Here is a 54949-nt window from a genome sequence, read left to right as displayed (position 1 = left end):
TGGCCGGCGCCCAATGGGGAGTCGGTCGATCAGATCGCCAAGCTGATCGAGATGATCAAGAGCAATCCAGACTCCCGCCGGCTGATCGTATCGGCCTGGAACCCGGCGCTGGTCGACCAAATGGCACTGCCGCCGTGTCATGCGCTGTTCCAGTTCTATGTCGCCGACGGCAAGCTCAGCTGCCAGCTGTACCAGCGCTCGGCAGACATCTTCCTCGGCGTGCCCTTTAACATCGCCAGTTACGCACTGCTGACGCTGATGGTGGCGCAGGTCTGCAATCTGCAGCCGGGCGAGTTCATCTGGAGCGGCGGCGATTGCCATCTGTACGCCAATCATCTGGAGCAGGCCGATCTGCAGCTGACGCGTGAGCCGCTGCCGCTGCCGACGATGAAGCTCAATCCCGAGGTCAAGGACCTGTTCGCCTTCCGTTTCGAGGATTTCGAGCTGGTCGGCTATGAAGCGCATCCGCACATCAAAGCGCCCGTGGCGGTTTGATATCGGACTTTGGTCGGGTTCTTCCTGGGCGATAACCTGACTGTCACATTTGCGCTATAGACTCGACCGATTGTGTTCCGGGAGGTCGGGCATGCGCAGGGTAGTGTTCAATCAGAAAGGCGGTGTCGGTAAGTCCAGCATTGCCTGCAATCTCGCGGCGGTGAGCGCGGCCGAGGGCTATCGCACCTTGCTGGTGGACCTCGATGCCCAGGCCAACTCCAGTCATTACCTCAGCGGATTGGCAGGGGACGATCTGCCCACCGGCATCGCCGACTACTTCAAACAGATATTGGCCGGCGGCGCGGCGGGAAAGAAGGCGCGACCGCCGATCAGCGAGACCCGCTTCGATAATCTGCATCTGGTCGGCGCCACGGCCGAACTGGCGGATCTGCAACCGAAGCTCGAAGCCAAGCACAAGATCAACAAGCTGAGAAAGCTGCTGGAAAGCCTCTCCGAAGAATACGAGCGGATCTATATCGACACGCCGCCGGCCCTCAATTTTTTCACGGTATCGGCATTGATTGCGGCGGACCGTTGCCTGATTCCGTTCGACTGCGACAGCTTTTCTCGCCAGGCGCTGTACAGCCTGCTCGACGAAATCGAGGATTTACAGGAAGACCATAACGAAGGGCTGGAAGTCGAGGGCATCGTAGTCAATCAGTTTCAGCCGAGGGCGGCGCTGCCGCAGCAGATGATCGACGAGCTGTTGGCCGACGGCTTGCCCGTGCTACCGGTGCATCTGATGAGTTCGGTGCGGATGCGTGAGTCGCATCAGGTCTGCGTGCCGCTGATTCATTTCGATCCGCGGCACAAGCTGACCCAGCAGTTCGTCGCGCTGCACGCGCATCTGGAAGGCCACTGATTCACTCGTCGCGCGAGCCTTCGATCTTGCGTCCCAATCGAGAGGCATACAGCTCGCCGATGATGCCGCGGCGGAAGATCAGCACGCAGACCATGAAGATGATCCCGGTCACCAGCGTGACCGGCAGCTCGGAGGTGGCGAAGTAGTTGCCCAGCGTAGTCACCAGCGCGGCGCCGAACACCGGACCGACCAGCGTGCCAATGCCGCCAAGCAGCGTCATCAGTACCACTTCACCGGACATCTGCCAGCTGACGTCGGTCAGGGTGGCGAACTGGAACACCAGCGCCTTCAACCCGCCGGCCAGCCCCGCCAGCGCCGCCGACATGACGAAGGCGCCGAGCTTGTAGCGGGACACCGAATAGCCGAGGGAAATGGCGCGGTTTTCGTTCTCACGAATCGATTTGAGGATCATGCCGTAGGGCGAGTTGATGATGCGCCAGATCGCCAACAACCCGAGCAGAAATACCGTCAGCACGAAGAAGTACATGCTCAGCGGCTCTTTCAGGTCGATCAGCCCGAACAGGTGGCCGCGAGGAACGCCCTGGATGCCATCTTCGCCGTGGGTGAAGGGCGCCTGCAGGCAAAAGAAGAAGAACATCTGCGACAGCGCCAGCGTGATCATCGTCGAGTAGATGCCTTGCCTGCGGATCGCCAGAAAGCCGATCACCAAGCCCAGAAACGCGGCGCCGACCACGCCGACCAGAATGCCCAGTTCTGGCGTCAGGCCCCATTCCTTGACCGCGTGGGCGGTGAAATAGGCGGCGCCGCCGAAGAATGCGGCGTGGCCGAACGAGAGAATGCCGGTGTAGCCGAGCAGCAGGTTGAACGCGCAGGCGAACAGCGCGAAGCACATCACCTTCATCAGGAACACGGGGTAGAAATACAGGGGCGCCAGTACCAGCGCGACGATGCCGAGAAGAATCAGAATCCTCTCGGCATTCCAATGCTTTCGCTTTGCAGCGGACGTTGCGGTCGCTTGCATATCAGCCATCCCTTCCCATCAGGCCCGCAGGGCGCACGAGCAACACGATCGCCATGACCACGAAGATCACGATATTGGACGCCTCGGGATAGAACACCTTCGTCAGCCCCTCGAGGATGCCGAGCATATAGCCGGTGATGATCGCGCCGAGGATCGAGCCCATGCCGCCCACCACCACCACGGCGAACACCACGATGATCAGATTCGAGCCCATTAACGGGCTGACTTGGTAGATCGGGGCCGCGAGAATCCCGGCCAGCCCCGCTAGTCCGGCGCCCAGTCCGTAGGTGAAGGTCAGCAGCAGCGGCACGTTGATGCCGAAGGTGCGCACCAGTGTCGGGTTCTCGGTCGCCGCACGCAGATAGGCGCCGAGTTTGGTCTTTTCGATCAGCAGCCAGGTACCCAGGCAGATAAGCAACGACGCCAGCACGACCCAGGCGCGGTACTTGGGCAGAAACATGAAGCCGAGGTTGTAGCCGCCCGACAGCAGGCTCGGCACCGCGTAGGGCTGGCCGGATGAGCCGTAGTAGTAGCGGAACGCACCTTCCAGCGCGAGGGCCAGGCCAAAGGTAAACAGCAGGCCGTAGAGATGATCGAGATTATACAGACGCGATAGCGCCAGCCGTTCGACCGCCGCGCCGACCAGGCCGACGATCAGCGGCGCCAGGATCAGCGCCGGCCAGTATCCGATGCCCAGTACCGCCAGCAGCAGATAACCGGCGAACGCGCCCATCATGTACTGCGCGCCGTGGGCGAAGTTGATCACCTTGATCAGGCCGAAGATGATCGCCAGGCCGAGGCTGAGCATGGCGTAGAAGGAGCCGTTGATCAGCCCGATCAGCAATTGCCCGAGAAAGGCCTGAATGGGTACACCGAAGATCTCCGTCATCAGACCCCCAGGGTTTCGTTGAGTATCGTCATGCGATCCGGTAGCTCGCTGACATGGAAGTCATCGACGATCTTTCCGTGATCGACCAGATAGAAGCGGTCGGCGACTTTGCTGGCGAAACGGAAGTTCTGCTCGACCAGCAGAATGGTCATGCCGCGCTGCTTGAGGGTCAGCAGGACGTCGCCGATGCGCTGTACGATCACCGGCGCCAGGCCTTCGGTGGGTTCGTCGAGCAGCAGCAACTTGGTTCCGGTACGCAGGATTCGCGCAATGGCCAGCATCTGTTGTTCTCCACCCGAAAGCTTGGTCCCGGCGCTGTGGCGGCGCTCCTTGAGATTGGGAAACAGCTCGTAGATTTCGCCGACGCTCATGCCGCCCTGGGCGATGATCGGCGGCAGGGTGAGGTTTTCCTCGACCGTCAGGGTGGCAAAGATGCCGCGTTCTTCCGGCACGAAGCCCATCCCGGTATGAGCGGTTCGGTGCAGCGGCACGCGCATCATGTCGCGCCCATCGAAGGTGATGGTCCCGCTGCGCTTGCGGATGATGCCCATGATCGAGCGCAGCGCCGTGGTCTTGCCGACGCCGTTGCGGCCAAGCAGCGTCACGGTCTCGCCCTGATGCACGTCCAGGTCGATGCCGTGCAGGGCATGGCTTTCGCCATACCAGGCGTTCAGTTCGCGAACGCTCAGCAGTGGGGTCGCCTCACTCATCTTCCGTCCCCATATAGGCTTCGCGGACGCGCGGGTCCTGGCTCACGCTACGGTAATCGCCGGAGGTGAGAATCTCCCCGCGCTGCAGGACGGTGACCTGATCGCAGAGATCGGCGACGACTTTCAAGTTGTGTTCGACCATCAGTACGGCGCGGTCGCGGGCGACCTCGCGGATCAGATCGGACACGATATGCACGTCCTCGTGGCCCATGCCGGCCATGGGTTCGTCGAGCAGCAGCACCTTCGGCTCCAGAGCGAGGGTGGTGGCGATTTCCAGCACGCGCTTGCGCCCGTAGGAAAGATCCGCGGCGGGTCTGTTGCAGGCATCTTGTAGCCCGACCGACTCGATCAGCGCCATGGCGCGCTCGTTCAGCCGGTTCAGCGAGCGCAGCGGCAGCCAGAATTGAGTGGCCAATCCGCCGGGCCGTTGCAGCGCCACGCGAACGTTTTCCAGCACGCTCAGATGTGGAAAAACGGCGGAAATCTGAAAGGACCGCACCAGCCCCATACGTGCAACCTTGGCCGGATCAGTGCGAGTAATGTCCTGGTCGAGCAGCCTAATGCTGCCGCTCGATGGCTGCAGAAACTTGGTCAACAGATTGAATACCGTCGTCTTGCCCGCGCCGTTGGGGCCGATCAACGCATGGACCCGGGCGTGATGGACGTCCAGATCGACGTTGTTCACTGCCACGAACCCACCGAAATCGCGGCGCAATCCACGCGCCGACAGCACGACGCGCGGTTGGCCGTCAGTGTCCGGGGAAGCCACGGCTTCCCCGGCTGCGTTGCCCATGCTGGCCGCCATGCTTATTGCTTGACCAGATCGCAGCCGCTCTCGGCTGGTTTGATGTACGCCTCGTCGCCCGGCACCGTGGCGAGGACCTTGTAGTAATCCCAGGGCTCCTTGCTTTCGTCCGGCTTTTTGACCTCCATCAGATAAACGTCGCTGATCAGGCGTCCGTTGGCACCGACCTTGGCATCGCGGGCGAAGAGGTCGTTCACCGGCATCTCGTGCATGGCTTTGGCGACCGCTTCGGTTTCATCAGTGCCGACCTTGTCGATTGCCTTGAGGTACTGCAGCACGCCCGAGTAGGTGCCAGCGTGGACCATGTTCGGCATGCGGCCGGTGCGTTCGAAGAAACGTTTGCCGAATTCGCGGGACTGGTCGTCACGATCCCAGTAGAAACTCTCGGTAAGGGTCAGGCCTTGTGCCGCTTCGAGGCCGAGCCCGTGCACTTCGGAAAGCGTGAAAAGCAGCGCCGCCAGCCGTTGGCCGCTGGCAACGATGCCGAACTCCGCCGCCTGCTTGATCGCGTTGGCGGTATCCATCCCGGCATTGGCCAGGCCGATGACTTCGGCGCCGGACGATTGCGCCTGCAGCAGGAAAGATGAGTAATCGTTGGTCGCCAGCGGGTGCCGCACCGCGCCCTTGATCTCGCCGCCTTTGGCTTTGACGAATGCGCTGGTTTGCTCTTCCAGCGAGTAGCCGAAGGCGTAGTCGGCGGTAAGGAAGTACCAGCTATCGCCGCCCTGGGATACCAGCGCGCCACCGGTGCCGACCGCCAGCGCGTGGGTATCGTAGGCCCAGTGGAAACCATAGGGCGAGCATTGCTTGCCGGTCAGTTCGGCGGTGGCGGCGCCTGTCACCAGGTTGATCTTCTTCTTTTCCTTGGAAATGCCTTGCACCGCGAGTGCGACGGAGGAGGTGGTCAGCTCCATGATGGAGTCGACCTGTTCGCGGTCGTACCACTGGCGGGAAATGTTCGAGGCGATGTCGGGTTTGTTCTGATGATCGGCGGTGACGATTTCGATGGGGGCGCCTTGCACCGTTCCGCCGAAATCCTCGGCCGCCATCTTCGCCGCCTCGTAGGACCATTTGCCGCCGAAGTCGGCGTAGACGCCGGATTGGTCGTTGAGGATGCCGATTTTCACTTTGCCATCGGATATCTCCGCAGCCGATGCGGGAATCACCGCCGCTGCGCTCAGTGCTGCCGTTGCAATTGCCAGAAGCTTCATCGCCTATCTCCTTGCAGGGTTGACCGCTTACAGACGGCCCGTTTGGGCTGCCACGACTGGACGGTTCGGTAAGTCAGATGGTGGCAGTCGGGACTGCCGATCAACACGACGATCGGACGCCGATGAGCGCCGCAGTGACGGGCGCGATCCATGGGGCGTGTCGATGACAAAATGAATGGGGTTGCGGCGGGAATAACGCCGGAAGTAGTGACCTGCCGCCGTGCCTGGCAGGCAACGGCGAGGTCGAGGGGGTAGGGTCACTCGGTCCGGCATATGACTCTTCATGTTTTTTATTGTTTAGAGCTAAACGTAGCAGGGGAACGACCAGACGCAACTGGCCGCGGCGAAAGAATGGGCTGGGTGCGGCCACCTCATTCGTCGCAATACGCGAGGTTGACGCTTGCGTTAGGGTCTGTTCCCGTTTCGTCGCGGCCGCGACGGAGCCCGTTTTTGCGCGAGACAAGGCACGAGTTGCGCAGTTTGGTTGCTCCAAATAAGCGACGAGAAACGCCGTATCGCGCAAAAACGGGCCCGTCCCTTCGGGTTGCGCGGCAAATGACGCCATGCGGCGTTGCGGGACTTGCCAGGGGAGCGACCATTACCTGCGTCCCGCGCCTTGCCTGGCGTCATTTGGCGCAGCAACGCGGCTCGCAGCGAAATGGGAACAGACCCTAAGGTTCGGTGAATTAAAAATAACAGGCGCAACGCTGGCGTTATGCCTTGAGTCCATCCGTTCCGCGACACTTCGCCTCGTTTCAGAGCCGATTCGAACCCGGCCGAGCACGGCCGAAGCTCGACGCTGGTCGGCTGTGCTTTTTTCAAAAGCCGGCTGCCGCTATGCTGGCCACCATTCAAGCAGGAGCGATTGATGAGCAAGGTCAGTGTGCTGGTAGTGGACGACGCGCCCTTCATCCGGGATTTGGTGAAGAAAGGCTTGCGCAGCCAGTTTCCGGGTATCCGCATCGAGGAAGCGGTGAATGGTCGCAAGGCCCAGCAGATGCTCGATCGCGACCGCTTCGATCTGATTCTCTGCGACTGGGAAATGCCCGAGATGTCCGGGCTCGAACTGCTGACCTGGTGTCGTGCTCACGATAATCTCAAAACCACGCCGTTCATCATGGTCACCAGCCGTGGCGACAAGGAGAACGTCGTACAGGCGATCCAGTCCGGCGTATCCGATTTCATCGGCAAGCCTTTTTCCAATGAACAGCTGACCACCAAAGTCCGCAAGGCGCTGGGTCGCGCCGGCAAACTCGATGCGTTGGCTGCCAGCGCGCCGGTACGGCCAACGAACACCGGAATGGCCAACGACTCGCTGGCCGCGCTTACCGGCGGCAAGGCCGAGGTGGTCAAGCCTGCGGCCGCGCCAGCCAGCTCGCCGGCATTCGCCTCGCCGTTGATCCAGCCGAGCGCGCCCAAACCCTCGGCGTCGATCGGTGGGCGCGGTCAGGGCCAGTTGCGCCTGGCATCCGGGACGCTCGCCTGCGTGATCAAGGCGTTGAGCCTCAAGGAAGGTTTGCTGGTCATCAAGCGCAGCGAGAATCTGCCGCAGGTGCTGGAAAGCGCTGTGCTCGACCTGGAGCAGGGTGAGGGCGGCGAGGTGGCGCGCCTGAATGGCTATTTGCACGCCGTTGCGGCGCTGGAGCCGAAACCCGACACCGAGTGGTTGCAACTGACCTTTCGTTTTGTCGATCGCGACCCACAGAAGCTCGATTACCTGTCGCGACTGATTGCCCGCGGTACCGCGCAGCGGCATTTCGTACCGGGCGCCTGAACCGGCACAGCGGCGGCCCTTTGGAAACCGCTCGTCTGGAAAAATTCGCGTTCATTGGAACGATTTCACAGCCCGACGGTCGGTGGCTCGCGCATGCCCCGTTGCGCTGCTAGTCTGCAGCGCTCTGAATACATAACCCTATGAAGTCTGCCGTTATGTTGGGGCGCATCCTTTTCTGTCTCGTGTCGTGCTGGCTGGCATCGCCCGCATCGGCCCTGACCATCTACAAATACACAGACGCCAACGGCGTGGTCACCTACAGCGACCAGGCCGCTCCTGGCGCGCGCGTGTTCACCTTCAACGACCGCATGGTCGAGACGCTCGATAACCAGGTGAAGCTGGAGACGCGCAAGCATGCCGCCGGGGAGACCTTGCTGGTGCGCAATGATCTCTTCGCGCCCGTGGATATCGAGCTCCAGCTGACCGGTGTGCAGAACGCCGTCGGCGTGCCGGATGAACCGATCCGCTGGGTGCTGCCGCCACGCAGCCAGATCCGTCTGGCGACCCTGGCGCCGCTCGACCCTTCAAAGCCCCTGAAATACACCCCCAAACTGCGCCATGCGCTGGGCGATCCGCGCCTGCTACCCAAACCCTATCGTTATCCGCTGCCCTGGCGCGGGGGTCCGTTTCGCCTGACCCAGGGCGCCAATGGCAAATACAGCCATTTCACGCCCAAAGGCCGCTACGCCGCGGACATCGCCATGCCCGAAGGCACGCCGATCATCGCGGCGCGTGGCGGCATGGTGGTGAAGATCGAGAACAGCCAGAGCGGGCGCGGTAACAATCCCGCGGGCAACTTCGTGCGGATCATGCATGACGACGGCACCATGGGCGTCTACCTGCACCTGATGAAGGGTTCGGTGAGCGTCCGGGAAGGCCAGCGGATCGATACCGGAATGCTCATCGCCCGCTCCGGCAATACCGGTAACAGCACCGGCCCGCACCTGCATTTCGTGGTTCAGCGCAACGTTGGGCTGGCGGTCGAATCGATTCCCTTCGACTTCTCCCAGCCGGTCAACAGCCTGCCGAATTTTGCGGTGGGAGGGGAGTAGAAGCAGCTGGACGCTTCAAGCCACACGCTTCAAGTAACGGCCGAAACGCCGGCCGGCGTTTCGGCGCTGCCCCGACTCTAATTCGCTTGCAGCTTGCAGCCGCTTATTCCTGCTTCAACACCTTAGCCAACACGATCTTCGGACCGCGCATCTTCTTGATGACGATTTGCAGGTCTTCGATGAGCAGCACTTCGTTCTCTTCCGGAACGCGTTTCAGGGTTTCGTAGATCAGGCCGGCAAGGGTATCCGCCTCGATGTGGTCGAGGTCGACGTTCAGCAGCCTTTCGACCTTGAACAGCGGCGTGTCGCCACGCACCAACAGTTTGCCGGGCTGATAAGCGAGGATGCCGCGCTCGGTCTTGCGATGTTCGTCCTGGATGTCGCCCACCAGAACCTCGAGCACGTCCTCCATGGTCAAGAAGCCCACCACCTTGTGGTCGCCCTCTTCCACCAGCACAAAATGCGCGCCGCCCTGGCGGAACTGATCCAGCAGCGCATTCAGCGGCAGGTGCCGGGGCACCCTTTCCAGCGGGCGCAGCAGCGCGGCGAGATCGAAGTGTTGTGCCAGCTCGGCGTCGCTGGCCAGCGCCAGGAGCAGATCCTTGATGTGCAGCAGACCGATGTAATCGCCCTGCTCGGTATCGAAGACCGGGTAACGGCTGTACTTGTGGCGACGAATCAGCTCGAGGATGTCCGGCAGCGATGCGTCGTGCTCCAGTTGCAGCAGATCTTCGCGCGAGTTGGACCAGTCGGCGACTTCCAGCTCGCTCATCTGCACGGCGGAGGCCAGCACCTTGATGTCCTGGTTGGCCGGGTCGAGCGCGCGGTTGGAGTGCAGGATCAGCTTCAGCTCGTCGCGGCTGTAGTGATGTTCATGATGGTCGCCCGGCTCACCTTGCCCGGCGACACGCAGGATCGCGTTGGCGCTGGCGTTGAGCAGGTAGATCGCCGGGTACATCGCCCAGTAGAACAGGTACAGCGGCGCAGCCGTCCATAGTGACAACAGTTCGGGCTTGCGGATCGCCCATGACTTGGGCGCTAGCTCGCCGACGACGATGTGCAGGTAGGAAATGATGAAGAACGCGGTGAAGAAGGCAATCCCGTGGATCACCGCTTCGTTGTCGATGCCGATTAACACCAGCAACGGCTCGAGCAAATGAGCGAAAGCCGGTTCACCGACCCAGCCGAGGCCGAGTGAGGCCAGGGTGATACCCAACTGACAGGCCGACAGATAGGCATCCAGCTGATTGTGGACCTTGCGCAGGATGTGTCCGCGCCAGCCATGTTGCTTGGCGATGGCTTCGACCTTGGTGGCGCGCAGCTTGACCATGGCGAACTCTGCGGCAACGAAGAAGCCGTTGAGCAGAACCAGGAACAGGGCAAAGAGGATCAGACCGAAATCGGCGAAATAGGAGGGTGCAACGTAGTTGGTTGCGAAACTGGGGGAAGGGTCCATGAGGGGTTCGGGTAGTCGGTGACGGCACAAGAATGGGGCCGGTTACCAGTTATTTCAAGGAGCGCATCCGACCCTCCCTCGGCAGGTGACGGTTGGTATTCAGCGAACCGTCACCTGGGATAGCGGGAAGTGACAGGTAAAAATACTGCCTTTGCCTGGCGTGCTGTCCACATCCAGACGACCTTGGTGGCGCAGCAGCACATGCTTGACGATGGCCAGGCCCAATCCGGTACCGCCGGTGTTGCTGGCGCGGCTCGAGTCGACCCGGTAGAACCGTTCGGTCAGGCGCGGCAGGTGCTTGGCTTCGATGCCGATTCCCGAATCCTGAACGGCGAGATGCGCGCCGTACTCGTTGCACCACCAGCGGATGCGGATTTCACCCTCGCTTGGGGTGTACTTCACCGCATTGAATATCAAATTGGAAAACGCACTGCGCAGTTCGGACTCGCTGCCCTTGAGCAGCAGGATGGGATCGGCTTCGAAGTGGATGTCATGGTTCTGATCGGCTGATAGAGCTTGTGCATCGCTTTTGATCGACTGCAGCAGGGCGGCGATATTGACCGGCTGGCTGTTGTTCGGCGGGTTGGTGGCTTCCAGCTTGGCAAGCAGCAGCAGGTCGTTGAGCAGGTGCTGCATGCGACCAGCCTGCTGATTCATTTGGTTCAGCGCTCGCGGCCAGCGCGATGGCATCTCGTCGGTATGCTCGAGCATGGTTTCCAGATAACCGGCAATCACCGTCAGCGGCGTGCGAAGTTCATGCGAAACGTTGGCGACGAAGTCCTTGCGCATCTGTTCCAGCAGGTGAAGGCGGGTGATGTCGCGCACCACCATCAGATGTTCGCTGTTGCCGTAGCGGGTGATGGTGATCTGCAGCCAGAGGCGATCGTTGACGGGGGAGGCCAGCTCCAGCGGCTCATCGTGACGGCCGCTGTCGAAATATTCCTTGAAGCTCGGGTGGCGCACCAGGTTGCTGACCGGGTGGCCGGCATCCTGCGGCCGCTTCAAACCCAGCAGGCGCTCGGCGGCGGGGTTCCACCATTCCAGATTGCCTTCGCTGTCGAGCATGATCACGGCGTCTTTGAGCGCCGTGGTGGAACCCTGCACGCGATCGATCACCGATTGCAGCTGGCTGCGCAGCCGCTGGTCCCTGCGCTGCATCTGATAGAGATTGTCGAAGATATCCCCCCACGGGCCATGGCCGTCCGGTGGTGGATCATCAGGCTGGCTGCGTTTGAGCCATTGCTGCAGGCGGCGCATCTGGTGCAGCGTCCAACCGAGATACCCGGCCAGGCCTATGACCAGCGCCCAGGCATACTCGCCGGTGATCAGGCCGATCAGCAGGCATACGACCAACAGCACAAGCAGCTGGCGCACCAGTGCACCTTGCCAATCTTGGTTCACGCTAATGCTCCTTGAAGCCGCTTGGGGTCGGTCGGAAATCTTGCCACGCCGAACGCTCGGCGGCTCGGGTCGAGTGAAGACTGCGCACTGGCGCAGCCTTCACACCCGCTCGGAATGCGGTTTCGTTCAGCTCTTGGTGGAGAAGCGATAACCCGTACCGCGCACCGTCTGCACGAGATTTTCGTAGGTTTCGCCCAGCGCCTTGCGCAGGCGTCGGATATGCACGTCCACGGTGCGCTCCTCGACATACACATTGCCGCCCCAGACCTGATCGAGCAACTGCCCGCGCGTGTAGGCGCGCTCCTGGTGGGTCATGAAGAACTGCAGCAGGCGGTACTCGGTGGGGCCCATGTCGGCTGGGGTGCCATCGATGGTGACGCGGTGGCTGATGGGATCGAGCAGCAGGCCGCCGATCTCGATCGGCGTTTCGTTGTCGCTCGGCGCGGCGCGGCGCAGCACGGCTTTCAGGCGTGCCACCAATTCACGCGGCGAGAAGGGCTTGGTGATGTAGTCGTCGGCACCGACCTCCAGGCCCTGGATCTTGTTGTCCTCGGCGTCCTTGGCGGTGAGCATGATGATGGGGGTGTTGGCGGTCATTTCATCGCGCTTGAGCCGCCGGGCCAGCTCGATTCCGGACGTGCCGGGCAACATCCAGTCGAGCAGGATCAGGTCCGGTTGACGGTCGATGATCAGTGCGTGGGCCTGCTGGGTGTTGTCCGCTTCGAGGCATTCGTAGCCGGCCATTTCCAGCGCCACCACGATCATCTCGCGAATCGGCGCTTCGTCATCGACGATCAGTATGCATTTGCCGTTCATGTCCGCTCTCGGTCCGTTTCTTGTCGCTGGGCATTAGATAACGGAAATGTTGCAGCGATATGACAAATTTATCCGCTCAGGTATATCCCATATATTGGGAGTGTAACTCGCATATTGAGATTGCCTGATTTTGATACTAAGGTGCGCTTCGTAGGAGACGCTCATGACTCAAGACAACAACAAAGAAGCTCCCCTCGGCGCGCAGGCGTTGTTTCGGGGGTTGGCGGTAATCGATGCGGTGTCGCAGGGTGCGGATTCGCTTGCAGCGATCGGCAGCGCCATCGGCTGCACGCGCAGCACGACACACCGTCTGGTCGCGGCGCTGGTGCAGGCTGATTATCTGCGCAGCGAGGCGCAGGGTTATCGTCTCGGCCCGCGGCTGATCGAGCTGGGTTACAAGGCTCGTGCGGAAATGCCGTTGATCAAACTGGCGCGCCCTCATCTGCAGCGCCTGGCCGATCTGACGCAGGACACCATTCACCTCGGCGTTCGCGAAAGCGGCGACGTTCTCTACATCGATAAGTTGTCGAGCACCCGCGGTCTGGAGATGCGCTCGCGTATTGGTTTGCGCATGCCCCTTGCTCTGACCGGAATTGGCAAATCGCTGATGCTCGACCTACCCGCAGCCGACTGGCAGGCGCTTTACGAAGAGGGACTTCAGCGGCGAGCGGGGCAGAGCGGGTTGCGTGAGGAGTTCACCCCCTGGCAGGACTATCACGCGCAGATGGCGGAATACGCGGCGGGTGGGTTCAGCTTCGACCTTGAGGAAAACGAGCTCGGTGTGCGCTGCGTAGCGGCTCCTGTTCGCGACACGGGCGGGGAGATCATTGCAGCGCTGAGCGTCGCCAGCGCGATCCCCTACATGCCGGAAAGTCGTCTGGAAGAACTGCGACCTGTGGTCATACGGTGCGCGGCAGACGTATCCGCCGAGCTGGGATGGAGGGGGCGATGAACGAGCCCTGCCTGATCGGTATCGACTGGGGAACCTCATCCCTGCGCGCTTATTTGCTCGGCCCTGGCGCCTTGCTGCTGGATAGCCGGTCGCAGCCTTGGGGAATTCAACACACACCCGGCCGCGATTTTGCCCGCGCCTATCGGCTTCTGCTGGAGGACTGGCTTGCACGCTGGCCCGGCTTGCCGGCCATCGCGTCCGGCATGATTGGAAGCCGTCAGGGTTGGCGCGAAGTGCCCTATGTCGACTGTCCGGCCGACGCGTCGGCCCTCGCTGCCGGTTTGGTCAGTATCGAAACCGGTGCCGGTGCTCTGCACCTGATTCCGGGTGTGCGGCAGGTCGGTGAGCACCCCAACGTATTACGCGGCGAGGAAACCCAGGTAGTGGGAGCGCTGGCCCTCGAACCCGTCCTGGAGAAGCAGGCGCTTTTGCTGCTGCCGGGCACCCATAGCAAGTGGGTCCAGGTGCGCGACGGTGCGCTGCAAACCTTCTCCACCTATATGACTGGCGAGTTGTTTGCAGTGCTGCGGGAACATTCGATTCTCGGCCGGCCGGCACTGGAAGCGGGTCCGGTTGCCAGTGCCGAGGCCTACCGACGCGGGATTCAGGCGGCGCGCGACAGCGACCCGAGTGGCATCGCCGATCGACTGTTCAGTGTCCGCAGCCTGGTGCTTTGCGGAGAGCTGCCAGCTATTCATAGCCTCGATTATCTCTCCGGTCTGCTGATCGGCGAGGAGCTGCGCAGCGCGCTGTGTGGCTTCGCATCGTCACCGTTAGCGCCCCCGGTTCTACTTGGCGAACCGGCGCTGTGCGAGCGCTATCGCGAAGCGCTGGCGCTATTTGGACTCGACCGCGTGCGGAGCCTGGACAACCCCGGCGTCGCAGGTCTCTGGCAGGTCGCACAGGCCGCCGGGCTGATCGGCAAAGAGGAGATGCAACGTGCTTGACCCATTCATGGCCCAGCTACCCCTGGTGGCGATCCTGCGCGGCATCACGCCAGAGTCGATTCTTCCCGTGGGCCGGGCGCTCTACGAGAGCGGCTTCCGCCTGATCGAGATACCGCTGAATTCGCCGCAGGCGCTGGCGAGTATCGAAATGCTCGCCGCGGATCTGGGCGCCGACTGCCTGGTCGGTGCCGGCACGGTGCTCGATGTGGCCCAGGTGAACGCGGTCGCTGCCGCCGGCGGGCGCCTGGTCGTCTCCCCGAACACGAATTTGGAGGTCATTCGCGCCACACGTGCTGGCGGGATGATCAGCGCACCGGGAGTGGCCACGCCGAGCGAGGGTTTCGCTGCGCTGGAGGCTGGCGCCCAGGTGCTCAAGCTGTTCCCCGCCGAACAGTGCGGTCCTGCCGTGGTGAAAGCCTGGCGAGCTGTATTCCCTCCGGACTGCCCGCTACTTCCGGTCGGTGGCATCACGCCTGAAAACATGGCCGCTTTCGTCGATGCCGGCGCGGCTGGTTTCGGCCTGGGATCAGCCCTCTACAGGCCGGGCCAAAGCGCCTCGGATGTGGCGCGTAGCGCCGCTGCTTTCGTTGCCGCCTGGGAGCGATTGAAAACCGAATGAGGTAATCCCAACGCCCGTTTACGGGCCTGCAGCTGTATTCAAAAACAATAAAAGGAGAGCTGATATGTCCATGACTTCAACCCCTCGCTGGGTCCGCAAAGGCTGCCACGCACTGGCCCTGCTATTTGGGCTGAGTGCTTTGCCAGCAATGGCCGCCGAGTGGCCGACCCGGCCGGTCACCATCGTCGTCCCGGCGGGCGCCGGCGGTGGTTCCGATGGCACCGCACGTATTCTCGCCAAGTACCTCAAGGAAGAGTTCGGCCAGCAGTTCAACGTGCTCAACCTAGGCCAGGGCGGCGGTGTGGTCGGCATCAACCGCATCGTCGCTGCCAAGCCGGACGGCTATACCCTCGGCGTGCTGTTCAACTATGCGCACTACAAGGAAATGGGGCAGGCCGATTTCGAGCTGAACGACTTCACGCCCATCGCGCAGTACAACTTCGACCCGGCAGGCTTCCAGGTTCGCACCGACTCGCCATTCAAGACCGTCAACCAGGCATTGGACGCGATCAAGGCTGAGCCGGCGAAATACACCATCGCTTGTGCCGGCGGCTGCGGCGGCTCCTGGCCGGTCGCGGTGGCAACCCTGCTCGACCGCTGGGGTGTCGAGATGAGCAAGGTGCGGATGATCCCAGGCCAGGGCGCGGCTGCCGCCATGCAGGATCTGGCCGCCGGCGGCGTTGACTTCGTGCCGAGCTCGCTACCCGAGGCCGACGCCATGCTCAAGACCGGCACGGTGCGCAGCCTCGCGGTGTTCGGTCCCGAGCGGCAGGAAAATTTCCCGGAAGTGCCCTCGCTGAAAGAGGCTACCGGGCTCGAACTAGAGCTCGGCTCGTTCCGCGGTTTGGTCGCGCCTACAGGGCTGCCGACGGATGTCCGCGCCAAGCTCGAAGCCGCGATGAAGGAGATCTATGCCAACCCTGAGTGGCAGGCCGAGATGAAGGCGCGCGGCTTCAATCCGCAGTGGCGTGATTCGGAGGCCTTTGCCCGTTATCTTGAGCAGCACACCGGTGACGTCAAGGCGCTGTTCGCCAAGATGAACATGTGATCGCAGCCGGCACGGAGTCGCAGCCATGAAACTGTCCGACCTGACCTGGGGAATCCTCAACCTGGCGCTTGGCCTCGGCGTGCTCGTCGTGGCTAGCGGCATGGAAGCGTCGCCGTACTTCCAGTATGGCGCCGGTTTTTACCCGTCGATAATCGGCGCGATGTTGATGCTGGTGGGCCTCGTGCTCAGTAGCAAGGGCGTAGTGGCCGCGCGGGCCGGACGCGCCCCGATGTGGCTGGGTCTGTGTGACTGGTGCCGCGTGCCGGGTCACTGGCTCAGCCTCGGGCTGGTGATTGGCGGACTGATCGCGTTCCTGCTGTTGGTCGAGCCGCTCGGCTTCCTGCCTACTGGCTGGCTGCTCGTCGCCGGGCTCGGTGCCCGTTTCACTGGGCGGCCGCTGCGCGCGATGGTCTGCGCGGTTGGCGTGGTCGGCTTTCTCTATGTCTTTTTCCAGCAGGTAATGGGCGTGCCTTTGCCCCAGGGCGTGCTGGCCAACCTTGGAGGGCTATAAATGGAAGCCATCCTCGACGCGCTCGGCCAGGTGTTCACTTTCAAGGTGCTCGGCATCATGGCGGTGAGCGCGCTCTACGGGCTGATGGTCGGCGCCATTCCCGGCCTCACGGCCACGCTAGCGGTAGCGCTGATGGTGCCGATCACCTTTTTCATGGACCCGGTACCTGCCATCGCTGCAATCGTGACAATGGCTGCGATGGCGATCTTCGCTGGTGACCTGCCTGCGGTATTGCTGCGCATGCCCGGTACACCCGCCTCGGCGGCCTACACCGATCAGGCCTACCGCTTCACCCAGGCCGGGCGGGGCGAGTACATCCTCGGCATCAGCGCCTGTACGTCGGCCATTGGTGGCAGCATCGGCGTGCTCGCGCTGATGTTCGGCGCGCCGCTGCTGGCACGCTTCGCGCTCAACTTCAGTTCGTTCGAATACTTCTGGTTGGCCACGCTCGGGCTGACTGCCGCGATCATGGTCGGCGGTACGCAGGTGAGCCGCAGCGCAGTTTCCTTGCTGCTCGGTCTGCTGGTGGCCAGTGTCGGCATCGACCCGGTGTCCGGCGAGACGCGTTTTACCTTCGGTAGCGACGCGCTGCTCGGCGGCTTCGGCTTCATTCCTGTGATCATCGGCCTGTTCGCAGTCGCCGAGATCCTGCGCTTTTGCACCCGCAGCGCCAGCGAGCGGGAATTGCCGCACGTGCCGCAGCAGCCGCTTTACCTGCAAGCCCTGCGCGATGCGCTGCGGCACAAGCTCGGCATTCTCCGTGGCTCGGTGACCGGCACGCTGATCGGTGCTTTACCCGGTGCCGGTGCCGACATCGCCGCCTATATCGCTTATGCGATGGGGCGCCGCCAGCGCGGTGCTGCTAACCACCCCGATGAAGGTGCGGTGGCGCAGATCGCACCGGCTACCGCGGCGAACAACGCGGCGGTCGGCGGCAGCTTCATTCCGGCCACAGTGTTCGGTATTCCGGGCGATTCGCTGACCGCCATCGTCATCGGCGTGTTGCTGATGAAGGGACTGAATCCAGGGCCGACGATCTTCACCGACAACGCCAGCATGATCAATGCGGTGTTCCTCGCCTTTCTTCTGGCCAACCTGATGCTGATTCCGTTCGGTTTTCTCTCGGTGCGGCTGTTCAAACAGGTGCTACGGATTCCGCAGGGCATCCTGATGCCGTCGATCCTGCTGTTCGCCATGGTCGGTGCCTACGCGGTGGAAAACAGCCTGTTCGCGGTGGTGACCATCCTGGTCTTCGGTGTGCTCGGCTTTCTGCTCGAGGAGAACGACTTCCCGCTGGCTCCGATGATTCTCGGCATCGTCCTCGGTCCGCTGCTGGAGGAAACCTTCGTCACCTCGATGATGCGTTCGAACGGCAGCTTCCTGGCCTTTTTCGAGCGTCCCGTATCCCTTGCCTTGGCCCTGATCACGCTCGCGGTCTGGCTACTGCCGCCGCTTTTGCGCCTTTGGCGTGAGCACCGCACACCCCGTCCCGCTTTCACTGACTAAGGAGCAACCATGTATTTCAACGACCTCAAGGGCAAGCGCGTCCTCATCACCGGCGCCACCATGGGTATTGGTCTGGCCACCGCCCAGGCATTTGCTGCGCTCGGCGCGCAAGTTGGTATCACTGCGCGTAACCGACCTACCAATCTTGATGAGCTGCTGACCGAACTGTCGGCGTATGGCGCGGAGGCGGCGTTTTTTGCTGGTGACCTGAGCCGTAGCCAGGACTGCATCGACACCGTTACCGCCTTCGTCCAGCGTTTCGGCGGGCTTGATGTGCTGGTCAACAATGCCGGCGCGCTGCTGGAAAGGCGCGGGCTTGAGAAAATCGATGATGCTTTTTTCGATGCCATGGTCGACGTGAACCTACGCTCGGCACTGTTGATCACTCGCGAAGCCATCCCGCACCTGCGTAAATCGGCCAAGTCCAGCGGACAGAGCACATCGGTGATCACCACCGGCTCCATTGCGGCCTATAACGGCGGCGGCCCCGGCGCGAGCCTTTATGCTGCCGCCAAGGCCTGGCTGCATAACGTGCAGCGCAACTGGGTGCGCGAGTTCGCCGGTGACAACATCCGCTTCAACGTGGTGGCGCCGGGCACGGTGGATACGGCTTTCCATGCCGACAAGGATGACTCCGCGCGCGCGCAGGTGAACACCACCATTCCGCTCGGACGATTCGGTACGTCCGAGGAAATGGCCCCGGCTTACCTGTTCCTCGCCTCGCATGCCTGCAGCGGCTATATCACGGGCCAGACGCTGGACGTGAACGGCGGCCAAGCGATGCCATGAGGAGCGCACGATGAATACGCAGGTTGCGGCACCCCCGCTGGTCTACGGGCCGCCCATCAGTCTGGAAACGGCGAGCCGCGTCGTCGACGCCGCACGTGCACATGCGCAGGCCAACGGCTGGGCGATGGTTATCGCCGTGACCGACGCCGGTGGTCATCTGGTCCTGCTGCAGCGGATGGATCACGCCACGCACGGCAGCGTCGAGGTGGCCCAGCGCAAGGCGGCCACCGCGGCGGCCTTCAAGCGCGCCACCAAAGGTTTCGAGGAAACTCTCGCCAGCGGCGGGGCGACCTTGCGGCTACTGTCGATGCATAACGCCATCCTTATGGATGGCGGCATTCCGTTGATCGACGACGGCCGCGTGATTGGCGCGATCGGCGTTTCCGGCATGCACCCGAGCGAGGACGGTCAGGTCGCCGAGGTCGGTGCACGTGTGCTGAACGGCTGAGTGCTGCCAAGTGAAAAGCCCGTCCCGGCAGCGCCGCGACGGGCTTTCTTATGTGCGGGTCGCGTAGTCGAGGATGATACCGAGGAGGATCGCCAGCCCGGCCCAGTGGTTATGCAGGAACGCCTTGAAGCAGACCTGCGGCTTGCGTGAGCGTGTCGTCCAGAACTCCCAGGCGAAGCAGGCTGCAGCGACGGTCAGGCCCAGGTGGAACCACTGGCCAAGTTCGAAGCGCACGCCAGCGAGGATCAGGCAGAACAGGGCGAGGCCCTGCAGCGTGGCGATGACGATCCGATCAGCCTCGCCGAACAGGATGGCGGTGGACTTGATGCCGATCTTCAGGTCGTCCTCGCGGTCGGCCATCGCATAGTAGGTGTCATAGCCGACGGTCCAGACCACGTTGGCGATGAACAATAACCAGGCTTCCGGCGGCAGGCTGCCGGTTTCGGCGGTGAAGGCCATCAGCATGCCCCAGGAAAACGCAGCGCCCAGCACCACCTGCGGGTAATAGGTGTAGCGCTTCATGAACGGATAGAGCGCGGCAACGCCGAGAGCGCCGAAAGACAGCCAGACAGTCGCCGCGTTGGTCAGCAACGCCAGCCCGAAGCTTAGGGCCACGAGCCCTGCGAACAGAATCCAGGCTTCTTTCGGCGTGACCTTGCCAGTGGCCAGCGGACGGCCCTTGGTCCGGCTGACATGGCCGTCGAAATTGCGATCGGCGAAATCGTTGATCACGCAGCCGGCGGCGCGCATGAGGATCACGCCGAGCACGAAGATCACCACGTTCTTCACGCTGGGCGAGCCTTCACCGGCAATCCACAGCGCCCAGAGCGTCGGCCACAGCAACAAGTAGGTGCCAATGGGCCGCTCCAGGCGCATCAGCTGGATGAAGTCCCAGGCGCGCGGATGCAGGCGATTGCTCGATTGCAGAAGCTTTTGATACATCGGCGGTCTCCTAACGAAATGGCGGTTTTGGCTGCCGCTGTTCAACGATCTTGCTGCGCCACCAGCCACAGGGCAGGCAGAAACACTTCGGCGACGAGCACGCTCAGCTGGCCCCGGCTGAAACTCGACCGCCGGGCCCAGAGTTGTGGTTGGCGACAGTCTTCGGGCAGCCAAGCCTCGGGATAGCGCACGGTTTCCAGCGGACCTCGGGCGAAGGCCTGATCGCTGAACAGCAGTTCGCCCAATGAGCGGCTGCCTAGGCGCTGCAGATCGAAGCCGGAATCTTCCAGCGCACTGCGCGCCGCCACGCTGCGGGCAAACACCCAGGCCTCGCCGTGCCCGCGCAGGTACACCTCGCGCACCCAACCCGAACTACCCGGCGCCACGCCCAGCGCCGCGCATTCGTCATCGCGCAGGCCCTGCCAGCCCTCGCGCAGCGGCGTCACGCTGAAAGCGCCTTCGGCCAGCAACGTCAGGCGACGGGTCAGCGAACCCTTGTCGACATAGAGCCAGTCATGATGCAGCGGATCGAGCGGTGCGGGGAGTCGGTCGGCGGTCAGCCAGTCATGAAGTTCGGGCACAGGCGGTAGCGGGGTAACGGAAAGAGGCGGGAGTCTAGCAAGAAAGGAACGCTGGAAGGCTGGCCGTGGTGTTCGTGGGTGTGGCCGTTATGAGCTTGCTCGTTGGGTTACGCCTTCGGAAACCCGGATTACGCCTTCGGCTAATTCAGGCTACGGTCCTGTAGGTCGGGTCACGCTTCACCGACCCGACGATCGGACGTAAAGCCAGCCGAACCGATACGTGGCCCGGCATACAGCCGCTGCTTTTAGGTCCACCCCTCCAGCCGCATCGTCGCCCGCACCAGTCGCTGCTCTTCCTGCTCGATTTCCTTGAGGTTGTCGCGAATGCTGTGGATGTGGTCGCGGGCTGCGCGTTGGGCCTGGTCCGGCAGACGTTCGGTGATGGCATGGAACAGCCGCGAATGCTGCCGGTCGATCTGCCGCTTCTGCATGGGGCGATGGTAGAGGTTGTTCACCGAGGCGAAGACGGTGGACAGCATCAGGTCGGTCAACGACTGCAGCGTATGCACCAGCACCGGATTGTGCGAGGCCTCGCTGACCGCCAGATGGAAGGCGTGATCGAGGCGCGCATGCTCGCGGGGATCGGCGGCCTCTTCGGTGTGTGCGGCGAGCATTTCCTCGTAACGGCGGCGTAGCAGGATGAAATCGGCGTCGGTGCCGCGCAGCGCCGCCAGCCGTGCCGACTCGCCTTCCAGCAGCGCGCGTACTTCGAGCAGGTCGAACAACGTTCGCGGTTGTGAGTTGAACAGGTGCATCAGCGGGCTGGCATCCTGTTCGCCGGACAGTTTGGCGACGTGCGAACCACGGCCCTGTGCTGTCTCGATGATGCCGCGGCCACGCAGCACGCGTAGCCCTTCGCGCAGAGCCGAGCGCGAGATGCCGAGCTTTTCGCACAGGCGGCGCTCGGACGGCAGCGCCTGGCCGACCTTGAGCACGCCATCGACGATCAAGCGTTCGATCCGCTCGGCGACCACGTCAGCCAGTTGACGACGTTCCTGAGTATTTTCGATCAGCATGGAGTTCCTCATCTGGTAGGACCAGTTTGGCCAAAGTCTAACCCCGATCTCGGGAAAAAAGCGCAAACCGCCGATATCCGGGCGTTCTGGCTAGAAACATCAAGAGACTCTCGAAAGAAACTGGTAGGACCAGTGGTTTTGTCGATGGACGAAGGGGTGGGGCGGGCCGATGATGCGGCAAACCACCGCAGCTGGCCGTGCTGGCGGTGAACAATGAAGAGCACCGACTGCATGAATATCCTCTACGACGAACGCGTCGATGGTGAACTGCCCAAAGTCGACAAGGCGGCATTGCTCGCCGAGTTGCAGGCGCAGCTGCCCGACATGGACATCCTCCATCGCGGCGAAGATCTGAAGCCCTACGAGTGCGATGGCTTGTCCGCCTACCGCACCACACCGATGCTGGTGGTATTGCCCGAACGCATCGAGCAGGTCGAAACACTGCTGAAGATGGCCCACAAGCGTGGCGTGCCGGTGGTCGCTCGTGGCGCCGGGACCGGTCTGTCCGGCGGCGCGCTGCCGTTGGAGCAGGGCATCCTGCTGGTGATGGCGCGTTTCAACAAGATCCTCGAAGTCGACCCGGCCGGTCGCTTCGCCCGCGTCCAGCCCGGCGTGCGCAATCTGGCGATTTCCCAGGCTGCGGCGCCCTTCGACCTTTATTACGCGCCCGATCCTTCCTCGCAGATCGCCTGCTCCATCGGCGGCAACGTTGCCGAGAACGCGGGTGGCGTGCACTGCCTGAAATACGGTTTGACCGTGCACAACCTGCTCAAGGTGGAAATTCTCACCGTAGAAGGTGAGCGCATGGTGCTCGGCTCCGATGCGCTGGATTCGCCCGGCTTCGACCTACTGGCGCTGTTCACCGGCTCCGAGGGCATGCTCGGGATCGTCACTGAAGTGACCGTCAAACTGCTGCCCAAGCCGCAAGTGGCCAAGGTCCTGCTGGCTGCGTTCGACTCGGTGGAGAAGGCCGGGCGTGCGGTAGGCGACATCATCGCTGCCGGCATCATCCCCGGCGGCTTGGAGATGATGGACAACCTCTCGATCCGAGCGGCCGAGGACTTCATCCGCGCCGGTTACCCGGTGGATGCCGAGGCGATCCTGCTCTGCGAACTGGACGGTGTCGAGGCTGACGTAGTTGACGACTGCGCGCGCGTCAGCGAAGTCCTCAAGCTGGCCGGTGCCACCGAAGTGCGGCTGGCCAAGGACGAAGCTGAGCGAGTCAAGTTCTGGGCCGGGCGCAAGAATGCCTTCCCGGCGGTCGGGCGTATCTCGCCGGACTATTACTGCATGGATGGCACCATTCCACGTCGCGAGCTGCCGGGCGTGCTTAAGGGTATTTCCGATCTATCGGACGAGTATGGTCTGCGCGTAGCAAACGTGTTTCACGCTGGTGACGGCAATATGCACCCGCTGATCCTCTTCGATGCCAATACCGAAGGCGAGCTGGAACGCGCTGAAGCATTGGGCGGCAAAATTCTCGAACTCTGCGTCAAGGTCGGTGGTTCGATCACGGGTGAGCACGGCGTCGGCCGCGAAAAGATCAATCAGATGTGCGCGCAGTTCAATGCCGACGAGCTGACCCTGTTCCACGCTGTAAAAGCAGCGTTCGATCCCAGCGGCCTGCTCAACCCTGGCAAGAACATTCCGACCCTGCACCGCTGCGCCGAATTCGGCGGCATGCATGTGCACGGCGGGCAGTTGCCCTTCCCCGAATTGGAGCGCTTCTGATGACCGTTTCCTTCGACGACAGCCAGCAGCTGCTCGATCAGGTCAACCAGGCGTTGGCCAGTAATACTCCGCTGCGTATTCAGGGTGGTGGTAGCAAAGCGTTTCTCGGTCGTCCCGTCGAGGGCGAGTTGCTTGATACCCGCACGCACCGCGGCATTGTCAGCTATGACCCGACCGAGCTGGTGATCACGGCTCGTGCCGGCACGCCGCTGGCGGAGCTGGAAGCGGCCCTGGACGAAGCTGGGCAGATGCTGCCTTGCGAGCCGCCGCATTTCACCGACGGCGCCACGGTCGGCGGCATGATCGCTGCCGGTCTGTCAGGTCCACGTCGGCCCTGGTCCGGCTCGGTGCGCGATTTCGTGCTGGGTTCGCGGGTGATTACCGGTCACGGCAAGCATTTGCGCTTCGGTGGCGAGGTGATGAAAAACGTCGCCGGCTATGACCTGTCGCGCCTGATGGCCGGCAGCTTTGGCTGCCTTGGCGTGCTTACCGAGGTGTCGCTGAAAGTGCTGCCCAAGCCACGCCTATGCCGCAACCTGCGTGTCGAGATGTCGGCTGACCACGCGCTCCTCAAGCTTGCCGAATGGGGCCAGCAACCGGTGCCCATTACCGCCGCGAGCTATGACGGCCAAGCGCTGCATCTACGCCTTGAAGGCGGTGAAGGTTCGGTCAATGCCGCCTGCGATCGTATCGGTGGCGAGCCTCTGGACGCCAGCTACTGGAACGATCTGCGCGAACAACGGCTGAACTTTTTCGCCGATGCGCGGCCGCTGTGGCGCCTGTCGCTGCCAACCAATACGCCTGTATTGGCGCTCCCTGGCGAGCAGCTGATCGACTGGGCGGGCGCTCAGCGTTGGCTGAAATCCGATGCCGATGCGCAGACCATCCGCGCAATCGCAGGCGAAGTTGGCGGTCACGCCATCTGCTTCACGGCCGGTGTCACCGCCAGCCCGTTCCAACCATTGGGCGAGCCGTTGCTGCGTTACCACCGCCAGCTCAAGACGCAACTCGACCCGCAGGGGATTTTCAACCCCGGCCGTATGTATTCCGAGGTCTGATATGCAAACCAATCTCAGCGAAGCCGCGAAGAAGCTGCCGCGTGCCGAGGAAGCCGAGAGCATTCTGCGTTCTTGCGTGCACTGTGGTTTCTGCAACGCCACTTGCCCAACCTACCAGCTCCTGGGTGATGAGCTCGATGGCCCGCGCGGGCGCATTTACCTGATGAAGCAGATGTTCGAAGGCGGTGAAGTCACCGAAAGCACCCAGACGCACCTGGATCGTTGCCTGACCTGCCGCAACTGCGAGACTACCTGCCCGTCCGGCGTGCAATACCACAACCTGCTGGATATCGGCCGCGACTTCATGGAGCAGCAGGTCCAGCGCTCGGCTGGCGAACGCCTGCTACGCACCGGTCTGCGCAACGTGATACCGCGTCCGGGCCTTTTCAAGGCGCTGCTTGGCGCCGGCAATGCGCTGCGTCCGCTGATGCCAGCCACATTACGCGCGCACATGCCGCGCCAGGTCACTCCGGCCAAGCCGCGCCCGCAGGTCATGCATGCGCGTCACGTGTTGATGCTCGAAGGCTGTGTACAACCGAGCCTGTCACCAAACACCAATGCAGCTACTGCCCGTGTGCTCGATCGCCTCGGTATCAGCGTCAGCGCGGCGCGTGAGGCCGGTTGCTGCGGCGCCGTGGATTACCACCTGAACGCCCAGCAGGCTGGACTGGACCGTGCCCGGCGCAACATCGACGCCTGGTGGCCCGCCATCGAAGGCGGCGCCGAAGCCATCGTGCAGACGGCGAGTGGTTGCGGTGCCTTCATCAAGGATTACGGCCATCTGCTGCGGGATGACCCGGCTTACGCGGTCAAGGCTGCTCGAGTCAGTGCGTTGGCCAAGGACCTGGTGGAGGTCATGCGCAGCGCCGAACTCGAGCGGTTGAACGTCAAGGCCGACAAGCGCATGGCGTTCCATTGCCCCTGCACCTTGCAACATGCACAAAAGCTGAATGGCGCGGTCGAAGACGTGCTCACCCGGCTGGGCTTCCAGCTCACCGCGGTGCCAGATGCGCATCTGTGCTGCGGTTCGGCCGGCAGCTACTCGATCACCCAGCCTGAGCTATCCAAGCAGTTGCGCGACAACAAGCTGACCGCGTTGGAAAGTGGCAAACCGGAAGTGATCGTCACCGCCAATATCGGCTGTCAGACCCACCTCGACGGTGCCGGTCGCACACCGGTGCGGCATTGGATCGAGATTGTCGAAGAGACGATGAGCTAAAGCAGGCCCACCCTACGCCGACCGGTTTCCGGATAGCGCAGTGAATAAACGAATTACGAAGACAGGAGAATCGAGATGAAAACCAAAGCCGTACTGACCCAGACCGAAGTCACCGCCATCCTCGCCGCCGCCCGTGCAGAAGCACAGAACAATGGCTGGGCCGTGACCATCGTCGTTGCCGACGACGGCGGCCACCCGCTGGCCCTGGAGCGTCTCGATGGTTGTGCGCCGATCGCCGCCTACATCGCCACCGAGAAGGCGCGCAGCGCCGCGGTCGGTCGTCGCGAAACTAAGGGCTATGAGGACATGGTCAACGGCGGCCGCAACGCCTTCCTGTCCGCCCCGGTAGTTTGCTCGCTGGAAGGCGGCGTGCCGGTGATCGTCGATGGTCAGGTGATCGGTTCGGTCGGCGTCTCCGGCGTCACCGCCACGCAGGATGCGCAGGTCGCTAAAGCGGGCGTCGCCGCCGTCAACAACTGATTCAGGGAAAAGGAGAACATCTAATGACCGAGCGTGTAACCCTGGGCCGCCTGCAAGTTGCGGCCAACCTGCAGCGTTTCATCGAAGACGAAGTGCTGGCCGGCACTGGCGTAGAAGCCTCCGCCTTCTGGAGCGGCTTCGATCAGCTGGTCCACGACCTGGCACCGAAGAACCGCGCACTGCTGGCAGAGCGCGACCGCCTGCAGGTGGAGCTGGACAACTGGCACCGCAGCAACCCCGGCCCGATCAGCGACATGCCGGCTTACCGCGCCTTCCTCGAATCCATTGGCTACCTGCAGCCCGAGCCGGGCGAGGTGAAGATCAGCACCAGCAACGTCGACAGCGAGATCGCCACCCAGGCCTGCCCGCAGCTGGTGGTGCCCATCGGTAATGCCCGCTACGCGCTGAACGCCGCTAACGCCCGCTGGGGCTCGCTGTATGACGCGCTCTACGGCACCGACGCCATCAGCGAAGAGAACGGCGCGCAGAAAGGCCCGGGCTACAACGAAGTGCGCGGTGCCAAGGTCATCGCCTTCGCCCGCAACGTGCTCGACCAGGCCGCACCGCTGGCCGAAGGCAGCCACGCCGATGCGACCAACTACCGCGTGCAGGATGGCCAGCTCAAGGTCACCCTGGAAAACGGCAGCGTCACCGGCCTCAAGCAGCCGGAGAAGTTTCTCGGCTATCAGGGCGAGGCCGTCGAGCCCACCGCCGTACTGCTGAAGAACAACGGCCTGCACATCGAGATCCAGATCGATCCGAACAGCCCTATCGGCCAGACCGACCCTGCGGGCGTCAAGGACCTGCTGATCGAATCCGCCGTGACCACCATCATGGACTGCGAAGATTCCACCGCCGCCGTCGATGCCGACGACAAGGTGCTGGTTTACCGCAACTGGCTGGGCCTGATGAAAGGTGATCTGACCGATACCTTCCAGAAGGGCGGCCGGGCAATGACTCGCCAGCTCAATCCTGATCGCGAATACACCGCCGTCGATGGTTCCAGTCTGAAGCTGCACGGCCGCTCGCTGCTGTTCATCCGTAACGTCGGGCACCTGATGACCAACCCGGCGATTATCGACGGCGAAGGCCACGAGATCCCGGAAGGCATCCTCGACGGCGTAGTCACCAGTCTGATCGCCAAACATGACCTGCAGCGCAAGGGTAACTCGCGCACCGGCAGCGTCTACATCGTCAAACCGAAAATGCACGGCCCGGCCGAAGTGGCCTTCGCCGACGAGCTGTTTGGTCGTGTCGAAGACCTGATCGGCCTGCCGCGCCATGCACTCAAGGTAGGCATCATGGACGAGGAGCGCCGCACCAGCGTCAACCTCAAGGCCTGCATCGGCGCTGCGCAGAACCGCGTGGCGTTCATCAACACGGGCTTTCTCGACCGCACCGGCGACGAGATGCACAGCATCATGGAAGCCGGCGCCGTACTGCGCAAAGGCGACATGAAGGGCACCGCCTGGATCCAGGCCTACGAGCGCAACAACGTGCTGGTCGGCCTGAACTGCGGCCTGCGTGGCAAGGCGCAGATCGGCAAGGGCATGTGGGCCATGCCGGACCTGATGGCCGCCATGCTGGAGCAGAAGATCGCTCACCCGAAAGCCGGCGCTAACACCGCCTGGGTTCCGTCGCCGACCGGCGCCACCCTGCACGCACTGCACTACCACCAGGTAGACGTGCAGGCGGTACAGGCCGAGCTGGAGAAGATCGACCTGGCCAGCGAGCGCGAGCAGCTGACCAATGATCTGCTGACCATTCCGGTGGCAACGGACCGTAACTGGAGCACTGAGGCGATCCAGCAGGAACTGGACAATAACTGCCAGGGCATCCTCGGCTACGTGGTGCGCTGGGTCGAGCAGGGCGTCGGTTGCTCCAAGGTGCCGGACATCCACGATGTCGGCCTGATGGAAGACCGCGCCACCCTGCGCATCTCTAGCCAGCACCTGGCCAACTGGCTGCACCACGGAGTGGTCGGCGAGGCCCAGGTTCGCGAAACCCTGGAGCGCATGGCCAAGGTGGTCGATCAGCAGAACGCAGGCGATCCGCTCTACCGTCCGATGGCTGCCGACTATGCACAATCCGCTGCATTCCAGGCGGCCTGTGACCTAGTCTTCAAGGGTCGCGAGCAGCCCAGCGGCTATACCGAACCGCTGTTGCATGCCTGGCGCCAGCGCTTCAAGCAGCAGAGCTGAGTTTGAGGATATTCAGGAGATTGCTGATGGCTGGCTTAAGCCGGCCATTGGCGTAATTTGTAAGCCCCGGACGCTGAAAGGCATCCGGGGCTTTCGAGCATGGGGGGCGGGTCGACTTACCGGTCGGCCAGCACCTTTGGATGACATGAGGCTATGACATCCATGCGGGGCGCCGGGGTTTCCCGGAGAAAGAAGTGGTTCACAACAAAAAACAAGGAACCCAACAATGAGTCAGACACTGCTGTCCATACTGGCCTTCGTGCCACTGGTGTTGGCGGGCGTACTGTTGATCGGCTTTCGCTGGCCGGCCAAGTACGCGATGCCGCTGGTATTCGTGCTTACCGCGCTGATCGGCCTGCTGGCCTGGGACATGACCTTCAACCGGGTCTTGGCTTCCACGCTGCAAGGCCTGATTCTCACTGCCGCGATCCTCTGGATCATCTTCGGCGCCATCCTTCTCCTCAACACCCTCAAGCATTCCGGTGGTATCGCCGCGATTCGCCGGGGCTTTTCCAACATCAGCCCTGACCGGCGCGTACAGGCGCTGATCGTGGCCTGGCTGTTCGGTTGCTTCATCGAGGGCGCCTCGGGCTTCGGTACGCCAGCTGCGGTGGCTGCGCCGCTGATGGTTGCGCTGGGCTTCCCGGCACTGGCCGCGGTGGTGATGGGCATGATGGTGCAGTCCACGCCGGTTTCCTTCGGTGCTGTCGGTACACCGATCATTGTCGGGGTCGGTGGCGGCCTCGATCAGACTGGTATCGGCGCGCAGCTGGCGGCGGTGGGCAGTAACTGGGAGGTCTTCTTCCACCTGATATTCTCGCGCGTCGCGATCATCCACGCGCTGTGCGGCATCCTCATGCCGCTGATCATGCTGTGCATCCTGACCCGCTATTTCGGGCGCAAAAAATCCTGGTCCGAAGGGCTGGCGATGGCGCCTTTCGCGATCTTCACTGGCTTGGCGTTTGTTATTCCCTATGCCGCCGCCGGCGTCTTCCTCGGCCCGGAATTCCCCTCGATGATCGGCGCCCTGGTGGGTCTGGCCATCGTTGTGCCGGCTGCCAAGGCTGGCTTCCTGCTGCCGAAGGAAACCTGGGACTTCGCCCCGGCCAGCGAGTGGCCTGCCGACTGGATGGGCAAGATCGAGATGAAGATCGATGATGTGGCCGGCAAGACGCCCATCTCGGTGCCGATGGCCTGGGCCCCGTACCTGCTGCTCGCCGCCTTCCTGGTGATCTCGCGAGTCTTCCCAGACGTCAAGGCGGCGCTGATGTCGGTCAGCTTCGGCTGGAGGGACATCCTCGGTGAAACCGGCGTGTCTGGCACCTTGGAGCCGCTGTTCCTGCCGGGCGGCATTCTCTGCATGGTGGTGCTGGTCACCTTCTTCCTGCACCGGATGAAGGCCGGCGAACTAGGCGCGGCGATTTCCGAATCGAGCAAGACGCTGCTCGGTGCCGGTTTCGTGCTGATCTTCACCATTCCCATGGTGCGGATCCTGATCAACTCCGGCGTCAACGGCTCGGACCTGGTTTCCATGCCAGTGGCCATGGCGCAGCTGGTGGCCAGCAGTGTGGGCGATGTGTATCCGTTCTTCGCCCCAGCGGTTGGCGCCCTGGGCGCCTTCATCGCCGGCTCCAATACCGTGTCCAACCTGATGCTGTCGCAGTTCCAGTTCAACACCGCGGGCCTGTTGGGCCTCTCCGGTGCGCTGATGGTGGCACTGCAGTCGGTGGGTGCGGCGGCGGGCAACATGATCGCCATCCACAACGTGGTAGCGGCTTCGGCAACCGTGGGCCTGCTGGGGCGCGAAGGCGTGACCCTGCGCAAGACCATGCTGCCGACCCTGTATTACCTCATCCTGGCCGGCACCATCGGTCTCATCGGCTTCTATGTGATGGGTATCACTGATCCGCTGTCGGGAATCGCTAGCGCCAGTTAAAGGCGTACAGGGACCCGAACGGGCGGCTTAGGCCGCCCGTTTTGTTTCGTGCTGAGATCCTTAGCCGGCCGATGGTCTATCGACGGGACTCCAGGGTTTGGTGGATCGCAGCGTTCTGGTATAGCGTGCAGCGCAAACGAAAATGATCGAGGTGAACGATGAGAAAGTGGCAATGCGTGGTATGCGGATTCATCTATGACGAAGCCGAAGGCTGGCCGGACGAAGGCATCGCACCCGGGACCGCCTGGGAAGATGTGCCTGAAGACTGGCTGTGCCCCGATTGCGGCGTGGGCAAGATGGATTTCGAAATGATCGCGATTGGCTGATATGAACGAATCGAACACTAAAGGCATGCCGGACGCGCCGCTGGTCATCATCGGCACCGGCCTGGCGGGCTACAACCTGGCGCGGGAGTTCCGCAAGCACGACAGCGAGACGCCGCTGCTGCTGATCACCGCCGATGACGGTCGGTCCTATTCCAAGCCAATGCTGTCCACCGGTTTCGCCATGAACAAGGACGCCGATGCCCTCGGCATGTTGAGCGCCGGGCAGATGGCCATCCAGCTCAACGCCGAGATCCGCACCCATACGCGGGTAACACGCCTCGACCCCGACAATCGCCGCGTGTGGATTGGCAACGAGCCGGTGCCCTATCGCGATTTGGTACTCGCCTGGGGCGCGCAGACGATTCAGGTGCCGATCGCAGGCGATGCACAGGACGCCATCTTCCCGATCAATGACCTGCTCGACTACGGCCGCTTCCGCGAAGCTGCAAGAGGCAAGCGACGTGTGCTGATCGTCGGCGCCGGGCTGATCGGCTGTGAATTTGCCAATGACTTGCTGCACGGTGGGTACGAGGTGGAATTGGTCGCACCCTGCGAACAGATCATGCCGTCGTTGCTTCCGGTGGACGTTGCGGCGGCCGTGCAGCGAGGGCTGGAGTCGCTGGGCGCGCGCTTTCACCTTGGCCCGGTGCTGGAGCGCCTGGACCGGAGTGGCGATGCCCTCGAAGCGCAGCTGTCGGACGGCCAGCGGTTGAGCTGCGATCTGGCGGTGAGCGCCGTTGGCCTGCGCCCACGCACCGAACTCGCGGCTGCTGCAGGGCTCGAGGTCAATCGCGGTATTACCGTTGACCGGATGCTGCAGACCTCTACCAACCACGTCTACGCGCTGGGGGATTGCGCTGAGGTCGGTGGGCTCAATCTGCTGTACGTGATGCCCTTGATGAGCGGCGTGCGCGCGCTTGCACAAACGCTTTTCGGCAAGCCGACCTCGGTGGCTTACGGACCGATGCCGATCACGGTGAAAACTCCGGTTTGTCCTCTGGTGGTATCACCGCCGGCGGCTGGCAGCGACGGGCATTGGAGTGTGGAAGGCGAGGGCAGCGACCTCAAGGCTCTATTCCGCGGCATCGATGGCAATCTGTTGGGTTACGCGCTGACCGGGGCGGCCGTGCGGGAGCGTCTGGACTTGAATAAGCAGCTGCCGCCGGTCTTGGCGGAAGTGCCTCAGCTTCTGTCGTTAAAGTCTTCTGAATGACTCGGTAAAGCGCTGGCGGGGGCTGGCGCGAGTGCTAGCAGCGTGCCATGCTCCCAGTGGCACTGCCGCAGCGTAGAGCTGTTGCAGTGCTCGGAACGCTGTTTGGAAACAGCGAATACAAAAACAAAAAAGTCAGAGGCTACCCATGCGTAAACCGGAACTCGCTGCCGCTATCGCAGATAAAGCCGATCTCACCAAGGATCAGGCCAATCGTGTACTCAACGCCGTACTTGATGAAATCACCAACGCGCTCAACCGCAAGGACAGCGTGACCTTGGTTGGTTTCGGTACCTTTGTGCAACGCCACCGAGGCGCCCGCACGGGCAAGAACCCGCAAACGGGCGAGCCCGTCACCATCAGGGCCAGCAATACCGTGGCGTTCAAGCCGGGAAAGATGCTGAAAGACGCGATCAACTGATACGCGCTGCCCGGGGCCCGAGCGGCTCCGGGTCAGCCTGACCCGCCGGTCCGCTCCGGACCCAGCTGTTCCCGCACTTCCGCTGCTCCGATCAGTCGCTACAATGCGACACCTTTTGCTAACGGTCGGCAAATTCATGAAATTTCGTTTTCTTCTCTGGATGCTGGGCCGCCTGATGGCCAAGGCTAGCCGTACCAATCCCGATTTCCAGCAGCAGCTGGGCGACAAGAACCTGACCTTCCAATTGCATACCCTGGACGGCAAGGTAGCGCGGCATTACGTCGTCAAGAATCAGCGCATCACCAGCAAGGGCGGTCCCGCCGCGGAGCCGGCTTTTGCCATCGGCTTCAAGGACAGTGCCTATGGCTTCGCCACCATGAATGCCAAGAACAAGCAGCTGGCCTTCATGCAGGGCATCCAGAACAAAGACATCCAGATCCAAGGCAACCCAGCGTTGGTGATGTGGTTTCAGGGGCTGACCAAGTATTTGAAACCCCGCAAGAAGAAGTAGTCATAGGGACGGCGTTGCCGCGACTGAACTAGGCATTTGGTTGCCTGCATACACGTCGCGCTTTCTTCGGTGCGGACTACAGATTGCGCCTCGCACGGCGTCTTACTTTTCTTTGTTTGCGGATCGCCGCCCGGCGCAAAGAAAAGTAAGCAAAAGAAATCGCCCCCCTACATCCGGGTTTTGCTTCGCAAAAGTCCCATGCCGGCGTCGCTCCGGAGGTCGAGCTAGGCGCCCCTCGCGAAGGGCCATCCATCACTCCTCGCTTGGCGCCTTGCCTCGCAACCCCCTGCGCAACGCCTGCGATCGGCCTCCTGAAGGGGAAGGGAGTCCGAGTCGTGTGAAAGGCCATATTTGCTCTTTTGCTCTTTTGCTCTTTTGCTCTTTTGCTCTTTTGCTCTTTTTTTGCACGAACTAACAGGCGACACCAAACGCCCCTCTCAGGAGGCCGAGTGGAGTCGCTGTGTAGGGGAGCGAGCGGCATGGATGCCGCGAGAGGCGTAAAGGGCCATGGATGGCCCTTGTACGCCGGCCCCCGGAGCAGCGATGAAGCGAGGGAACCCCGGCGTAGCCGGGGCCGTATGCAGGGGCAAGCGTTTTTGGTTACTTTTTCCGCGTTTGGAAAAAGTGACTCGCCCAGCGGGGCGAAACCCAATTCCCAGCTAGCTCCGAAATCAGCCCCTTGCGCCGCCGGCCCAAACCCGCGCCTCACCCACCAACCACTCCCGAAACGCCACCAACCCTGCCGCCTCCACCTTCCTCTCCGGAATCATCAAGTAATACCCCTGCGTCCCACTGCGATATGCATGCGGATGCGCCGTTACCAGCCGTCCCTCCGCCAACTCCCGCTGGATCAGAAAGGGCGGGATCAACGCCACCCCCATCCCGTGTTCCGCCGCCTGGGCCAGCATCGAGAACAACTCCAATCGCGGCCCGGTCATGTCGCGGGCGACCTTCATCCCCAGCGAATCGAACCACTGCCGCCAGGCATAGGGCCGGGTGCTCTGCTGCAGCAGCGGTATCCTGGCCAGGGCTTCGGCGTCAAGCGGCCCGCCGCCGCGAAGCAGCGCAGGGCTGCAGACCGGCTGTAAATCCTCAGGCATGAGGAAGTGTGCCTCGGTGCCGGACCAATCGGCATCGCCGAAATAGATGGCGGCGTCGAAATCGGTATCGGCGAAAAGGAACGGCCGGGTGCGGTTGGTCAGGTTGAGGCTGATCTGCGGATGCCGCGCCTGGAAATCTTTCAATCGGGGCACCAGCCACTGAGTGCCGAAGGTGGGCACCACGGCGAGTTCGAGGCTCATCGCGCCCTGCTGACCCATCACCGAGAGAGTGTCGCGTTCCACCGCATCCAGTTGCGCGGCGATGCGCCGCGCATAGGATTGCCCTGCCTCGGTCAGTTGCACGCCGCGCCGCGAGCGGCGAAACAGCGCCAGCCCGAGAAATTCCTCCAGTCCACCGATCTGGCGGCAGATGGCGCTTTGGGTCAAGGCCAGCTCTTCGGCGGCACGGGTGAAGCTTTGATGACGCGCGGCCGCTTCGAAAGCGACCAGGGCTGCGGTACTGGGAATTTTGCGACGCATGCGGAAATCTCATGTATTCGTGCATCTGAGGGCAAGAATGATATTCCGAAGTGAGGAACACGCACAGGTAGGTGCGAAATCGTCGGTTGCCCGACGGCGACTACCGGCCTAGCCTCTCTGACATTCGTTCCCCGTAGGGGCACAGCAGCTTCTACCGGAACACAATAAAACGTCCGAGGATTCGCTCATGACCGCCAAGGCAAGCTTCAACTGGATCGACCCGCTATTGCTCGATCAGCAATTGACGGAAGAGGAGCGCATGGTGCGTGACAGCGCCCAGCAGTTCGCGGCAGACAAGCTGGCGCCGCGGGTGCTGGAGGCCTTCCGCCACGAGCGCACCGACGCGGCGATCTTCCGCGAGATGGGCGAAACTGGTTTGCTCGGCGCGACCATTCCCGAAGCCTACGGCGGCAGCGGCCTGAACTACGTCTGCTACGGCCTGATCGCCCGCGAGGTGGAACGCATCGATTCGGGCTACCGCTCGATGATGAGCGTGCAGTCTTCGCTGGTGATGGTGCCGATCAACGAGTTCGGCCACGAGGAAACCAAGCAGAAATACTTGCCCAAGCTGGCAAGCGGCGAATACATCGGCTGCTTCGGCCTGACCGAGCCGAACCACGGCTCCGATCCGGGTTCGATGGTGACCCGGGCGAAGAAGGTCGACGGCGGCTATCGCCTATCCGGCGCCAAGATGTGGATCACCAACAGTCCGATCGCCGACGTCTTCGTGGTCTGGGCCAAGGACGACGAGGGCGCGATTCGTGGTTTCGTGCTGGAGAAGGGCTGGGAGGGGCTGTCCGCTCCGGCGATCCACGGCAAGGTTGGTCTGCGCGCGTCGATCACCGGCGAGATCGTAATGGACAATGTGTTTTGCCCGGAAGAAAACGCCTTCCCCGACGTGCGCGGCCTGCGTGGTCCCTTCACCTGCCTGGATTCGGCCCGTTACGGCATCAGCTGGGGTGCACTGGGCGCCGCCGAGTTCTGCTGGCACACCGCGCGTCAGTACACCCTGGATCGCCAGCAGTTCGGCCGTCCATTGGCCGCCAATCAGCTGATCCAGAAGAAGCTCGCCGACATGCAGACCGAGATCACCTTGGCCTTGCAAGGCTGCCTGCGCTTGGGACGGATGAAGGACGAAGGCACCGCTGCCGTGGAAATCACCTCGATCATGAAGCGCAACAGCTGCGGCAAGGCGCTGGACGTGGCGCGCCTGGCCCGCGACATGCTCGGCGGTAACGGCATCAGCGACGAGTTCGGCGTGGCCCGGCATCTGGTCAACCTGGAAGTGGTCAATACCTACGAAGGCACCCATGACGTGCACGCACTGATTCTCGGGCGGGCGCAAACGGGGATTCAGGCGTTCTTTTAAGCAGCGAGAAGCTTGGGCCGGAAGCTGAAAGTAAAAGTCTGCACCGCTTCTAGCTCCAGCTTTCGAAGAGGTTTTTCCATGACCGGCGCATTAGCCAACCTCCGCGTTCTGGACTTGTCCCGCGTGCTTGCTGGCCCCTGGTGCGGGCAGATTCTCGGTGATCTCGGCGCTGAAGTGATCAAGGTCGAGCGGCCTGGTACGGGCGACGATACCCGTCACTGGGGGCCTCCGTATCTGAGAGACCAACAGGGCGAGAACACCTCGGAGGCTGCCTATTACCTGTCGGCCAACCGCAACAAGGAGTCGCTGACCCTGGATTTCACCCAGTCAGAAGGCCAGCGGATCATTCGTGAGCTGGTGGCTGGGTGCGATGTGTTGCTGGAGAACTTCAAGGTCGGCGGGCTGGCTGCTTACGGGCTGGACTATGAAAGCCTCAAGGCGATCAACCCGCGACTGATCTACTGCTCGATCACTGGTTTCGGCAGCGACGGTCCTTATGCCCAGCGCGCCGGCTACGACTTCATGATCCAGGGCCTCGGCGGACTGATGAGCCTGACCGGCCGCAGCGATGCCGAGGAGGGCGCCGGGCCGGTCAAGGTCGGCGTGGCGCTGACAGATATCCTCACCGGCCTCTATGCCACCGTCGGGGTGCTGGCCGCGCTCAACCGTCGCGAGCAGAGCGGCGTCGGTCAGCATGTCGAGTTGGCGCTGCTGGACGTGCAGGTCGCCTGCCTGGCCAATCAGGCGATGAACTACCTGACTACCGGCGTCGCGCCCAAGCGCATGGGCAATGCGCATCCGAACATCGTGCCGTATCAGGATTTTCCCACCGCCGATGGCGACATCATTCTCACCATCGGCAACGACGGGCAGTTCCGCAAGTTCGCAGACGTGGCCGGGTGTCCCGAGTGGGCCGATGACCCGCGTTTCGCCAGCAACAAGGCGCGGGTTGCGAACCGTGCCGCGCTGATTCCAATGATTCGCCAGGTCACGGTGTTCCGCACCACTGCCGAGTGGGTGGCGGAGCTGGAGCGCGCTGGCGTGCCCTGTGGGCCGATCAACGACGTCGCTCAGGTGTTCGCCGACCCGCATGTTCAGGCGCGCGGTTTGCGCGTGGAGATACCGCATCCGCTGGCGGGCAGCGTGCCCCAGGTGGCGAGCCCGATCCGCCTGTCCGAGTCGCCTGTGGACTATCGAAAGGCACCGCCATTGTTGGGTGAACACAGCGAGGCGCTGCTGCAACGGCTGCTGGGTCTGGCTCCGGAGCAGGTTGCATCTCTGCGGCGGGACGGAGTGATCTAAGCCCATCTAACAAGCCGAACCTCACGCTCGCTGAACTCTCCCGCCGTCTGACTATCCCTATTTAGGTACTCAAATCTTGAGCGGACGAGCGAATCATGCAGATGCAGCGCTATCGAATCACCGGGCAACTGTTGGTTGTCCTGTTCATGTCCTGGCTGCTGGCCGGCTGCGGCATCAACAATATTCCCCAGTATGACGAGCAGGTGAAATCGGCTTGGGCCCAGGTGGAAAACCAGTACCAACGCCGTGCCGACCTGATCCCGAACCTGGTCGAGACGGTGAAGGGCTTCGCCCGTCAGGAGCAGGAAACCCTGACCGCTGTGGTCGAGGCGCGGGCCAAGGCGACGTCGATACAGGTGGACGCCAACACGCTGAACAATCCCGAACAGCTGCAGCAGTTCCAGCAGGCGCAGAACCAGCTGACCGGCGCCCTGAGCCGGCTGATGATGGTGTCCGAGCGCTACCCGGAACTGAAGTCGAACCAGAACTTCCTTGCCTTACAGTCGCAGCTCGAAGGTACGGAAAACCGCATCGCCGTGGCGAGGCGCGACTTCATCGCGGCGGTCGAACGCTACAACACCGAGATTCGTACCTTCCCCGGTCGTATCTGGCACACCCTGATGTACAGCGACATGCCGATTCGCGAGAACTTCGAGGCCACCGCCGAGAACGCCGATCAGGCGCCGCAAGTGCAGTTTGAATGAGCATCAGGCTGCTGCTATTCCCGCTGCTGCTGATCTGCGGCAGTGTCTTTGCGCAGGACGCGGAGCTGCCGACGCTGACCGGCAGGGTAGTGGACCAGGCCGAGCTGCTCGACCCCCAGACCGAAGCTAGCCTGACCAGCATGCTTGCCGCCCATGAACAGGCCACCAGCGAGCAGGTGGTGGTGGTCACGGTGCCGGACCTGCAAGGGCGCAGCATCGAGGATTTCGGCGTGCAGCTCGGCCGTGCGTGGGGCATCGGCCAGCAGGGCGAGGACAACGGTGCGCTGCTGATCGTCGCGCGTGATGACCGCCGGATCCGCATCGAAGTTGGCTACGGCCTCGAAGGCAGGCTGACCGACGCGCAATCCTCGATGATCATCAACGGCATCATCGCACCGGCCTTCCAGCAGGGCGATTTCGCCCGCGGCATCAGCGAAGGCGCCGCCGCGATGGTGCAGGTGCTCGGTGGCGACCCGCTGCAGAGTGCGGCCATGCGCCCAGCGATGCCCATGGGCGCGCAAGAACCCGGCGGGCTCGGCATCCTCGGCTTCTTCCTGATGCTGGTGGCCATCTTCGTCATCGGCGGCGGCCGGGGCGGTCGTGGCGGTGGTCGCAAGGCTTTGCTGCTCGGCGCCTTGCTAGGCGGTATGGGGCGCGGCGGTGGCTTCGGCGGTGGCGGTTTTGGTGGAGGTGGTTTTGGCGGCGGAGGTGGCGGCTTCGGTGGCGGCGGCGCCTCGGGTGGCTGGTGACTGAAAATCTGGCCCTAGATCAACACAACGAGAACCTACCTCGACGATGAACGAGCAATGACCCTACTGACCGAAAGCGAGCTGCAACAAGTAACCGAGGCGATCGAGCGCGTGGAGCGTGGCACCGACGCCGAGCTGGTGACGGTGCTGGCGGCGCAGGCTGATGACTATCGCTACATCCCGCTGTTGTGGGCCAGCCTGATCGCGTTGCTGTTGCCCGGCGCGTTGCTGTTCTTCACTGGCTGGTTGTCAGCCTGGCAGCTACTGCTGGTGCAGTGGCTGACGTTCATCGTGCTGGCGGTGATCTTTCGGATTCCCAGCCTAACCACACGGCTGATTCCACGCTCGGTCCGGCATTGGCGGGCCTGCAACCTGGCGCGTCGGCAATTCATAGAGCTGAATCTGCACCACACCGAGGGCGGCACCGGCATGCTGATCTTTGTCTGCGAAGCCGAGCGTTATGTCGAGATTCTGGTGGATCGTGGAATTTCCAGCCGAATCGACAACAGCGCCTGGCAATCGATCGTCGAGAATTTTACTGACGACGTGCGCAATGGGCAGGTGCTTCAGGGGTTTCTGAACTGTATCGAGGCGTGCGGCTCGTTGCTCGAACAACACGTGCCGGCCACTCATGAGCGCAACGAGTTGCCGAACCGTCTGGTGGTTATCGATTGAAAAGCGATGACAGCTGAACGCGAAGCGGGGCAGACGTAACCCGCGTTTTTCGGAGACGAAAAAGCTGGGCAGTTTTCACAGTGCGTGAACCCTGCCCAGCCTTCTTCAGACCATTCCCGGACCGTCGTCCTCGGGCTGTTCCACCGGCGCCAATTCGAGGAATTGGGCGTCCGCCATTGCACTGGCCGCGACGCGGTCGATGCTGCTCATGGCGTGGCCGATGATAGAACTGACGCTGGCCTCGTGGTGATGCTCGGGCAGGCGCTCGATGGCCGCCAGCACCTCTTCACCGGGCACCGTTTCCTCGGCCAGCAGGCGTTCGGCGACCTCGTCCAGCGCCGGCTTGAGCCGCTGCAAAAGCGCCATGCAGTCGCGGTCCAGCTGCTTGAGCAGGTTGTCCGCGGCGCGAATGGACTCGCCGGAATCGAATTCGATATGCGCGTCGCGCACCGCCTGCAGGCTTAGCAGCGAACCGTTCGGACCCATACCCAACGCACCGACCATGGACAGGGCGATCTTCGAGGCTTCCTGTAGATCCTGGCCGGCGCCCGATGACACCTCATGGAAATACAGCTGCTCGGCGCCACGGCCGGCCAGCAGCATCTGAATGCGGTTGCGTAGTTCGGATTCCATGTGCAGGCGCTTGTCTTCCACTGGCGTCACCAGCGTCACGCCCAGCGCCTGGCCGCGCGGCAGAATGGTGACCTTCTCCACCCGACCCACTTTCAACGCCGCGGCGACCAATGCGTGACCGGCTTCATGCACGGCGATGCGCTTGCGGTCGTTCGGCGACATGGGCGTGACGCCCGATGGCTGTTCGCCGATGCGGCAGGTTTCCACGGCGTCGACGAAGTGCTCCATGGTTACTGTCTTCGCTGCGCCACGCGCGGCTAGCAGGGCGGCATGGTTGGCGATATAGGCGATGGCGGCGGGCGTCAGGCCGACGGTGTTGCGCGCCAGTTGAGCGAAATCCAGATCCTGCGCAGCCCGGATCTTGCCGGCGTACAGGCGGAACAGCGCTTCCCGATCGGCGAGTCCCGGCAGGCCAACGGCAATCGAGCGGTCGAAGCGGCCTTCGCGCACCAGCGCCGGATCAAGCGAGTTGGGAAAGTTGGTCGCGCCCAGCACCAGCACGCCACTGGCGCCGTCGAAGCCGTCCATCTCGGCGAGGAACTGGTTAATGATGCGGTTGCTCTCGGCGTCGCTGGAACGCTGTTGTTCGGCGCGCTTGCCGATGCCGTCGATCTCATCGATGAAGATGATGCAGGGCGCCTGCTTGCGCGCGGTGCGGAACAGCGCCTTGACCTTCTGGATGCCGACCCCGAAGTACATCGAGGAAAAATCGCTGCCGGTGACCTGAATGAAGCTGGCGTTAGACTCGGTCGCCAGCGCCTTGGCCAGCTGAGTCTTGCCGGTGCCGGGTTCGCCGGTCAGTAGCACGCCCTTGGGCGGACGGGCGCCCAGCGCGGCATAGGCGGCAGGGTCGCGGAGGTAAGCGGTGACGTCGGAGAGTGCCTGCTTGGCTTCACTGGCGCCGATCACGTCGGCAAAGCCGATGCCGCTGCCCTTGCGCTGCACGCGGAAGCCTTGGCTCTTGATCGCCAGATAAGCGAGCGCACCGACCAACAGAAGTATGAAGGGTGCGTAGGGCACCAGCGCCTTGTACCAGGGCGCTTCACCGTCCGTTTCGAACAGCGTCAGCGGGAACAGCTGGCCTTCGCTACTGGCGTAGTGATCGAGCAGCAACTGGGCCACACGGCCAGATTGATCCGGTATCCAGTAGCGCAGCCCGTCGTTCAGGCTGATATAGACCGCATCCTGGCCGAGTGCCGCGCTGGCGATGGTGGCACCACGCAGGTCATTCATCAGTACCGAAAGATCCTGGCGATTGGCTTCCCAGGGGTCTGTGGATTCCTGCAAGGCTTCGAGCATGCTGGCTGCGGCGCCGGTGGTTGGCGTGGCCGGAACGCTGGGCTTGAATTGCCAGTAGGCCAGGCCGGCGGCGAGCGCCAGCACTAGCAGAACGGAGAGCACAGGGCCGCGGCGGCCTTGTAGCAGACGTGGTGTTTTCATTTCACATCCAATCGGGAAGCCCGACGTTTGACAAACAACCGCCATCGAGGCGGACCACAGTTGTACGCGGGAAAGCCCCGCAAGCGCCAATTGCGTGGCGCTGAGCAGTACGGGCTCGTTGGATGCGATTTATATGCCGGACTGCGGTTCGGGCTCTTCGGCTCCGATAGCCGGCGAGGATACGGCAAGTGCCATCATGCGCGAGGCTTAACGACGAGCGGCACCTGGGTTTGCGACGAATGACCGTTAGGTCGCGGAACAAATTGGCCGTAGGTGAAGTACGCGTACCGTTTGCTTCAATGCTGCCCCTGACGTTCGGCGAGGGGCCCCTGGCGCTCAGCGCTTCGGTCAGCGCTGAAATGGCCGAGCATGAAGCTGTCCGAGACCGAGACTTCGGGGCGCCTGAAGCGGCATTAGATGATGGCGTGGGGTCGGTGCCGCGCATCAGTTCCCACCCAAACGCAACCAGATTTACGGAAGGAGAAAGGCTGGATCAGGCCTCGACCACCTGCGGCAACTTAGCTGCAGTCTGGTGCGAGCGTAGCGACAGCCGTGCCATGGCCCGGCGGGCAATGTTCCGGTAGCTCTGTGCCAGCGCACCTTGCGGCTCGGCAGTGACGATCGGCAACCCATCGTCTGCGCCAATGCGGATACGCATGTCCAGCGGCAATTCGCCAAGCAACTCGCTGCCGTACTGCTCAGCCATGCGCCGCGCGCCGCCGCTGCCGAAGATGTGCTCTTCATGCCCGCACTGGCTGCAGACATGCAGGCTCATATTCTCGATGATGCCCAGCACCGGCACGTTGACCTTCTCGAACATGCGTAGGCCCTTGCGGGCATCTAGCAGGGCGAGGTCCTGCGGCGTGGTGACGATCAGCGCAGCCGATACGGGCATCTTTTGCGCCAGGGTCAGGTGGGTGTCGCCCGTGCCAGGCGGCAGATCGACGATCAGGTAATCGAGCTCCTGCCAGTGGGTTTCTTGCAGCAGCCGGGTCAGCGCCTGGGTGATCATCGGGCCGCGCCAGATTACCGGGGTTTCTTCATCCACGAGAAAGCCGATGGACATACATTGCAGTCCGTGGCCGAGCATCGGTTCCAGCTTGCCGTCGCGGCTTTCCGGGATGCCGGAAAGCCCCAGCAAGCGCGGCTGGCTGGGACCATAGAGATCGGCATCGAGCATGCCGACCCGCGCGCCATCGGCGGCTAGGGCCAGTGCCAGATTCGTCGCGGTGGTGGATTTTCCCACTCCGCCTTTGCCCGAAGCGACCGCGATCAGGTGTTTCACGCCAGGCACTGCCTGGGCCGTGACCGGCGCGGCAGTGACGGTCCAGTCGACCTCGACCGTTACCGTTCTTGCCTGGGTATGGGCCAGCAACAGCGCTTGCAGCGCCCGGCTCAGCGCCTGCTGATAGCCATCCGCTGGAAAGCCCAGCGATAGCGCGAGATGCAGGTGCGTACCCTCGACCCGGAGCGCACGTACCGCGCCGGCACTGAGTAGGTCGCAGCCGAGGCAGGGTTCGATCCACTGGCTCAGTGCCCGTTCGGCCTGGGTGCCAAGGTCGCTTTCGGACGTCTTCAATGTGATCAGACTCATGACGTGCTCCTGGGCAAGGCCCGGTGGAAAAGGTGTTAACCGTGCTGGTAGGAGCGAGGGGGAGGCCGAGTCCTTGCTCGCGAATAGGCGACGCAAGCGCTTCGCGAGCAAGTCGCTCCTACAGGTTCCGCTCAGCTATTTCTCCACGAAGGCGCGTTCAATCACGTAGTCGCCGGGTTCGCCCTGCTGTGCCGATGGCTCGAAGCCAATGGCATCGAGCATTCCGGTCAGCTCGTCGAGCATCGCGGGGCTGCCGCAGAGCATCACGCGGTCATGGTCCTTGTTCAGTTGCGGCAGGCCAATGTCGGCGGCGAGCTTGCCGGTTTCCACCAAGGTGGTGATGCGGCCCTGGTTGCGGAATGGCTCACGGGTGACGGTGGGGTAGTAGATGAGCTTCTCGCGAACCTCTTCACCGAGAAACTCGTGTTCCGGCAGTTCATGAGTCAAGTAGTCGTGGTAGGCCAGCTCACTGACCTGACGCACGCAATGCACCAGCACGATTTTGTCGAAGCGCTCATAGGCCTCCGGATCACGGACGATGCTCATGAAGGGCGCAAGACCGGTGCCGGTGCCGAACAAGTAGAGATACTTGCCGGGCCGTAGATCGTGCATCACCAGCGTACCCACGGGTTTACGGCTGATCAGGATCGGATCGCCCTCTTTGAGATGCTGTAGGCGCGAGGTGAGCGGGCCGTCCGGCACCTTGATGCTGAGAAACTCAAGATGCTCATCGTGATTCGCGCTGACGATGCTGTAGGCGCGCATCAGCGGCTTGCCCTCGACGCCAAGGCCGATCATCACGAAGTGACCGTTCTCGAAGCGCAGGCCCGGATCGCGGGTAGTGGTGAAGCTGAACAGGGTGTCGTTCCAGTGACGGACGCTGAGAACGCTTTCGGTACCGATTGCAGCCATGGACAAATCCTCCAACAGTGGATACGGAAACGAGGCAGTAGAAATCGTTAGGGCAAGGCCATCGCCAGCATCGTCATCGCACTCAGCAGCAGGCCGACGCTGAGCACCACGAGCAGCAGCATCGGTCGCCAGCCTTGGGCGAAAAGCTCGCTCAAAGTGGTGCGCATGCCGAGCGCCGCCATGGTTACCAGCAGGCACGCATTGGATGCAGCGACGAGCCCTTCGCGCAAACCGGTCGGCAGCCAGCCGAGGCTGTTAAGTCCGAACAGGGCGAGAAAACCGAGCAGAAACAGAGGGAATTCGGCGCGGCCGGAATCGCCGCGGCGTAATAGCCAGCCAAGCAGCAGCACCAGCGGTGCCAGCAGGGCGACGCGCAACAGCTTGGTCAGGGTGGCGACATCGCCTGCTGTCTCCGACACCAGGTAGCCAGCGCCGGCCGCTTGGGCCACGTCGTGGATGCTGGCGCCGAGCAGCAGCCCGCTTTCGACATCGTCATAGCCTAGGGTGGCGAGCAAAGGCGGGTAGACGAGCATCGACAGGGTGCCCAGCGCGGTGACGCCAACCACCACACCGAGCAGCCGTCGATCCTCCAGCCGGCCAGCGGGAATCACCGCCGCCACGGCGATTGCTGCCGATACACCGCAGATCGCCACCGCCGTGCCGGCAACCAGGCTGTGCAGGGTCGGCAGGCCCAGCCAGCGGCCAAGCAGTAACGCGGCGCCGATGGTCAGCGGCACGCTGGTCGCCACCATCAGCAGCGGAAGACTGCCAATGGTCAGCAGTTGCTCGACTCCGATCCGCGCGCCGAGCAAGGCCACGCCGATGCGCAGGATCTGTCGGCTGCAGAAGGTCACGCCGGGCTGCATGCGTACATCGGCGGCCTGGCTGGCGAAACCGAACCCCAGCAGCAGGACCAGCATGAGGGCGGGCGCGGCGTAGTGTTCGGCCAGAAAACTGCCGGCCAGGGCCAGCACCATGCATAGCGCCGCGCCGGGATACAGCCGACAGACGACAGCGAAGGGCGGCGCGAGCAGTTGCTGGGCGCGTGTATTCATTGCAGGCGCTCGCCCAGTTCGCGCAGGTAGGCCCAGGGATACAGGCCGCGGTAGTGGCCATCGCTGAAATGGAATTGCACGCCGCTGACACCGGACACCTCCAGCCGATCGACGCCAACGTCGGCATCGATCAGTGTCAGCGTGCCGCGTTGCTGCGCCTGGGCGCACATCGAGCAGGCGCAGGACTTGCGCAGCGCCAGGCAGCTGAGCTGGCTGCGCACGCCGTCGGACCAGAGCACTTCGAGCATCTTCTGCGCCTTGCGTAGGCGGATTTCCTGGGGAGGGGCAATCAGGGTCTGGGTGGTCATGGGCAATTCCTCAAGCGATCTTGGAAAAAGTGCGTAACAGGCGCGGCGGATACCCGTCCGGCATCATCAGGGCAGGGGTTTCGGGGGCCCTGACGGAGCGGCTCTGGTCTTCGACTGGCCGTGCGCTACCGGTCAGGGCCGCGCTGCCGATTACCAGCGTCAGCAGCACACAGCGAAACCAACTCGTCATGACAAGTTCGGGCACAGCTCAGCGCTCCAGGAACTGCAGCTTGTCGCCCTGATCGACCCAGGTATCGGCCTCGGCCAACGGACTGTTGGTCTGGGTTATCACGGGCCAGACTTCGGCCAGCTCGGCGTTGAGCTCGATGAAATGGCTCTGATCGGCCGGCAGCGCGTTGTCGGCGAAGATCGCGTCGGCCGGGCATTCCGGCGCGCAGAGGCTGCAGTCGATGCAGGTCTCCGGGTTGATCACAAGGAAGTTCGGCCCCTCGTGAAAGCAGTCTGCGGGGCAGACCTCGACGCAGTCGGTGTATTTGCAGCGAATGCAGTTTTCGGTAACGACATAAGTCATCTCATAGGCTCCTCTGGTGCGCCCGGCCCCTCACCCCAGCCCTCTCCCCAAAGGGGAGAGGGGGCAAGAGCGGCGTGGATCTCAGCGGCGGTGCAGGGCGGCCCTTTAAGCCCTGCATCGACGCGTCAAATATGTAAATCGCTCAACACGCCAAACTTGTAGGGCGGGTTTTAATCCGCCGAACGTGCTTGGTGACAACATCAATCGATGCGTCCCCCTCACCCCAGCCCTCTCTCCAGGAAAGAAGGGGGCGGAGCTGCGCGGATCTCGGTGCCGGTGTAGTGCGACTTTTGGTAAGCCCCGTACAGCCGCGTCGAGTCTGTTAATCGTTCGATGCGCCACCCGTAGGGCGGGCTTCAGCCCGCCGAAACCGCTCGGTGGCAGCATCGGTCGGTGGATCACAACGCATTACGAGTCCCGAATAATCACGCTGCCGCGTCGAGTTTCGACATGGCCCAGCGCGCCAGCTTGCGGACGTCCGGATCCGGGTCGTCCATCGCGGCCTCGACGAAGGCCCGGCCATCGTGATGACCGATCGTCCCCAGCGCGCCGATGGCGGCCTTGCGCAGGTTGCTCATCGGGTCGCGAGCGCAGACGCCGAGCGCCGGGATGGCGCCGATCGCACCGAGTTTGCCGAGCGCGTCCACGGCCTTTTCGCGGACCTGCCAGAAGCTGTCGTGCGTGGCCTCGACCAAGGGCTGTAAGGCCGCCTGGTAATTGAGCTTGCCGATGCTGACCGCCGCTTCGACACGCACTTGCCAGTGCGCGTCATGCAGCAGGCCGACCAGCGTCGGGCCGACCTGCTCGGGCGTGGCGTAGACCAGGGCGCCGGTGGCGGCGCGGCGCACTTCGGCGTCCTCGTCGTGCCCGGCGCGCTCCATCAGCGCGGGAAGGTTTTCGGTCTGCTTCAGCCAACCGATCACCGCCACCGCCTCGCGGCGCACGCCGGCATCGGCTGCCTGCATGCGCTGCAGCGCCGGGGCCTGGGCGGCCGGGTTGCGCAGCGGTTTGACCGCCCGCAGGATTCCAGCCACGACAAAAGGGTCATCCGTGCCTTCCAGCGCTTCGAGCAGCGGCATCGCCGCGGCCGGGTCCTTGAGATCGGCCAGCGCATGGGCGGCGGAGTTGCGCACCACCTCGTTGCTGTCTTGCAGGGCAGCGATCAGCGCGTCAGCGATGTCCACCGCATCGAATTCGTCGACCACCTTGGCGGCCTCCTGGCGCACCGCGGGGTCTTCGTCGTTAAGCGCCAGGATCAGCAGCTCGGCGGCTTCCGGCTCGCCGCAGTCGACCAACTCCAGCACAGCGACGCGGCGAATGCCGGGGTCTTCGGAGGCCAGGTTGTCGGCAATCTGCTGCAACATGGGATCGTCATAAGTCTTCATCAGCGGCTCCTCAGCGCAGCAGGTAGGGAATGTTCACCTTGACCGCATCGGTCGGGCAGTCGGTCTCGCACGGCATGCAGTACCAGCATTCGTCGTATTTCATGTGCGCCTTGCCGGTGTCTGGATTGATCCACAGGACGTCCAGCGGGCAGACGTCGATGCAGACGCGGCAGCCCTTTTCGGCAATGCATTTCTCTTCGTCGACGATGACCGGGACGGCAGAGCGGTGGGTGGCTACGGGCATGGTTTATCTCCTCGGTTCCAGTCGAGCGGGCACTGTCGACCCGCTTCGCTGTGGGGCGAATTCATTCGCCACTTGGCATCAGGGTTCGCTGGGCGAATAAATTCGCCCCTACGGAGCGGCATCAAGCGTTCGTCCTGTAGGGGCGAATTCATTCGCCCATTGGCAGCAGGGATCATTGGGCGTCGCCCCTACAGTCAGGCATTGGCGGCCTTTTTCACCCGCAGCTTGCTGTAGGCGTCTTTCTCTTCGCCCAGCGGAACGACGTAGTCGGCGACCGGGCGTTTGCCGTGGGCCATCTGGCCGTTGGCGTCTTTGAACAGGCGGCTGTGGTAGAACCACTCGGCGTTGTCCTGCTCGGGAAAATCGACGCGGTAGTGGTACAGGCCCCAGCGTGATTCGGTGCGATACAGCGAGGCGCGCGCAGCCATCTCGGCGCAGTCGATGATCGATTGCACTTCCAGCGCCCGGAGCAATTCGTGGGGATCGGCGGCGGCGAGTTTCGGTACGTCTTCGCGCACGGCGAGGATGCGCTCCAGGCCGATCTCCATCTTCTTGGTCACTTTCGGCGGCTGCAGGTAGTCGTTCACCAGGCGGCGCACCTTGTATTCCATCTGTTCGGGCGGGATGCCGTCCTTGACCATGAGCGGCGCCTGGATGCGTGCCAGCTCGGCGGCGATGAAGGCTTCGTCGAGTACAGGCTCGCTGCGGTCCTTGACGAACGTCGCGGCGCTCTCACCGCAGATCTGCCCGTAGACGAAGGCGCCGAGCATGTAGTTGTGCGCCACCGAGGCCATGTCGCCGGCACCGTAGAGGCCAGGCACCGTGGTGGCGCCGGTCTCGTCGGTCCATACGCCGGAGGCCGAGTGGCCGGAGCAGAAACCGATCTCGGAGATGTGCATCTCGACCATGCGCTGGCGATAGTCGATGTGGCGACCTTCGTGGAAGCGGCCGCGGGTCGGACGTTCATTGGTGTGCAGGACGGTCTCGATTTCCTGGATGGTTTCCTCGGCCAGGTGATCGAGCTTAAGGAACACCGGTCCCGTGCCCGATTCCAGTTCCTTGAAAAACTCCAGCATCATCTGCCCGGACCAGTAGTCGCATTCGATGAAGCGCTCGCCGTAGGCATTGGCGGTAAAGCCACCGAGCGGGCCGGTGACGTAGGCGCAGGCCGGGCCGTTGTAGTCCTTGAGCAATGGGTTGACCTGGAAGCACTCCAGGTTCACCAGGTCGGCGCCGACGTGGTACGCCATGGCGTGGCCGTCACCGCAGTTGGCCGGATTTTCGTAGGTGCCGAACAGATAGCCGGAGTTCGGTAGGCCGATGCGGCCGGCGGCACCGGTGGCCATGATTACCGCCTTGGCGCGGATGATGATCGGCTCGGCGGTACGGGTGTTCACCCCGATCATGCCGGCAATTTTGCCGTCCGGGTCCTTGAGCAGGCGGGTGGCCTGGAAGCGGTTCTCGATCTCCACCCGCACGCGGCGCAGGCGGCGGTAGAGAATCTTCTTGACGTTGTGCCCCTCGGGCATCGGCAGAACGTAGGTGCCCAGGTGGTGCACCTTCTTCATGTCGTAGTCGCCGGTTTCGTCTTTCTGGAAGTGCACGCCCCAGGAGTCGAGTTTCTCGATCATCGAGAACGAGCGAGTCGCGTAGGCCATCAGCGCCGGCTGGTGGACGATGCCGTCGTTGGCGATGGTGATTTCCTTGACGTACTGCTCGGGCGTGGCGTGACCGGGGACCACCGCGTTATTGAGGCCGTCCATGCCCATGGAAATGGCGCCGGAGCGTTTGACGTTAGCCTTTTCCAGCAGGATGACCTTGAGGTTCGGGTCCTGCTCCTTAACGGTTACAGCAGCCATCGGGCCGGCGGTGCCGCCGCCGATGACCAGCACGTCGGTATCGATCACTGGGATGTCGTTGATAGTGGTCATGTTGCCTCCTATTTCCGATCCACTCGGAACTGGTATTTGAATGCGTCGCCGCGGTAGCAGAGGTATTCGAAGTCGATGGGACGGCCAGCGCGGTCATGGGTCAGCCGCTCGACGCGCAGGATGGGTTCGCCGGGCTTGAGAGCCAGGTAGTGCTGGTGTTCTTCGTCGGCCAGGGTGGCGTCGAGGCTGATGTCGGCACGCCCAAGGGCAATGCCGAAGGCGTTTTCGAGCAGCGGAAAGATGTCGCCAGAGAGATCCAGGCCGAACATCCGCCGGCCGATTTCGAGTGGGAAGTAGCTGTTCTCGACGCAGACGGCCTCGCGGTTCAGATAACGCACGCGCTTGACCTCGACCACCTCCTCGCCTGCCAGCAGGTGCAGCGCGGCGACCACGGCTTTGGGTGGCTTGCGTTCCTGAATCGAGAGCAGTCGCGCAGTCGCTTCGTAGCCTTGGGCTGCCATCGCTTCGCCGAAGCCCTGCAGGCGCTGCACGTTCTGCACCGCTTTCGGCTTGCTGACGTAGGTGCCCTTGCCCTGGGCGCTGAACACCAGGCCCTCGTTGTGCAGGTCGCGCAGCGCTTGGCGGATGGTGATGCGGCTGACACCGAAGGCGTTCATCAGCTCGTTTTCCGAGGGCAGGCGCTCATGGACCACGTAGCTGCCTTCGAGAATCTTGCGGCGCAGGTCATCACGGATCTGCACATACAGCGGCAGCGGCGACTGGCCAGGGGCGAGTTGCTGGGTTCCTTTCATTGGGTTAGCTCCAACCTGTCATGACAGGTCATGTCGAGCGTTGGCGAAAAACGTCGGGATTCGCGCATGGCTCAGCCTCCGTTCTGCTGCTGGAAAGCGCGCAGGGTTTCCTGACGGATCAGGTCCAGGCACTGGCGCTTGTAGTCCATGAACTCGGTGCTGGTGAGCAGGCTCTGCTCGCGCGGCCGAGGCAGCGAGACTTTGATGTCGGCGATGATCCGGCCGGGGCTGGCGCTCATTACCACGATGCGATCGGAGAGAAACACGGCCTCGTCGATGTCGTGGGTGACGAACACCACGGTGTTCTTGAACTCGCGCCAGATCTCCAGCAGGTTCTCCTGCATCATGATTCGCGTCTGTGCATCCAGCGCACCGAAGGGCTCATCCATCAGCAGCACGCTGGGGTAGTTGGCCAGCGCGCGGGCGATGCCGACGCGTTGCTGCATGCCACCGGATAGTGTCGAGGGATAGGCGTCCTCGAACGCGGCGAGCCCCACTAGCGACAGAAAGGTGCGCGCCACGCTGGACGCTTCCTTGCGTGAAGCGCCTGCCATCAGCGGGCCGAAGGCGACGTTGTCGCGCACGGTTTTCCAGGGGAACAGCGAATGCTGCTGGAACACCATGCCGCGATCCGGACTGGGTGAATCGACCGCCTTGCCATCGATGCTCAGCTCGCCTCGAGTCGGATTGACGAAGCCGGCCATGGCGTTGAGTAGCGTTGATTTGCCACAGCCGGACGGCCCAAGCAGGCAGACGAACTCGCCGGGGCGGATATCCAGCTGCGCGTCCTGCACCGCGGCGCGTTTGCCGCCCTGATGGTCGAATTCGATGTGCAGGTTGCGCACGCTGATGTGGCCGCGACCGTCGCCCTTGGCGTTGGCCTTCGCCCGTAGCCGGCTGTGGTCGAGCACGGCGAGGCGGTTGTCTTGTACGGCGCTGTTCATGGCCGACCTCCCTTGGCCTGCCAGTGCAGCAGCGGGTTGCAGGCCTTGCGAACGAGCAGGGTACAAAGGGTGCCGAGGCCACCGATGGTCAGCATGCCGATGATGATTTCCGGGTACTTGACCAGGGTGTAGGAGGTCCAGGTGAAATAGCCGATGCCGTACTGGCCACTGATGATTTCGCCAGCCAGCAAAGAGAACCAGGCCACGCCCATCCCGATAGCCAGGCCGGCAACAATGCTCGGCATGGCGCCTGGGATCACCACGTGCCAGAGGATCGCTTTCTTGCTGGCGCCGAGGCTGCGCGCGGCGCGGACTAATACGCCCGGCGTCTGCTCCACGCCGTGCACGGTATTCAGCACGATGGGAAAGAAGGCGCCGAGAAAGGTGATGAAAACGATGCTCGACTGTTCCGTTGGCAGCATCAGGATCGCCAGCGGGATCCAGGCCACTGCCGGAATCGGCCGGAACAGCTCGATATACGGCAGGATGATGTCTTCGGCCCAGCGCGAGCGGCCCATCATTACACCGGTCAGCACGCCCAGCACCACGGCGTAGGCATACGCGATGGCGATCCGCTCCATGCTGTGGGCGATGTGCAGGTAGAACTCCGAGCTGGACAGCTGAGTGACCAGTGCCTCACCCACCAGAAGCGGGGTCGGCACGTTCTCGAAGTTGATGAAGAAGTTGAAGCCGCTGCTGGCGGCGAAATGCCAGATCACCAACGCCATCAGCAGCGCGGCGATGCGCACCAGATAGCGACCGGTCATGGCTGGCAGGCGCCGGCGCGGCAGGCCATTGGCGGATGCGCTCGGCGCAGCGGACGGGCTGGGCGCTGCTGCAACTTCCAGCGCAGGCGCCGCTACCGCTGCGGGCACCGCCGTGGCTGAATCGAACACGGGGTTCGGCTTGACACTCATGGCTACGCTCCTCGGCTCAGGTTGATGTGCGCTCTACGGCGCATACGAGCGGATCAGGGCAACATCGCGACCGGTTGCGCGGCGGTCAGCGGCACGCCGCCGCTTTCGGCGATATGTCGCTCGGAGTCGCTTTTCTTCATGAAGGCGAGCACTTCGCCGCTCGGGTCCTTGATCAGGTAGGCCGCCTTGCCGAACAGCTTCAGCCCGGTGAGGTTGTCGTAGACGTAAGTGGCGTTGATGGCGGTGCCGTCGCCCTTGGCCGCTTCTTCTGCGGCGAGCATCGCGGCGGTGTCGTCGTAGGCAACGACGCCTTTTTCAGCGAACCAGATTTCCGCGGGCTTGCGCCCTGGCGCACGTGGGGTGGGGCTGACCACGTTCTGCACCATCGCGTCGTAATCGAGGTCTGACGCGGCATAGGCCTTCTTTAGGTAGGAGTCATCGATCCAGGTGGCGAAATCGAGGTCGGGAATCTGCATTTCCTTTTGCAGCAGGCCATGGTCGTACTTCATGGCATCGACCCATTGCGGCTTGATGCTCGCTTCCATGGTCGAGATGCCGCCGTCACTGAAGTAGAGGTAGAGCACTTCCTTGTCGACGCCGGTCCACTCGGCCACTTGCGTGGCGGCACGCATCGGGTCTTCACTGATCCACTTCTGTGCGGCGATCGTCGCCTTGAGCACGCCCTCGACCACCTCGGGATATTTTTCGGCGAATTCCTCGCGAACCACGATGCCGTGGAATGTCGGAATGCCTGCCTCGCTGCCGTCGTAGATCTTCCGGCCAGTGCCGCGGAACTCCATGATTTCTGACCAGGGACAGAAGTCGGCATGGGCGTCGATCTTGCCCGCGGCGATGTTGGCTGCACCTACGGGTGGCGACTGATTGACCAGGGTGACCTTATCCGACAGGCCGGCATCGCGAAGGACTTTGAGCGTCATGCCCCATGCTGCACTGCCGACCGGCGTGGACAGGCTTTTGCCGGCCAGATCCTGGAGGCTCTGCACGGAGGAGGCTGCCGGCACCACGATGCCGTTGCCGGTGCCCTTGAGGTTGTATCCGGTCACGGCGATGAACCGGGTCTGCTGTTTGCTGGTTTCCTGGAATTTGGCACCGTTGACGATCAGTGGGTAATCGCCCATGACGCCGAAGTCGAGCTTGCCGGCCAGCATCTGATTGGTAATCGGCGGGCCCGAATCGTAGTCGCGAAATTCGATCTGGTAGTCCGCATCCTTGTATTTGCCCGTTTTGGGCAAGTACTGGTCCAGCAGGCCGAGCTTTTCCAGCACGACGCCGCCGGAGACGGTGTTGGTGACCATGCTCTGGTGGCCGATGCCGACGCGGATGGTTTCCGCTGCCGCAGGGCCGCTCAGCACCATGAGTGTTCCGAGAAACGAGGTTGCAAGCAGGCTGTTCCGGTTGTCCATTTGTCTTCACCTTGGCGGTTGAGCAACTTGTACTAACAGGGCATGACGCCTGTGTTTGAAGGTGCACCGGTTGTGCCAGAACGCATCAGGCCCGAATTAACTTCCTGTTTTGCGAGCGGATTTTTTCGGTTGCTGACTTATCAATCAGCCTGTGGCTCAAGCGCGGCGCGCCCGCCTATGGTGCGAATCCGGTATGGCCGTCCCAACGCGGCGCAGCGCGTGAGGCAGTGCTTAGAACAAGTGGAACAAGTCGCGGACGGCGCTGACTCAATCGGCCGCCTGAAGGTAGGGCGCGTGGTGAAAAGCAGGCGTGGGTGGGTTTTCAGCCCCCAAGACAAGCCGTTCCGATGAGCGGCCTGCTAGACGTCGGCTGCGCCGCGCAATTGGGCATGATCCGTAGTAAATAGGCTGGCTTTTCGTACCCAGAGCAGTACCCGCACCATGTCCACCCTGACCGAACTGGCGCAGCAGATCGCTGCCCTCTATCCCTTGCAAGACAAGACCGTCGGCAAGCGCTACCGCATCGTCAATCAGCTCGCCGGCATGACCGAGCTGGAAGAGATCAACGGCGCGCCGCGCTATGTCGATACCCATCAGCTAGCCGATCGGAATCTGTGGGATGGCGGTCCTGGGCGGTCGATCGAACGTTTCGCCTCGGCTTAGTCGATTCGCCCCGCTCAACCGTGAGGCTTCTGCTGGCCGTTGCGCTTGTAATTGCCAACCGCCATCCGGCATTCTCCGACGCTGGCCTGACGCTTACGTCGGCGTGATCGTGGTGCTGCGTAAGGGGCCGCGGACGAAGGCCTGACAATCGGCGATCCGCTAGGGAGACTGAAATGATGATGTGCGATAGCAGCCGCGCCATGACAAGCCGCATCCGGCCTTTGCTGATCGTAGGCCTGCTGGCGCTGTCTCCTCTGGCGCAGGCGCAGGCACTGGTCGAGCCGGTCGGCTACATCATGAAGGTGAAGGGCGAGGCGACCGTTACCAGTCGCGACCAGACCATCGATGCGGCAGTCGGCCAGGCGGTGATCCTCGGCGCGGTGTTACGCACCGGTGCCGACGGCGCGATGGGCGTGACGCTCAGCGACAACACGGTCATGTCCTTCGGTCCCAACAGCGAATTCACGCTGGATGAGTATGCCTTCGAGCCCAGCCGCGAAGAGCTGCGCCTGAGCGGGCATATCAGCCGCGGCACCTTGAACTTCATTTCCGGGGTCATCGCCAAGCTCAAGCCCGAGGCGGTCGAACTGAAAACCCCAACCGGTACCATCGGCGTGCGCGGTACGCATTTTCTGGTGAAGGTCGCTCAGTGAAGATGCTGCGATATATCTTCGCGCTGCTGTGTCTCGCATTGCTTTCGGGCTGCATGACCGGAAATTACGTGGTGCTGCTGGAAAGCCCTGACGGCACCACCGGCGCTGTGGTGATCGACGATGCCAAAGGCCAGACACGGCTGGATCAGGCGCATCAAGGTGTCACCATCGGCGGCGCCTCGGCCACCAGGCCGTTCAACGTCGGTCAGCTGCGGATCGCACACGATTTCTCGGCGGCGTTGGCGGCTCAACCGGCACTGCCGCAGCGCTTCCAGCTT

56 protein-coding genes (2 of these 56 running past the window's edge) are annotated in these 54949 nt (G+C 62.8%); 30 read left to right on the top strand and 26 right to left on the bottom strand.

The window, feature by feature from the left end; all coding sequences use genetic code 11:
• Both GYM54_RS11940 and GYM54_RS11935 read left to right on the top strand, forming a co-directional pair.
• Window positions 1–495, top strand: partial view of a thymidylate synthase gene (locus GYM54_RS11940; RefSeq protein ID WP_197445267.1) — the 3' portion only. It extends 300 nt beyond the left edge of the window; the window shows 495 of its 795 coding nt (coding positions 301–795); the start codon falls outside the window, past its left edge; it ends in the stop codon at window positions 493–495.
• Window positions 496–586: 91 nt separating this feature from the next.
• Entirely contained in the window at window positions 587–1357 is a 771-nt protein-coding gene (locus GYM54_RS11935) for a ParA family protein (RefSeq protein ID WP_131651389.1), read from the top strand.
• 1 nt (window position 1358) lies between these two features.
• Here the strand turns inward: GYM54_RS11935 and GYM54_RS11930 are convergent, their stop codons facing one another.
• Genes GYM54_RS11930 through GYM54_RS11910 form a run of 5 tightly spaced genes read right to left on the bottom strand, consistent with a single transcriptional unit; the run spans window position 1359 to window position 5954 of the window.
• The gene (locus GYM54_RS11930; RefSeq protein ID WP_131651390.1) at window positions 1359–2339 is read right to left on the bottom strand and encodes a branched-chain amino acid ABC transporter permease; all 981 of its coding nucleotides are present in this window, start codon (window positions 2337–2339) and stop codon (window positions 1359–1361) included.
• Between the two features lies 1 nt (window position 2340).
• On the bottom strand, window positions 2341–3228 hold the full coding sequence (locus GYM54_RS11925) for a branched-chain amino acid ABC transporter permease (RefSeq protein WP_131651391.1): 888 nt from the start codon (window positions 3226–3228) through the stop codon (window positions 2341–2343).
• Complete coding sequence (locus tag GYM54_RS11920; protein ID WP_181104774.1) at window positions 3228–3938, bottom strand: ABC transporter ATP-binding protein; 711 nt, start codon at window positions 3936–3938, stop codon at window positions 3228–3230. Before GYM54_RS11920 ends, GYM54_RS11925 begins: the two co-directional genes overlap by 1 nt.
• Window positions 3931–4731: an ABC transporter ATP-binding protein gene (locus GYM54_RS11915; protein ID WP_197445266.1), complete on the bottom strand. Its 801-nt coding sequence runs from the start codon at window positions 4729–4731 to the stop codon at window positions 3931–3933. Before GYM54_RS11915 ends, GYM54_RS11920 begins: the two co-directional genes overlap by 8 nt.
• A 14-nt stretch (window positions 4732–4745) precedes the next feature.
• Window positions 4746–5954, bottom strand: coding sequence for an ABC transporter substrate-binding protein (locus tag GYM54_RS11910; RefSeq protein ID WP_131651394.1), 1209 nt, complete (start codon window positions 5952–5954; stop codon window positions 4746–4748).
• 868 nt (window positions 5955–6822) lie between these two features.
• Here GYM54_RS11910 and GYM54_RS11905 point away from each other — a divergent pair.
• Window positions 6823–7728, top strand: coding sequence for a response regulator (locus tag GYM54_RS11905; RefSeq protein ID WP_181104770.1), 906 nt, complete (start codon window positions 6823–6825; stop codon window positions 7726–7728).
• A gap of 155 nt (window positions 7729–7883) precedes the next feature.
• On the top strand, window positions 7884–8780 hold the full coding sequence (locus GYM54_RS11900) for a peptidoglycan DD-metalloendopeptidase family protein (protein ID WP_197445371.1): 897 nt from the start codon (window positions 7884–7886) through the stop codon (window positions 8778–8780).
• A 103-nt stretch (window positions 8781–8883) separates the two neighbouring features.
• On the opposite strand, the gene GYM54_RS11895 is transcribed toward GYM54_RS11900, so the two are convergent.
• From GYM54_RS11895 to phoB, 3 genes are all read right to left on the bottom strand, one after another.
• The gene (locus GYM54_RS11895; protein WP_197445265.1) at window positions 8884–10236 is read right to left on the bottom strand and encodes a hemolysin family protein; all 1353 of its coding nucleotides are present in this window, start codon (window positions 10234–10236) and stop codon (window positions 8884–8886) included.
• A 99-nt stretch (window positions 10237–10335) separates the two neighbouring features.
• The gene (gene phoR / locus GYM54_RS11890; RefSeq protein WP_197445264.1) at window positions 10336–11637 is read right to left on the bottom strand and encodes a phosphate regulon sensor histidine kinase PhoR; all 1302 of its coding nucleotides are present in this window, start codon (window positions 11635–11637) and stop codon (window positions 10336–10338) included.
• 126 nt (window positions 11638–11763) lie between these two features.
• Window positions 11764–12453, bottom strand: coding sequence for a phosphate regulon transcriptional regulator PhoB (phoB, locus tag GYM54_RS11885; RefSeq protein WP_158187083.1), 690 nt, complete (start codon window positions 12451–12453; stop codon window positions 11764–11766).
• A gap of 163 nt (window positions 12454–12616) precedes the next feature.
• Between phoB and GYM54_RS11880 the strand changes: the two genes are divergently transcribed.
• The 8 genes from GYM54_RS11880 (at window position 12617) to GYM54_RS11845 (ending at window position 19273) form a co-directional block, all read left to right on the top strand.
• The gene (locus tag GYM54_RS11880) at window positions 12617–13405 is read left to right on the top strand and encodes an IclR family transcriptional regulator (protein ID WP_197445263.1); all 789 of its coding nucleotides are present in this window, start codon (window positions 12617–12619) and stop codon (window positions 13403–13405) included.
• Window positions 13402–14352 carry a 2-dehydro-3-deoxygalactonokinase gene (locus GYM54_RS11875; RefSeq protein WP_197445262.1) on the top strand — a complete coding sequence of 317 codons (951 nt, stop codon included), beginning with the start codon at window positions 13402–13404 and terminating at the stop codon, window positions 14350–14352. The genes GYM54_RS11880 and GYM54_RS11875 overlap by 4 nt, the downstream gene beginning before the upstream one ends.
• On the top strand, window positions 14345–14971 hold the full coding sequence (locus GYM54_RS11870) for a 2-dehydro-3-deoxy-6-phosphogalactonate aldolase (RefSeq protein WP_231752187.1): 627 nt from the start codon (window positions 14345–14347) through the stop codon (window positions 14969–14971). Before GYM54_RS11875 ends, GYM54_RS11870 begins: the two co-directional genes overlap by 8 nt.
• 64 nt (window positions 14972–15035) lie before the next feature.
• Window positions 15036–16019: a tripartite tricarboxylate transporter substrate binding protein gene (locus GYM54_RS11865; protein WP_197445261.1), complete on the top strand. Its 984-nt coding sequence runs from the start codon at window positions 15036–15038 to the stop codon at window positions 16017–16019.
• Window positions 16020–16044: 25 nt separating this feature from the next.
• Window positions 16045–16530: a tripartite tricarboxylate transporter TctB family protein gene (locus tag GYM54_RS11860; protein WP_197445260.1), complete on the top strand. Its 486-nt coding sequence runs from the start codon at window positions 16045–16047 to the stop codon at window positions 16528–16530.
• Window positions 16531–18036: a tripartite tricarboxylate transporter permease gene (locus GYM54_RS11855; RefSeq protein ID WP_197445259.1), complete on the top strand. Its 1506-nt coding sequence runs from the start codon at window positions 16531–16533 to the stop codon at window positions 18034–18036. It abuts the gene before it with no gap.
• A gap of 9 nt (window positions 18037–18045) precedes the next feature.
• Window positions 18046–18825: an SDR family NAD(P)-dependent oxidoreductase gene (locus GYM54_RS11850; RefSeq protein ID WP_197445258.1), complete on the top strand. Its 780-nt coding sequence runs from the start codon at window positions 18046–18048 to the stop codon at window positions 18823–18825.
• A 10-nt stretch (window positions 18826–18835) separates the two neighbouring features.
• The gene (locus GYM54_RS11845) at window positions 18836–19273 is read left to right on the top strand and encodes a heme-binding protein (protein ID WP_197445257.1); all 438 of its coding nucleotides are present in this window, start codon (window positions 18836–18838) and stop codon (window positions 19271–19273) included.
• 48 nt (window positions 19274–19321) lie between these two features.
• Here the strand turns inward: GYM54_RS11845 and ubiA are convergent, their stop codons facing one another.
• The 3 genes from ubiA to glcC form a co-directional block, all read right to left on the bottom strand.
• Window positions 19322–20215 (bottom strand): 4-hydroxybenzoate octaprenyltransferase, encoded by an 894-nt coding sequence (gene ubiA, locus GYM54_RS11840; RefSeq protein WP_197445256.1) that lies wholly within the window; start codon window positions 20213–20215, stop codon window positions 19322–19324.
• 41 nt (window positions 20216–20256) lie between these two features.
• Complete coding sequence (locus GYM54_RS11835; protein WP_197445255.1) at window positions 20257–20796, bottom strand: chorismate lyase; 540 nt, start codon at window positions 20794–20796, stop codon at window positions 20257–20259.
• 245 nt (window positions 20797–21041) lie between these two features.
• Entirely contained in the window at window positions 21042–21812 is a 771-nt protein-coding gene (glcC, locus tag GYM54_RS11830) for a transcriptional regulator GlcC (RefSeq protein ID WP_131651408.1), read from the bottom strand.
• A 231-nt stretch (window positions 21813–22043) separates the two neighbouring features.
• On the opposite strand from glcC, the gene glcD reads away from it, so the two are divergent.
• The 10 genes from glcD (at window position 22044) to GYM54_RS11780 (ending at window position 32905) form a co-directional block, all read left to right on the top strand.
• A complete protein-coding gene (gene glcD, locus GYM54_RS11825; protein ID WP_197445369.1) occupies window positions 22044–23543 on the top strand; it encodes a glycolate oxidase subunit GlcD in 1500 nt (499 codons plus the stop codon).
• Window positions 23543–24601 carry a glycolate oxidase subunit GlcE gene (gene glcE / locus GYM54_RS11820; protein WP_197445254.1) on the top strand — a complete coding sequence of 353 codons (1059 nt, stop codon included), beginning with the start codon at window positions 23543–23545 and terminating at the stop codon, window positions 24599–24601. Before glcD ends, glcE begins: the two co-directional genes overlap by 1 nt.
• A gap of 1 nt (window position 24602) precedes the next feature.
• On the top strand, window positions 24603–25820 hold the full coding sequence (gene glcF, locus GYM54_RS11815) for a glycolate oxidase subunit GlcF (RefSeq protein ID WP_197445253.1): 1218 nt from the start codon (window positions 24603–24605) through the stop codon (window positions 25818–25820).
• 75 nt (window positions 25821–25895) lie between these two features.
• A complete protein-coding gene (locus GYM54_RS11810; RefSeq protein ID WP_197445252.1) occupies window positions 25896–26300 on the top strand; it encodes a heme-binding protein in 405 nt (134 codons plus the stop codon).
• A gap of 23 nt (window positions 26301–26323) precedes the next feature.
• Window positions 26324–28501, top strand: a complete 2178-nt coding sequence (locus GYM54_RS11805; protein ID WP_197445251.1) for a malate synthase G — start codon at window positions 26324–26326, stop codon at window positions 28499–28501.
• 226 nt (window positions 28502–28727) lie between these two features.
• Window positions 28728–30437, top strand: coding sequence for an L-lactate permease (locus GYM54_RS11800; protein ID WP_181104746.1), 1710 nt, complete (start codon window positions 28728–28730; stop codon window positions 30435–30437).
• Window positions 30438–30595: 158 nt separating this feature from the next.
• Window positions 30596–30763, top strand: a complete 168-nt coding sequence (locus GYM54_RS11795; RefSeq protein WP_131651414.1) for a rubredoxin — start codon at window positions 30596–30598, stop codon at window positions 30761–30763.
• 25 nt (window positions 30764–30788) lie between these two features.
• Entirely contained in the window at window positions 30789–31976 is a 1188-nt protein-coding gene (locus tag GYM54_RS11790; RefSeq protein ID WP_181104801.1) for an NAD(P)/FAD-dependent oxidoreductase, read from the top strand.
• Between the two features lie 145 nt (window positions 31977–32121).
• A complete protein-coding gene (locus tag GYM54_RS11785; protein WP_131651415.1) occupies window positions 32122–32394 on the top strand; it encodes an HU family DNA-binding protein in 273 nt (90 codons plus the stop codon).
• A 136-nt stretch (window positions 32395–32530) separates the two neighbouring features.
• A complete protein-coding gene (locus GYM54_RS11780) occupies window positions 32531–32905 on the top strand; it encodes an SCP2 sterol-binding domain-containing protein (RefSeq protein WP_181104744.1) in 375 nt (124 codons plus the stop codon).
• Window positions 32906–33576: 671 nt separating this feature from the next.
• Here GYM54_RS11780 and GYM54_RS11775 read toward each other — a convergent pair.
• On the bottom strand, window positions 33577–34485 hold the full coding sequence (locus GYM54_RS11775) for a LysR family transcriptional regulator (RefSeq protein ID WP_181104742.1): 909 nt from the start codon (window positions 34483–34485) through the stop codon (window positions 33577–33579).
• Window positions 34486–34672: 187 nt separating this feature from the next.
• On the opposite strand from GYM54_RS11775, the gene GYM54_RS11770 reads away from it, so the two are divergent.
• The 5 genes from GYM54_RS11770 to GYM54_RS11750 all read left to right on the top strand — a co-directional run bounded on the left by GYM54_RS11770 (window position 34673) and on the right by GYM54_RS11750 (window position 39284).
• Window positions 34673–35854 (top strand): acyl-CoA dehydrogenase, encoded by a 1182-nt coding sequence (locus tag GYM54_RS11770; RefSeq protein WP_181104740.1) that lies wholly within the window; start codon window positions 34673–34675, stop codon window positions 35852–35854.
• 78 nt (window positions 35855–35932) lie between these two features.
• Window positions 35933–37156, top strand: coding sequence for a CaiB/BaiF CoA-transferase family protein (locus GYM54_RS11765; protein WP_181104738.1), 1224 nt, complete (start codon window positions 35933–35935; stop codon window positions 37154–37156).
• 95 nt (window positions 37157–37251) lie between these two features.
• Entirely contained in the window at window positions 37252–37860 is a 609-nt protein-coding gene (locus GYM54_RS11760) for a LemA family protein (RefSeq protein ID WP_131651420.1), read from the top strand.
• Window positions 37857–38609 carry a YgcG family protein gene (locus GYM54_RS11755; RefSeq protein ID WP_181104736.1) on the top strand — a complete coding sequence of 251 codons (753 nt, stop codon included), beginning with the start codon at window positions 37857–37859 and terminating at the stop codon, window positions 38607–38609. The genes GYM54_RS11760 and GYM54_RS11755 overlap by 4 nt, the downstream gene beginning before the upstream one ends.
• 57 nt (window positions 38610–38666) lie before the next feature.
• A complete protein-coding gene (locus GYM54_RS11750) occupies window positions 38667–39284 on the top strand; it encodes a TPM domain-containing protein (protein ID WP_131651422.1) in 618 nt (205 codons plus the stop codon).
• Window positions 39285–39389: 105 nt separating this feature from the next.
• Here GYM54_RS11750 and GYM54_RS11745 read toward each other — a convergent pair whose 3' ends face one another.
• From GYM54_RS11745 to GYM54_RS11680, 14 genes are all read right to left on the bottom strand, one after another.
• Window positions 39390–41357 carry an AAA family ATPase gene (locus GYM54_RS11745; RefSeq protein WP_181104734.1) on the bottom strand — a complete coding sequence of 656 codons (1968 nt, stop codon included), beginning with the start codon at window positions 41355–41357 and terminating at the stop codon, window positions 39390–39392.
• Between the two features lie 493 nt (window positions 41358–41850).
• Window positions 41851–42951 (bottom strand): iron-sulfur cluster carrier protein ApbC, encoded by a 1101-nt coding sequence (gene apbC / locus GYM54_RS11740; RefSeq protein WP_197445250.1) that lies wholly within the window; start codon window positions 42949–42951, stop codon window positions 41851–41853.
• A 135-nt stretch (window positions 42952–43086) separates the two neighbouring features.
• Entirely contained in the window at window positions 43087–43863 is a 777-nt protein-coding gene (locus GYM54_RS11735; RefSeq protein WP_197445249.1) for a ferredoxin--NADP reductase, read from the bottom strand.
• A 47-nt stretch (window positions 43864–43910) separates the two neighbouring features.
• Entirely contained in the window at window positions 43911–44918 is a 1008-nt protein-coding gene (locus tag GYM54_RS11730) for a YeiH family protein (RefSeq protein WP_197445248.1), read from the bottom strand.
• A complete protein-coding gene (locus tag GYM54_RS11725; protein WP_131651427.1) occupies window positions 44915–45226 on the bottom strand; it encodes a DUF971 domain-containing protein in 312 nt (103 codons plus the stop codon). Before GYM54_RS11725 ends, GYM54_RS11730 begins: the two co-directional genes overlap by 4 nt.
• Window positions 45227–45236: 10 nt before the next feature.
• The gene (locus tag GYM54_RS11720; protein WP_219853168.1) at window positions 45237–45416 is read right to left on the bottom strand and encodes a hypothetical protein; all 180 of its coding nucleotides are present in this window, start codon (window positions 45414–45416) and stop codon (window positions 45237–45239) included.
• Window positions 45417–45434: 18 nt separating this feature from the next.
• Entirely contained in the window at window positions 45435–45758 is a 324-nt protein-coding gene (fdxA, locus tag GYM54_RS11715; protein ID WP_131651429.1) for a ferredoxin FdxA, read from the bottom strand.
• Window positions 45759–46183: 425 nt separating this feature from the next.
• Window positions 46184–47143 carry a HEAT repeat domain-containing protein gene (locus tag GYM54_RS11710; protein WP_131651430.1) on the bottom strand — a complete coding sequence of 320 codons (960 nt, stop codon included), beginning with the start codon at window positions 47141–47143 and terminating at the stop codon, window positions 46184–46186.
• Window positions 47144–47153: 10 nt separating this feature from the next.
• Window positions 47154–47387: a ferredoxin family protein gene (locus GYM54_RS11705; RefSeq protein ID WP_131651431.1), complete on the bottom strand. Its 234-nt coding sequence runs from the start codon at window positions 47385–47387 to the stop codon at window positions 47154–47156.
• A gap of 194 nt (window positions 47388–47581) precedes the next feature.
• Complete coding sequence (locus GYM54_RS11700) at window positions 47582–49318, bottom strand: fumarate reductase/succinate dehydrogenase flavoprotein subunit (protein WP_181104728.1); 1737 nt, start codon at window positions 49316–49318, stop codon at window positions 47582–47584.
• Between the two features lie 8 nt (window positions 49319–49326).
• Complete coding sequence (locus GYM54_RS11695) at window positions 49327–50070, bottom strand: GntR family transcriptional regulator (protein WP_181104726.1); 744 nt, start codon at window positions 50068–50070, stop codon at window positions 49327–49329.
• A 71-nt stretch (window positions 50071–50141) separates the two neighbouring features.
• Complete coding sequence (locus GYM54_RS11690; protein ID WP_181104724.1) at window positions 50142–51014, bottom strand: ABC transporter ATP-binding protein; 873 nt, start codon at window positions 51012–51014, stop codon at window positions 50142–50144.
• Window positions 51011–51931: an ABC transporter permease gene (locus tag GYM54_RS11685; protein ID WP_231752186.1), complete on the bottom strand. Its 921-nt coding sequence runs from the start codon at window positions 51929–51931 to the stop codon at window positions 51011–51013. Before GYM54_RS11685 ends, GYM54_RS11690 begins: the two co-directional genes overlap by 4 nt.
• A 53-nt stretch (window positions 51932–51984) precedes the next feature.
• The gene (locus tag GYM54_RS11680; RefSeq protein WP_181104722.1) at window positions 51985–53355 is read right to left on the bottom strand and encodes an ABC transporter substrate-binding protein; all 1371 of its coding nucleotides are present in this window, start codon (window positions 53353–53355) and stop codon (window positions 51985–51987) included.
• A 441-nt stretch (window positions 53356–53796) separates the two neighbouring features.
• Between GYM54_RS11680 and GYM54_RS11675 the strand changes: the two genes are divergently transcribed.
• The 3 genes from GYM54_RS11675 to GYM54_RS11665 form a co-directional block, all read left to right on the top strand.
• Window positions 53797–54018, top strand: coding sequence for a hypothetical protein (locus GYM54_RS11675; protein ID WP_131651437.1), 222 nt, complete (start codon window positions 53797–53799; stop codon window positions 54016–54018).
• A gap of 200 nt (window positions 54019–54218) precedes the next feature.
• Window positions 54219–54671, top strand: a complete 453-nt coding sequence (locus GYM54_RS11670; RefSeq protein ID WP_181104720.1) for a FecR domain-containing protein — start codon at window positions 54219–54221, stop codon at window positions 54669–54671.
• Window positions 54672–54673: 2 nt separating this feature from the next.
• Window positions 54674–54949 carry the start of an OmpA family protein gene (locus tag GYM54_RS11665; protein ID WP_181104797.1) on the top strand. It continues 312 nt past the right edge of the window, so 276 of the gene's 588 nt are visible here — the first part of the coding sequence; the start codon lies at window positions 54674–54676; its stop codon lies beyond the right edge, outside the window.

It is taken from the genome of Pseudomonas sp. MTM4, assembly GCF_019355055.1.
Classification (GTDB): Bacteria; Pseudomonadota; Gammaproteobacteria; order Pseudomonadales; family Pseudomonadaceae; genus Stutzerimonas.
This window is presented reverse-complemented; position numbering and strand designations above follow the sequence as displayed.

What these genes read in the sequence shown, in the direction of transcription:
- GYM54_RS11790 (WP_181104801.1), top strand. Translation starts at nt 30,789, where the DNA reads ATGCCGGACGCGCCGCTGGTCATCATCGGCACCGGCCTGGCGGGCTAC.
- ubiA (WP_197445256.1), bottom strand. Translation starts at nt 20,215, where the DNA reads ATGTATCAAAAGCTTCTGCAATCGAGCAATCGCCTGCATCCGCGCGCC.
- GYM54_RS11865 (WP_197445261.1), top strand. Translation starts at nt 15,036, where the DNA reads ATGTCCATGACTTCAACCCCTCGCTGGGTCCGCAAAGGCTGCCACGCA.
- GYM54_RS11935 (WP_131651389.1), top strand. Translation starts at nt 587, where the DNA reads ATGCGCAGGGTAGTGTTCAATCAGAAAGGCGGTGTCGGTAAGTCCAGC.
- GYM54_RS11925 (WP_131651391.1), bottom strand. Translation starts at nt 3,228, where the DNA reads ATGACGGAGATCTTCGGTGTACCCATTCAGGCCTTTCTCGGGCAATTG.
- fdxA (WP_131651429.1), bottom strand. Translation starts at nt 45,758, where the DNA reads ATGACTTATGTCGTTACCGAAAACTGCATTCGCTGCAAATACACCGAC.
- GYM54_RS11700 (WP_181104728.1), bottom strand. Translation starts at nt 49,318, where the DNA reads ATGACCACTATCAACGACATCCCAGTGATCGATACCGACGTGCTGGTC.
- GYM54_RS11880 (WP_197445263.1), top strand. Translation starts at nt 12,617, where the DNA reads ATGACTCAAGACAACAACAAAGAAGCTCCCCTCGGCGCGCAGGCGTTG.
- GYM54_RS11685 (WP_231752186.1), bottom strand. Translation starts at nt 51,931, where the DNA reads ATGAGTGTCAAGCCGAACCCCGTGTTCGATTCAGCCACGGCGGTGCCC.
- GYM54_RS11930 (WP_131651390.1), bottom strand. Translation starts at nt 2,339, where the DNA reads ATGCAAGCGACCGCAACGTCCGCTGCAAAGCGAAAGCATTGGAATGCC.
- apbC (WP_197445250.1), bottom strand. Translation starts at nt 42,951, where the DNA reads ATGAGTCTGATCACATTGAAGACGTCCGAAAGCGACCTTGGCACCCAG.
- GYM54_RS11765 (WP_181104738.1), top strand. Translation starts at nt 35,933, where the DNA reads ATGACCGGCGCATTAGCCAACCTCCGCGTTCTGGACTTGTCCCGCGTG.
- GYM54_RS11875 (WP_197445262.1), top strand. Translation starts at nt 13,402, where the DNA reads ATGAACGAGCCCTGCCTGATCGGTATCGACTGGGGAACCTCATCCCTG.
- GYM54_RS11690 (WP_181104724.1), bottom strand. Translation starts at nt 51,014, where the DNA reads ATGAACAGCGCCGTACAAGACAACCGCCTCGCCGTGCTCGACCACAGC.
- GYM54_RS11795 (WP_131651414.1), top strand. Translation starts at nt 30,596, where the DNA reads ATGAGAAAGTGGCAATGCGTGGTATGCGGATTCATCTATGACGAAGCC.
- GYM54_RS11675 (WP_131651437.1), top strand. Translation starts at nt 53,797, where the DNA reads ATGTCCACCCTGACCGAACTGGCGCAGCAGATCGCTGCCCTCTATCCC.
- GYM54_RS11695 (WP_181104726.1), bottom strand. Translation starts at nt 50,070, where the DNA reads ATGAAAGGAACCCAGCAACTCGCCCCTGGCCAGTCGCCGCTGCCGCTG.
- GYM54_RS11760 (WP_131651420.1), top strand. Translation starts at nt 37,252, where the DNA reads ATGCAGATGCAGCGCTATCGAATCACCGGGCAACTGTTGGTTGTCCTG.
- glcE (WP_197445254.1), top strand. Translation starts at nt 23,543, where the DNA reads ATGACCGTTTCCTTCGACGACAGCCAGCAGCTGCTCGATCAGGTCAAC.
- GYM54_RS11855 (WP_197445259.1), top strand. Translation starts at nt 16,531, where the DNA reads ATGGAAGCCATCCTCGACGCGCTCGGCCAGGTGTTCACTTTCAAGGTG.
- GYM54_RS11920 (WP_181104774.1), bottom strand. Translation starts at nt 3,938, where the DNA reads ATGAGTGAGGCGACCCCACTGCTGAGCGTTCGCGAACTGAACGCCTGG.
- GYM54_RS11750 (WP_131651422.1), top strand. Translation starts at nt 38,667, where the DNA reads ATGACCCTACTGACCGAAAGCGAGCTGCAACAAGTAACCGAGGCGATC.
- GYM54_RS11770 (WP_181104740.1), top strand. Translation starts at nt 34,673, where the DNA reads ATGACCGCCAAGGCAAGCTTCAACTGGATCGACCCGCTATTGCTCGAT.
- GYM54_RS11725 (WP_131651427.1), bottom strand. Translation starts at nt 45,226, where the DNA reads ATGACCACCCAGACCCTGATTGCCCCTCCCCAGGAAATCCGCCTACGC.
- glcC (WP_131651408.1), bottom strand. Translation starts at nt 21,812, where the DNA reads ATGCTGATCGAAAATACTCAGGAACGTCGTCAACTGGCTGACGTGGTC.
- GYM54_RS11775 (WP_181104742.1), bottom strand. Translation starts at nt 34,485, where the DNA reads ATGCGTCGCAAAATTCCCAGTACCGCAGCCCTGGTCGCTTTCGAAGCG.
- GYM54_RS11910 (WP_131651394.1), bottom strand. Translation starts at nt 5,954, where the DNA reads ATGAAGCTTCTGGCAATTGCAACGGCAGCACTGAGCGCAGCGGCGGTG.
- GYM54_RS11905 (WP_181104770.1), top strand. Translation starts at nt 6,823, where the DNA reads ATGAGCAAGGTCAGTGTGCTGGTAGTGGACGACGCGCCCTTCATCCGG.
- GYM54_RS11670 (WP_181104720.1), top strand. Translation starts at nt 54,219, where the DNA reads ATGACAAGCCGCATCCGGCCTTTGCTGATCGTAGGCCTGCTGGCGCTG.
- GYM54_RS11755 (WP_181104736.1), top strand. Translation starts at nt 37,857, where the DNA reads ATGAGCATCAGGCTGCTGCTATTCCCGCTGCTGCTGATCTGCGGCAGT.
- GYM54_RS11895 (WP_197445265.1), bottom strand. Translation starts at nt 10,236, where the DNA reads ATGGACCCTTCCCCCAGTTTCGCAACCAACTACGTTGCACCCTCCTAT.
- GYM54_RS11780 (WP_181104744.1), top strand. Translation starts at nt 32,531, where the DNA reads ATGAAATTTCGTTTTCTTCTCTGGATGCTGGGCCGCCTGATGGCCAAG.
- GYM54_RS11845 (WP_197445257.1), top strand. Translation starts at nt 18,836, where the DNA reads ATGAATACGCAGGTTGCGGCACCCCCGCTGGTCTACGGGCCGCCCATC.
- GYM54_RS11900 (WP_197445371.1), top strand. Translation starts at nt 7,884, where the DNA reads ATGTTGGGGCGCATCCTTTTCTGTCTCGTGTCGTGCTGGCTGGCATCG.
- GYM54_RS11800 (WP_181104746.1), top strand. Translation starts at nt 28,728, where the DNA reads ATGAGTCAGACACTGCTGTCCATACTGGCCTTCGTGCCACTGGTGTTG.
- phoB (WP_158187083.1), bottom strand. Translation starts at nt 12,453, where the DNA reads ATGAACGGCAAATGCATACTGATCGTCGATGACGAAGCGCCGATTCGC.
- GYM54_RS11810 (WP_197445252.1), top strand. Translation starts at nt 25,896, where the DNA reads ATGAAAACCAAAGCCGTACTGACCCAGACCGAAGTCACCGCCATCCTC.
- glcD (WP_197445369.1), top strand. Translation starts at nt 22,044, where the DNA reads ATGAATATCCTCTACGACGAACGCGTCGATGGTGAACTGCCCAAAGTC.
- GYM54_RS11785 (WP_131651415.1), top strand. Translation starts at nt 32,122, where the DNA reads ATGCGTAAACCGGAACTCGCTGCCGCTATCGCAGATAAAGCCGATCTC.
- glcF (WP_197445253.1), top strand. Translation starts at nt 24,603, where the DNA reads ATGCAAACCAATCTCAGCGAAGCCGCGAAGAAGCTGCCGCGTGCCGAG.
- GYM54_RS11705 (WP_131651431.1), bottom strand. Translation starts at nt 47,387, where the DNA reads ATGCCCGTAGCCACCCACCGCTCTGCCGTCCCGGTCATCGTCGACGAA.
- GYM54_RS11915 (WP_197445266.1), bottom strand. Translation starts at nt 4,731, where the DNA reads ATGGGCAACGCAGCCGGGGAAGCCGTGGCTTCCCCGGACACTGACGGC.
- GYM54_RS11735 (WP_197445249.1), bottom strand. Translation starts at nt 43,863, where the DNA reads ATGGCTGCAATCGGTACCGAAAGCGTTCTCAGCGTCCGTCACTGGAAC.
- GYM54_RS11680 (WP_181104722.1), bottom strand. Translation starts at nt 53,355, where the DNA reads ATGGACAACCGGAACAGCCTGCTTGCAACCTCGTTTCTCGGAACACTC.
- GYM54_RS11850 (WP_197445258.1), top strand. Translation starts at nt 18,046, where the DNA reads ATGTATTTCAACGACCTCAAGGGCAAGCGCGTCCTCATCACCGGCGCC.
- GYM54_RS11710 (WP_131651430.1), bottom strand. Translation starts at nt 47,143, where the DNA reads ATGAAGACTTATGACGATCCCATGTTGCAGCAGATTGCCGACAACCTG.
- GYM54_RS11720 (WP_219853168.1), bottom strand. Translation starts at nt 45,416, where the DNA reads ATGACGAGTTGGTTTCGCTGTGTGCTGCTGACGCTGGTAATCGGCAGC.
- GYM54_RS11745 (WP_181104734.1), bottom strand. Translation starts at nt 41,357, where the DNA reads ATGAAAACACCACGTCTGCTACAAGGCCGCCGCGGCCCTGTGCTCTCC.
- GYM54_RS11730 (WP_197445248.1), bottom strand. Translation starts at nt 44,918, where the DNA reads ATGAATACACGCGCCCAGCAACTGCTCGCGCCGCCCTTCGCTGTCGTC.
- GYM54_RS11805 (WP_197445251.1), top strand. Translation starts at nt 26,324, where the DNA reads ATGACCGAGCGTGTAACCCTGGGCCGCCTGCAAGTTGCGGCCAACCTG.
- GYM54_RS11860 (WP_197445260.1), top strand. Translation starts at nt 16,045, where the DNA reads ATGAAACTGTCCGACCTGACCTGGGGAATCCTCAACCTGGCGCTTGGC.